Source organism: Haloquadratum walsbyi C23 (assembly GCF_000237865.1).
Lineage (GTDB): Archaea > Halobacteriota > Halobacteria > Halobacteriales > Haloferacaceae > Haloquadratum > Haloquadratum walsbyi.
The window spans coordinates 2,935,199-2,992,869 of record NC_017459.1 but is presented as its reverse complement, the minus strand read 5'-3'; the positions used below and the strand labels follow the sequence as shown (position 1 = coordinate 2,992,869).

At 47.6% G+C, this 57,671-nt stretch carries 47 protein-coding genes, 1 tRNA gene and 3 pseudogenes (1 of these 51 cut by a window edge); 25 read left to right on the top strand and 26 right to left on the bottom strand.

Annotated elements, in window-relative coordinates; translation table 11 throughout:
• The 3 genes from HQRW_RS13470 to HQRW_RS13460 all read left to right on the top strand — a co-directional run.
• Positions 1 to 108, top strand: partial view of a DUF5783 family protein gene (locus tag HQRW_RS13470; protein WP_014557019.1) — the 3' end only. Its footprint begins 234 nt before the window's first position; 108 of the gene's 342 nt are visible here — the last part of the coding sequence; its start codon lies beyond the left edge, outside the window; it ends in the stop codon at positions 106 to 108.
• A gap of 25 nt (positions 109 to 133) precedes the next feature.
• Positions 134 to 505, top strand: a complete 372-nt coding sequence (locus HQRW_RS13465) for a NifU family protein (RefSeq protein WP_011572655.1) — start codon at positions 134 to 136, stop codon at positions 503 to 505.
• A gap of 337 nt (positions 506 to 842) precedes the next feature.
• The gene (locus tag HQRW_RS13460; RefSeq protein WP_014557018.1) at positions 843 to 2,447 is read left to right on the top strand and encodes a sulfatase; all 1,605 of its coding nucleotides are present in this window, start codon (positions 843 to 845) and stop codon (positions 2,445 to 2,447) included.
• 136 nt (positions 2,448 to 2,583) lie between these two features.
• On the opposite strand, the gene HQRW_RS13455 is transcribed toward HQRW_RS13460, so the two are convergent.
• The 4 genes from HQRW_RS13455 to mdh form a co-directional block, all read right to left on the bottom strand.
• A complete protein-coding gene (locus tag HQRW_RS13455; protein WP_014557017.1) occupies positions 2,584 to 3,372 on the bottom strand; it encodes an HAD family hydrolase in 789 nt (262 codons plus the stop codon).
• Positions 3,373 to 3,617: 245 nt separating this feature from the next.
• Positions 3,618 to 10,487 carry a DNA polymerase II large subunit gene (gene polC / locus HQRW_RS13450; protein ID WP_014557016.1) on the bottom strand — a complete coding sequence of 2,290 codons (6,870 nt, stop codon included), beginning with the start codon at positions 10,485 to 10,487 and terminating at the stop codon, positions 3,618 to 3,620.
• 2 nt (positions 10,488 to 10,489) lie between these two features.
• The gene (locus tag HQRW_RS13445) at positions 10,490 to 10,909 is read right to left on the bottom strand and encodes a PPC domain-containing DNA-binding protein (RefSeq protein WP_014557015.1); all 420 of its coding nucleotides are present in this window, start codon (positions 10,907 to 10,909) and stop codon (positions 10,490 to 10,492) included.
• Between the two features lie 825 nt (positions 10,910 to 11,734).
• Entirely contained in the window at positions 11,735 to 12,646 is a 912-nt protein-coding gene (gene mdh / locus HQRW_RS13440; RefSeq protein WP_011572649.1) for a malate dehydrogenase, read from the bottom strand.
• Between the two features lie 151 nt (positions 12,647 to 12,797).
• Here mdh and HQRW_RS13435 point away from each other — a divergent pair, with 151 nt between their 5' ends.
• A complete protein-coding gene (locus HQRW_RS13435) occupies positions 12,798 to 13,583 on the top strand; it encodes an Sjogren's syndrome/scleroderma autoantigen 1 family protein (protein ID WP_014557014.1) in 786 nt (261 codons plus the stop codon).
• Positions 13,584 to 14,428: 845 nt separating this feature from the next.
• Here HQRW_RS13435 and fer read toward each other — a convergent pair.
• From fer to hemL, 8 genes are all read right to left on the bottom strand, one after another.
• Entirely contained in the window at positions 14,429 to 14,818 is a 390-nt protein-coding gene (gene fer / locus HQRW_RS13430; protein WP_014557013.1) for a ferredoxin Fer, read from the bottom strand.
• Positions 14,819 to 15,284: 466 nt separating this feature from the next.
• Positions 15,285 to 16,442: an inorganic phosphate transporter gene (locus HQRW_RS13425; protein ID WP_011572646.1), complete on the bottom strand. Its 1,158-nt coding sequence runs from the start codon at positions 16,440 to 16,442 to the stop codon at positions 15,285 to 15,287.
• A gap of 341 nt (positions 16,443 to 16,783) precedes the next feature.
• Positions 16,784 to 18,082: an O-acetylhomoserine aminocarboxypropyltransferase/cysteine synthase family protein gene (locus HQRW_RS13420; RefSeq protein ID WP_014557012.1), complete on the bottom strand. Its 1,299-nt coding sequence runs from the start codon at positions 18,080 to 18,082 to the stop codon at positions 16,784 to 16,786.
• Positions 18,083 to 18,385: 303 nt separating this feature from the next.
• On the bottom strand, positions 18,386 to 18,778 hold the full coding sequence (locus tag HQRW_RS13415; protein ID WP_231852355.1) for a hypothetical protein: 393 nt from the start codon (positions 18,776 to 18,778) through the stop codon (positions 18,386 to 18,388).
• 100 nt (positions 18,779 to 18,878) lie between these two features.
• Complete coding sequence (locus HQRW_RS13410) at positions 18,879 to 19,733, bottom strand: uroporphyrinogen-III synthase (protein ID WP_014557010.1); 855 nt, start codon at positions 19,731 to 19,733, stop codon at positions 18,879 to 18,881.
• Entirely contained in the window at positions 19,733 to 20,545 is an 813-nt protein-coding gene (cobA, locus tag HQRW_RS13405; RefSeq protein WP_014557009.1) for a uroporphyrinogen-III C-methyltransferase, read from the bottom strand. The genes HQRW_RS13410 and cobA overlap by 1 nt, the downstream gene beginning before the upstream one ends.
• 6 nt (positions 20,546 to 20,551) lie before the next feature.
• On the bottom strand, positions 20,552 to 21,736 hold the full coding sequence (gene hemC / locus HQRW_RS13400) for a hydroxymethylbilane synthase (protein WP_014557008.1): 1,185 nt from the start codon (positions 21,734 to 21,736) through the stop codon (positions 20,552 to 20,554).
• A 390-nt stretch (positions 21,737 to 22,126) separates the two neighbouring features.
• Positions 22,127 to 23,467 (bottom strand): glutamate-1-semialdehyde 2,1-aminomutase, encoded by a 1,341-nt coding sequence (hemL, locus tag HQRW_RS13395; protein WP_011572639.1) that lies wholly within the window; start codon positions 23,465 to 23,467, stop codon positions 22,127 to 22,129.
• A 281-nt stretch (positions 23,468 to 23,748) separates the two neighbouring features.
• Here hemL and HQRW_RS13390 point away from each other — a divergent pair, with 281 nt between their 5' ends.
• Positions 23,749 to 23,937, top strand: coding sequence for a hypothetical protein (locus HQRW_RS13390; protein WP_011572638.1), 189 nt, complete (start codon positions 23,749 to 23,751; stop codon positions 23,935 to 23,937).
• A 173-nt stretch (positions 23,938 to 24,110) separates the two neighbouring features.
• On the opposite strand, the gene HQRW_RS13385 is transcribed toward HQRW_RS13390, so the two are convergent.
• The 3 genes from HQRW_RS13385 to hemB form a co-directional block, all read right to left on the bottom strand.
• On the bottom strand, positions 24,111 to 24,473 hold the full coding sequence (locus HQRW_RS13385) for a P-II family nitrogen regulator (protein WP_011572637.1): 363 nt from the start codon (positions 24,471 to 24,473) through the stop codon (positions 24,111 to 24,113).
• The gene (locus tag HQRW_RS13380; RefSeq protein ID WP_011572636.1) at positions 24,466 to 25,878 is read right to left on the bottom strand and encodes an ammonium transporter; all 1,413 of its coding nucleotides are present in this window, start codon (positions 25,876 to 25,878) and stop codon (positions 24,466 to 24,468) included. Before HQRW_RS13380 ends, HQRW_RS13385 begins: the two co-directional genes overlap by 8 nt.
• 286 nt (positions 25,879 to 26,164) lie before the next feature.
• Positions 26,165 to 27,145 carry a porphobilinogen synthase gene (hemB, locus tag HQRW_RS13375; protein ID WP_049892357.1) on the bottom strand — a complete coding sequence of 327 codons (981 nt, stop codon included), beginning with the start codon at positions 27,143 to 27,145 and terminating at the stop codon, positions 26,165 to 26,167.
• Between the two features lie 116 nt (positions 27,146 to 27,261).
• On the opposite strand from hemB, the gene HQRW_RS13370 reads away from it, so the two are divergent.
• Together HQRW_RS13370 and HQRW_RS13365 are read left to right on the top strand one after the other, a co-directional pair.
• The gene (locus HQRW_RS13370; protein ID WP_011572634.1) at positions 27,262 to 27,780 is read left to right on the top strand and encodes a DedA family protein; all 519 of its coding nucleotides are present in this window, start codon (positions 27,262 to 27,264) and stop codon (positions 27,778 to 27,780) included.
• 310 nt (positions 27,781 to 28,090) lie between these two features.
• Positions 28,091 to 28,975: an IS1595-like element ISHwa6 family transposase gene (locus HQRW_RS13365; RefSeq protein WP_014555843.1), complete on the top strand. Its 885-nt coding sequence runs from the start codon at positions 28,091 to 28,093 to the stop codon at positions 28,973 to 28,975.
• Positions 28,976 to 29,517: 542 nt separating this feature from the next.
• Here the strand turns inward: HQRW_RS13365 and HQRW_RS15960 are convergent.
• Positions 29,518 to 29,682, bottom strand: coding sequence for a DUF6757 family protein (locus HQRW_RS15960; protein ID WP_014557006.1), 165 nt, complete (start codon positions 29,680 to 29,682; stop codon positions 29,518 to 29,520).
• Positions 29,683 to 29,794: 112 nt separating this feature from the next.
• Complete coding sequence (locus tag HQRW_RS13360; protein ID WP_014557005.1) at positions 29,795 to 30,610, bottom strand: PHP domain-containing protein; 816 nt, start codon at positions 30,608 to 30,610, stop codon at positions 29,795 to 29,797.
• 135 nt (positions 30,611 to 30,745) lie between these two features.
• On the opposite strand from HQRW_RS13360, the gene HQRW_RS13355 reads away from it, so the two are divergent.
• Positions 30,746 to 31,030 (top strand): DUF5789 family protein, encoded by a 285-nt coding sequence (locus HQRW_RS13355; RefSeq protein WP_014557004.1) that lies wholly within the window; start codon positions 30,746 to 30,748, stop codon positions 31,028 to 31,030.
• Positions 31,031 to 31,095: 65 nt separating this feature from the next.
• Here HQRW_RS13355 and HQRW_RS13350 read toward each other — a convergent pair whose 3' ends face one another.
• Together HQRW_RS13350 and HQRW_RS13345 are read right to left on the bottom strand one after the other, a co-directional pair.
• Positions 31,096 to 32,091 (bottom strand): DUF5784 family protein, encoded by a 996-nt coding sequence (locus HQRW_RS13350; RefSeq protein ID WP_014557003.1) that lies wholly within the window; start codon positions 32,089 to 32,091, stop codon positions 31,096 to 31,098.
• Between the two features lie 464 nt (positions 32,092 to 32,555).
• Positions 32,556 to 33,293 (bottom strand): DUF7530 family protein, encoded by a 738-nt coding sequence (locus HQRW_RS13345; RefSeq protein ID WP_014557002.1) that lies wholly within the window; start codon positions 33,291 to 33,293, stop codon positions 32,556 to 32,558.
• Between the two features lie 398 nt (positions 33,294 to 33,691).
• Between HQRW_RS13345 and HQRW_RS13340 the strand changes: the two genes are divergently transcribed.
• The 3 genes from HQRW_RS13340 (at position 33,692) to HQRW_RS15215 (ending at position 36,422) form a co-directional block, all read left to right on the top strand.
• Entirely contained in the window at positions 33,692 to 33,895 is a 204-nt protein-coding gene (locus HQRW_RS13340; RefSeq protein ID WP_011572629.1) for a DUF7561 family protein, read from the top strand.
• A 58-nt stretch (positions 33,896 to 33,953) separates the two neighbouring features.
• The gene (locus HQRW_RS13335) at positions 33,954 to 35,750 is read left to right on the top strand and encodes a helicase C-terminal domain-containing protein (RefSeq protein WP_014557001.1); all 1,797 of its coding nucleotides are present in this window, start codon (positions 33,954 to 33,956) and stop codon (positions 35,748 to 35,750) included.
• Between the two features lie 495 nt (positions 35,751 to 36,245).
• Entirely contained in the window at positions 36,246 to 36,422 is a 177-nt protein-coding gene (locus tag HQRW_RS15215; RefSeq protein ID WP_014557000.1) for a DUF7317 family protein, read from the top strand.
• A gap of 659 nt (positions 36,423 to 37,081) precedes the next feature.
• On the opposite strand, the gene HQRW_RS13330 is transcribed toward HQRW_RS15215, so the two are convergent.
• The 3 genes and pseudogenes from HQRW_RS13330 to HQRW_RS13320 all read right to left on the bottom strand — a co-directional run.
• Complete coding sequence (locus tag HQRW_RS13330) at positions 37,082 to 38,227, bottom strand: 60S ribosomal export protein NMD3 (protein ID WP_014556999.1); 1,146 nt, start codon at positions 38,225 to 38,227, stop codon at positions 37,082 to 37,084.
• A gap of 317 nt (positions 38,228 to 38,544) precedes the next feature.
• Positions 38,545 to 39,426, bottom strand: a pseudogene (locus tag HQRW_RS13325) (RNA-guided endonuclease TnpB family protein); the annotation flags it as partial.
• 10 nt (positions 39,427 to 39,436) lie between these two features.
• Positions 39,437 to 40,348, bottom strand: a pseudogene (locus HQRW_RS13320) (RNA-guided endonuclease InsQ/TnpB family protein); the annotation flags it as partial.
• A 114-nt stretch (positions 40,349 to 40,462) separates the two neighbouring features.
• On the opposite strand from HQRW_RS13320, the gene htpX reads away from it, so the two are divergent.
• The 3 genes from htpX (at position 40,463) to radA (ending at position 43,398) form a co-directional block, all read left to right on the top strand.
• The gene (htpX, locus tag HQRW_RS13315) at positions 40,463 to 41,332 is read left to right on the top strand and encodes a zinc metalloprotease HtpX (RefSeq protein ID WP_011572625.1); all 870 of its coding nucleotides are present in this window, start codon (positions 40,463 to 40,465) and stop codon (positions 41,330 to 41,332) included.
• A 29-nt stretch (positions 41,333 to 41,361) separates the two neighbouring features.
• Entirely contained in the window at positions 41,362 to 41,967 is a 606-nt protein-coding gene (gene pspAB, locus HQRW_RS13310; RefSeq protein WP_014556998.1) for a PspA-associated protein PspAB, read from the top strand.
• Positions 41,968 to 42,366: 399 nt separating this feature from the next.
• Positions 42,367 to 43,398 (top strand): DNA repair and recombination protein RadA, encoded by a 1,032-nt coding sequence (gene radA, locus HQRW_RS13305; RefSeq protein WP_011572623.1) that lies wholly within the window; start codon positions 42,367 to 42,369, stop codon positions 43,396 to 43,398.
• Between the two features lie 1,019 nt (positions 43,399 to 44,417).
• On the opposite strand, the gene sufU is transcribed toward radA, so the two are convergent.
• The 4 genes and pseudogenes from sufU to HQRW_RS13285 all read right to left on the bottom strand — a co-directional run bounded on the left by sufU (position 44,418) and on the right by HQRW_RS13285 (position 47,627).
• Positions 44,418 to 44,834 carry a Fe-S cluster assembly sulfur transfer protein SufU gene (gene sufU, locus HQRW_RS13300; protein ID WP_011572622.1) on the bottom strand — a complete coding sequence of 139 codons (417 nt, stop codon included), beginning with the start codon at positions 44,832 to 44,834 and terminating at the stop codon, positions 44,418 to 44,420.
• Between the two features lie 143 nt (positions 44,835 to 44,977).
• Positions 44,978 to 46,261 carry a cysteine desulfurase gene (locus HQRW_RS13295; RefSeq protein WP_014556997.1) on the bottom strand — a complete coding sequence of 428 codons (1,284 nt, stop codon included), beginning with the start codon at positions 46,259 to 46,261 and terminating at the stop codon, positions 44,978 to 44,980.
• A gap of 164 nt (positions 46,262 to 46,425) precedes the next feature.
• Positions 46,426 to 46,725, bottom strand: a pseudogene (locus HQRW_RS17060) (DUF424 domain-containing protein); the annotation flags it as partial.
• Positions 46,726 to 46,886: 161 nt separating this feature from the next.
• Complete coding sequence (locus HQRW_RS13285) at positions 46,887 to 47,627, bottom strand: tetratricopeptide repeat protein (protein ID WP_014556995.1); 741 nt, start codon at positions 47,625 to 47,627, stop codon at positions 46,887 to 46,889.
• Positions 47,628 to 47,874: 247 nt separating this feature from the next.
• Here HQRW_RS13285 and HQRW_RS13280 point away from each other — a divergent pair, with 247 nt between their 5' ends.
• The 11 genes from HQRW_RS13280 (at position 47,875) to HQRW_RS13230 (ending at position 57,634) form a co-directional block, all read left to right on the top strand.
• Positions 47,875 to 48,027: a 50S ribosomal protein L39e gene (locus HQRW_RS13280; protein ID WP_011572618.1), complete on the top strand. Its 153-nt coding sequence runs from the start codon at positions 47,875 to 47,877 to the stop codon at positions 48,025 to 48,027.
• A gap of 2 nt (positions 48,028 to 48,029) precedes the next feature.
• Positions 48,030 to 48,308: a 50S ribosomal protein L31e gene (locus HQRW_RS13275; protein WP_011572617.1), complete on the top strand. Its 279-nt coding sequence runs from the start codon at positions 48,030 to 48,032 to the stop codon at positions 48,306 to 48,308.
• A 1-nt stretch (position 48,309) separates the two neighbouring features.
• A complete protein-coding gene (locus HQRW_RS13270) occupies positions 48,310 to 48,990 on the top strand; it encodes a translation initiation factor IF-6 (protein ID WP_014556994.1) in 681 nt (226 codons plus the stop codon).
• A gap of 1,285 nt (positions 48,991 to 50,275) precedes the next feature.
• On the top strand, positions 50,276 to 50,491 hold the full coding sequence (gene rpl18a / locus HQRW_RS13265; protein ID WP_011572615.1) for a 50S ribosomal protein L18Ae: 216 nt from the start codon (positions 50,276 to 50,278) through the stop codon (positions 50,489 to 50,491).
• Positions 50,491 to 50,955, top strand: coding sequence for a prefoldin subunit alpha (gene pfdA / locus HQRW_RS13260; RefSeq protein WP_011572614.1), 465 nt, complete (start codon positions 50,491 to 50,493; stop codon positions 50,953 to 50,955). The genes rpl18a and pfdA overlap by 1 nt, the downstream gene beginning before the upstream one ends.
• 31 nt (positions 50,956 to 50,986) lie before the next feature.
• On the top strand, positions 50,987 to 52,228 hold the full coding sequence (gene ftsY / locus HQRW_RS13255; protein ID WP_014556993.1) for a signal recognition particle-docking protein FtsY: 1,242 nt from the start codon (positions 50,987 to 50,989) through the stop codon (positions 52,226 to 52,228).
• Between the two features lie 749 nt (positions 52,229 to 52,977).
• Positions 52,978 to 54,378, top strand: coding sequence for a signal recognition particle protein Srp54 (locus tag HQRW_RS13250; protein ID WP_014556992.1), 1,401 nt, complete (start codon positions 52,978 to 52,980; stop codon positions 54,376 to 54,378).
• 154 nt (positions 54,379 to 54,532) lie between these two features.
• Complete coding sequence (locus HQRW_RS13245) at positions 54,533 to 55,114, top strand: magnesium transporter (RefSeq protein ID WP_014556991.1); 582 nt, start codon at positions 54,533 to 54,535, stop codon at positions 55,112 to 55,114.
• Positions 55,115 to 55,672, top strand: coding sequence for a magnesium transporter (locus tag HQRW_RS13240; RefSeq protein WP_014556990.1), 558 nt, complete (start codon positions 55,115 to 55,117; stop codon positions 55,670 to 55,672).
• A 99-nt stretch (positions 55,673 to 55,771) separates the two neighbouring features.
• Positions 55,772 to 55,844 (top strand) — tRNA-Pro (locus HQRW_RS13235).
• A 317-nt stretch (positions 55,845 to 56,161) separates the two neighbouring features.
• Positions 56,162 to 57,634, top strand: a complete 1,473-nt coding sequence (locus HQRW_RS13230; protein WP_014556989.1) for a sulfatase — start codon at positions 56,162 to 56,164, stop codon at positions 57,632 to 57,634.
• The last annotated feature ends 37 nt before the right edge of the window (positions 57,635 to 57,671 follow it).

Genomic DNA, 57,671 nt, shown 5'->3' with positions numbered 1-57,671 from the left:
GTTGACGATCAAAAACTCCAGACGGTGCTTGAGACATATGTCGATGAACTTCAACAGCAACATCGACGTGTGTTTGGACTTGACGATGAGTCTGAACCAAAGGTCTAAGCCGTTCGCTCATAATATATACAGTATGAGCACGGAAACTGCGGACGCTGAGAATGAAACGAAAGAGCTGAAAGAGCGCGTGACAAATTTCCTCCGCCGAAACTTCCCACAAATTCAAATGCACGGTGGATCCGCGGCAATCCAGCATCTTGACCCTGAAGCAGGTGAAGTTTCAATACAACTCGGTGGCGCTTGTTCAGGGTGTGGCATCTCCCCAATGACTATTCAGGCGATTAAAAGCCGAATGGTCAAAGAAATTTCTGAAATCGAAACCGTTCACGCTGACACCGGCATGGATAGTGGCGGTCATGGACACGGTGGGTCCTCTCCGTCATTCCCTGGTGAGACTTCTGATGATAGTGGAACGTCCGACGAAGGTCCACAGGCTCCGTTCTAGAACTGCGTACTGATTTCACGTCTGTCGCTATTATTATTGCCAGAACTACTGTTTGTACATTCATCACCAATCACTAGGAATGGCATCAATCAGGTTATTCTCCAGATTTACCTCGTCGAGTAGTTCCGAGGTTGTGGATGGAAAGCGCGTCATAGAAACAGGGAGCCCAACCCTCAAGGAGCGAACGGTGCGAGCCGTGAGCGAGTAGGGTGTGGGGTAGTTCACGTGATATCATTCAGGAAACCATCGATATCAGCATAAACACAATCAGAATATAATTACAATTGGATGCGCACGAGACCGATGCGTCTTTGATGTTGTCGCCGCGAAATGAGATATGCTTGCTGAATCACCCGAAAATGTTCTCTTCGTGGTGATGGATACGGTCAGAAAAGACCACCTATCGCCGTATGGTTATGACCGTCCAACAACACCCACACTTGATTCGTTCACGACGGATGCAACAGTATTCGAGGAGGCAGTCGCTCCGGCGCCATGGACACTTCCGGTGCATGCCTCATTATTCACTGGATTATACCCATCACAACACGGTGCAAGTCAAGAGAACCCATATCTTGAGGGAGCAACGACGATTGCACAAACACTTTCTGCAGCGGGCTATCAGACCGCCTGTTACTCATCGAATGCATGGATCACCCCGTATACGCATCTCACAGATGGATTCGATGATCAGGATAATTTCTTCGAGGTGATGCCTGGTGAATTTCTTTCCGGACCACTCGCTCGTGCGTGGAAGACATTGAATGATAATGAGTCCCTTCGCACACTTGCTGATACACTTGTCAGCCTTGGCAATACGGCGCACGAATACTTCGCCGGTGGTGAGGGCGCTGATTCAAAAACACCTGCTGTCATCGACCGTACAATCGAGTTTATCGATACCGCTGACGGCGAGTTTTTTACATTTATTAATCTCATGGATGCGCACCTGCCATATCATCCACCAGCGTCATTCCGTGAAGAGTTCGCACCGGACGTTGACTCAGATGCTGTTTGTCAAAATTCGAAGGAGTACAATGCCGGTGCGCGTTCAATTGATGCTGAGGAATGGGCAGACATTCAGGCGCTCTATGATGCTGAGATTGCACATATCGATGCCCAACTCGGGCGATTATTCGGATGGTTACAACAGGAGGGACTGTGGGATGAGACGATGGTTATCGTTTGTGCAGACCATGGCGAACTTCACGGCGAACATGGAATCTACGGACATGAATTCTGTTTGTATGATCAACTGGTCAATGTTCCACTGTTAATCAAACACCCACAATTAGATGCTGCACGTCGACATGATCAGGTTGAACTCATTGATCTATATCATACTGTTCTTGATGCAGTTGATATTGATGGCGGGAATCCAAACTCTCCAGGAGAGACTGCAATAGCCCGCGATCGAACACGATCACTCTTGTCTGACTCCTATCGTGATTTTGAATCGCACGCTGGGAGTCCCGACTCCGACCCTGCGCAACAAAGCAGCGATGGTTCGTACGCATTTATTGAATATTCACGACCGGTTGTCGAACTCAAACAACTTGAAGAGAAGGCAGCTGCTGCTGGGGTGTCAATATCAGAAGATTCACGATTTTACTCACGGATGCGTGCAGCTCGACGGACCGATGCAAAATATGTCCGCATTGACCGGATTCCTGATGAAGCATACCGACTTGATAGTGACCCTGACGAACAGAACTCAGTCGCTGACGCGATGAACGCCGATGCAACGGACATAGATATGAATATTGAGACGAAAGCGGACGCAATCACGGCGACAGAGGCAACCCTCACAGCCTTCGAGTCAGCAGTCGGTGGTGCATGGACGGATGCGGACGGAGTCAGTAATGATGTGACGGGTGATACCGTTGCCGAGATGGATGCTGATGCGCAAGAGCGATTACGCGACCTTGGATATCTTGAATGAGCACAGGATTGTATAGAACGGTAGTATCGGTATGATGACCTCCAATGCGTCTGGATACCGATATCATCGATAATGTCACTTTTAGTATTATCTCAAAGTGAAAATAAACGCGGGATCGTCTAGTCGTCTGAGCTGATTATTTAATCTGTTCAAGCACTCTTGGAAGGTCTCTGAGGTCGTCAATCGAGGCTGTTGGCGCCGTATCAAGGGTTGCGACGGTATTGTGTGGTCGGCGAAGAAAGACGCTCTCAAGCCCTGCTCGATGGGCAGCAACTACATCTGTCCCCCGGTCGCCAATATACACCCCACTCTCAGCACCGAGTGCATCAAGTGCTTCCTCAAGATAGTGTGGATCCGGCTTTCGCCGGCGGAATCCATCAACGCCGATATCACGTCCACGCACATGATCAAAGCGGTCAATGTCAAAATGGTCCACGACAAATTGGACTGCTGGATGGTAGTTATTACTCACGAGTCCGAGTGTCATCTCACCGGCGAGCGTGTTCAATGCGTCAATATCTGAATACACACCACGATGTCCATCAGCAATCCGATCAACAATCCGTTGTGCGCTTCGCTCCTCGCGGGCAGCATAGAATGCGACCGGATCAACGTCGATGGCTTCACATGCAGTAACAAATTCCTCAGTGTACTCATATTGCTCAAACGCACTCCGATGAGACTGCGAAAGTGACTGTTCCCAACTCTGTCCCCATTCTTGCTCTTCAACAATATCTTCAAATGCTTGCTTGTGGACAATCGGGTCAGCACCGCGACCTTTCAATATGACACCGTCCATATCAAACAAAACAGCAAATGTCGTTTCCGTTGTTGGCGTTTCACTGTTTGAGTGCGCCGCTGTATCTGTCTCACTGTCCTTTTCGGATTGGGCGCGGGTAGCCGCGTCCGCTTCGGACTCTGTCACGTCTACTCTTTCAGGCTCGATTGTCCTGAATCTATCTGTCTATGCTGGTCTAACCAAAGAATTTGGTCTGGACTCATACAAACTATACTTGTGATAGACGGTACAGACAAAACGAGTACATTGTCTCTGTACGCTTAATTGTCTGTCATCCCCTTGGGCTCGAAACATCAGTAATATCAACCCAACACACGATGATCAAGATTCGATACACAGATCGAAATACGTGAATCAAAAGATAATTGCGCTTACATGAAATCAGCGATTCCTGATTGTTTGTTGGTATCATCTTCAAAGATGGACTCAAGACTTCTTTCAAGCACCTCAAGACGCTGTTTTGTATATTCGCGGCAGTCAAACTCCTCAGCAATGTGAATTGCTGTGTCCATGTATTTATTCACTGATCCTTCATGTACGGTGAGATTCACTCGACCACCACACTCTCGACACTCACCGGTCAGTGGCATTCGTCGATATGACTCTCCACAGTCGAGACAACGTGTTTGTTGTCGCGAGAATGCCCGTAAATTCCCAATTAAGTCTGGTAGAAAGTGATATTCAATCACACGCTCTGCGACATCCGTTTCATCGACTGCCCGGAGTTTGCGTGCAAGCTCAAGTTGTGCATCCATCTTATCCATCATCGAATCGAGCGTTTTGTACGCCGAGAGGTCCGGACCAGCAGCAATATCGGTCGTATCATGGGTGTGATTGAACCCCGTGTACTCATTGTCGGTGTCAAGGTATTCCTCAGCAATCGTGACCTCCTCTTCCCACTCATCAGGATCTTCCATCCGTCGAGTTGCCTCATAGAATTCTCGTGGATACTGTCGAACGATATCCATGTTATGTGCCTCATCATCAATCTCTGAGGGGTCAATGCGTGAGGACATCACCAATGGGGCGTCCATAGAGTTGTGTGCGTAGAGCCAGTTCGCGGTGAATACTGGTTCTCCACCAACTTGCAGATCATATAGATACCCATCATAATCAATACATTCGACACTCTCAACTCGAAGATAAGATAGGTCGCCCCCAGTGAGTAACGTCAATTCGTCTCGCTTTGCCTCAAGTTGTGCTGGAAGATCTACTGTCGATAGTTCTGTGAGGAGCGACTGAAGTGTCTCCAGTGAGACTGTCTCCTGTTGGACCACAGTATCTGGAATCACCTGGTCAATATGAGGACTGTTTGCTATCGACTCATGTATTGTCAGTAGTGCATCCGGAACCGGGACACTAACACCCTCCGGCATGGTCGGGCGCTCACCGTCCAGGATCTGATCTAGTGGATTCGTCTTTCCTTCAGTTGCAATCGAGACGGTGTATCTGGATTCTTCGAAGTGAGCTGAATACTCCCCTCCGCTTTTCTCTGAAATGCGTGCAATGATCCCTAATCGATGACATAAAAAGACAAGTCCATCTTTTATACCGACACTTGTGGTGTTGAGTGTGACTGTCGTCTCGCTCTCACTTACTATTTCACTCACTTCGGAAGCAGCATTCCCCTTTCTCTGCGCATTCTCCCCAAGTATGAACCCTTGAAGAAATGATAATACAATATCATCTGGAGCGTGCAGAATGCACTCAGGAATGCCAATTTCATCTGTGTGCGTATGATTAATATCCTGCTCAGGTTCGCTTTGTTCTTTTGCGGTCAGTCCAGATACAATCGTATCGAATACCGGTGGAAATACAACTTCGCACCCACGTTCCGTTGAATTGACCGTCGGATTTATGTCGAATACACTGTCACTTGCCGCGACAATTCGCTCAGCATGTTTTTTCGCTGCAGTATGAATCGCACTTGTCAGTGCATCGGTTGATATAGATCGTTGAGCGATGAACTGCCCAAGAAGCCACCCAAATGAATCATCGACATCGATATACCGCTCGACCGGTTCTGCCGATTCTCCCACTCTCAGTGTTTCATTTTGTTTTGACTCCAGTCCTCCCACAGCGGTTGGACTGAGTGTCGTCATTTCATCTGTGGATCTTGAACGCTGAGATGATACATTATGAGTCACTACTGGACTTTCCTTATTTCTGGGATTGCTGATCACGCTCTTCGATGCCAGATTCAATTCTTCCGATCTAGTCTGTTCACCAGGGCATCGCTCATAATCATGGATATACTCACTGAGATCAAGCGTTGTTTGAATGGTCTCAACGTCGAGCGTTCGTGGTGCAACGATGATATCGCCTGCAGTGAGGTCATCACCAGCCACCTCTTCAATACCATCGTCATATCGGAAGAGACTATGTTCATCGGTAATATCAAGTGACCGACCAAACTGTGTTGTAACTCGACGTAACTGCTTGCTTTCATCAGCTTTGTATCGAATTGCCTTTTCGATTGGTCGAAGAGATGCCTCATGATTTTCATCAAAGGCGTACGTCTGCCATCCTTCTGACACACACGTTCGTTTTCTGAACTTTCCATTACGCTCAATTGGAGTATTGAGTTTCTTCCAAAAGTCCTCAATTGTCGTGAACACTATCTTATCATCAGGGCTCACCGCAACCAGTCGAGAATCTGCTGCCACACTTCCACCACGTTTATCTGGAAGATACTCCCGTGAGAAATTCAATAATCCATCCATCAAAAGCATAACACAGTCCTCATCGCCGTCACACTGCTTTTGTGAGAGGTCATTCACGATGAGCGAATGCGTCTCAGAAACAGTAAGACAATATGTATAATCAATGTCTGCGTCAACATACTCAATATCCGTGATCGGCTCAGTGATGTAATCCTTCCTCCCTCCATCGGTCACCTGGCGTGACTGATGGATTGCATTATTATTCGCGATCAAACCTTGTGCGTCATACTTTGTCTGTTCCTGCGCTTGTCTGTCCCGTTGAAGAGTTACTGCATCCGATGATGCAATAGAGATAACATATGAACGAGTCAAGTTTAGACTATTATTAGCATCATGATGAGTTGTATCATCGATTGCATACCAATCTGGAAGCACCTCGGGCACTGACCTCGACTGCTGTGTGGTTACCTCCGCAGTAATCCCAAGACGTCTTAATGCTGCAATTATGTCTTCTTTAAATTCGCGGCTGACAGTCGTTGCAGAAATGTCTCTTGTGTCTGTCGTCAACGAATCATGAGTGCTGAAAAAGCAACGTAGATATGATGTGATATGAGACTCAGATGCATCAAACAGTGCCTGTGGGATACGTTTATGACTTGGCTGAGTGCCGACATCAAATACTGTATCAAACACTCGTCTGATAAGTTCCCCAGGAACACCCAATATCTCCCCATCTGAGTTATACTGGATTGGTTCAATCTCAAACACGCTGTTGAGCGCGTTCAGAAGGTCTGTTTGTGTTTGTGTATCGATATTATAGAATGTTATTCTTGATTGTTCCTGCTGAGCACTTTCGTATGATATTGGATTCGTCTGCGCGTGAACTATGCCTGCCGCAGCATAATATCCAAGCAATGATGTAAGTTCCTCAGTAAATCCGATATGCCGGTCAATTCTCACTTTCTCTCCACGAAGCCCAATCTGCACATCATCAGGAGTACTCATCAGAAGGGCTTCATCTGTCTCGACAAATCTGCGTAGAAGTACGACCGGTATTGTTCCCTCATCGAGCCATCCTATCAACGTTTCTTTATTTTCGTCCAAATGACAGGCGGTATTTTGCATTATCTCAACCGCATCTTTACAGCTAGTAACTTCCTCAGGGAAGACTCGGTTACACAATCGGACAGGATCTGATGTATGGATTATCAGCCAATCAGCTGTAAGCTCATCCCGAGTGAGGAACTCCCGAAGAAGATCATGCTGTGGTGTGTGAGATGAGGGTGATATCGTTTGCAATCGCTTCGGTATAACCGCATACTCACCAGAAGTTATCTTACTTGCCTGCTTCGAGACAAGGTTGCCTTGCTCGAAAATATGCATCTCATGATCAGGCGTTATCGTTATCTCCCGACCACTTATTGTCTCGATTTGAACCAGATGATTTGGTGCACGATGCTTTGATACGGCTGTCACTGACTGTAACCGTTCATTCCCATTGTCATCAATCGATGGAACCGAGATCTCACGATCAGTGTTATCATCAACTTCCTGAACGAGGGTCCCGACAGCATCTATCTCAGGATCATCGAGGCGATCCTCAACAAACGTCTGAATCGTCTCATGATGCCACTCATTATCGGTATCACGAAACCATATCTTTGTCTCTGGATGGAAGCAGTTTCGCCGTTTCGCAGCGTGGAAATATGGATGTGCGTATCCGACAGCTGCGGAAGTGAATCCAACGATTCGCCCAACGACAGCAGCCGATGTATGTGGTGCCATTCCAAAGACGAGTTCACCAATTAGGTCGTCTCGTTCATCGATCTGATAGAATTGATCAAGCTCATAAAACTGCTCTAAGAGATCATCAACAAAATCCGCCGTCTTCATCATGTGTTCAGCTGCTCCATCCGGAAGCACAATATCTTGTACTTTGAGTTCGACGAGTTGGTCATCAAATTGAAGTGGATTGCCGTTGATATCTGTTTGATATCCAAGTTCGCGGAAATGAGCAGCGGTGACATCAAGTTCTTTAGGACGAACTGCGGTAACTGGTAGGTCAGTCATGTCATACCGAACCGTACCGTCTTTGAATGATGAGACACCATGTTTCGCTCGCAGGATCCCTTTTTCAAGTGGTTCAGGCGTTTTATTTGACGAAGTAAGCCCTTTGACGCCTTTTAAAATCTCAAATGATGATTCGCGCTCATCAACACGGTCGAGTGCATCACGGTATCTCTGATGGAGGTCAATATCCTGCCATTCAGCGCTTGTCACATCGCGCTCGCATCGGTCACAGTGCACCCGTCCAGATTCATCAGGAGAGAGCACTGACTCACATTCACGACACACAAATTGTGGTTCGGTATGACGACCACACTCAGCGCATTGCAGTTCGAACCCAACTGTCTCACAATATGGACACCGACGCTTCCCCAACTGAACTGAAATCTGACCGCGCTCAGTGTTATCGCCAAAGCTCTGTGCGGCATCACTGAGATTACGTTGATTCCCGCCAGCCTCACCAATTGGAAAGAGTGTATGTACGGCGGGTGAAAGATCTCGATCCTCAGACTTCTCTGGACGCCCCATTCGGCTTCCAATCCGTGTTGGCGCACGCTCACGAACCTGAAATGGAGCGACCTCATTCACCGCTGCAATAGCGCTCTTCCCGTCATCTTGTTTCCGAGCATGTTTTGAGAGATCTGTAAGCGACCACATGCGGTCGCCAATTCCTGTATCATTGTCAGATTCAATCTTAATCCCAAGTGAAAGTGCAAGTGCTCGCCATGCAGGAATGTGAATTGAGTCACTGTCTTGGTGATGTTCAATGAGTAATCGTTCCATCGTCTCCCGAATCGCTGGCGTTGTATCAATTGTTAGCGTGTCATCTGTGTTTGTATTGACTCTAAGTGATGTGTTACCGCTGGCACTGTTCGTATCACTGACCTCATTCGTGGTAATCTCGCCGGTTGCCACAGCATCTGCAAGATGGTCAAACTCAGTCACTGAAATATCGTGCCAAAGATAGGTGTATGCTGGGTGGAGTGGAATATCGTGTTTCTTTGCCCATCTCATCGCATTCTCGAAAGTTGGACTTTCGAGATCGACTGTTGGGTCATCACGAAGTGCCTGCACATCTGCATTACTGGCTTCAAACTCCTGAATCCACCATTCAAAAACATATGCTGCTGGTGCAAGTGGATGATTATTCTCGATGAATTCACCGAAATTAACGAGATACTCACCGAGGTCAAGAATCTTTTCGACCCCATTTTGCAGCTTCTCGGCTTCTTCAGGATCATTGATACAGCGGACATCGCCATTTGCAAGTCTGACTGTCGGTCCTTTAATCGAGTCAACAGGCACAACACCGCCAGCCTTTCCAGGACGCTCGGTTTTTAATTGCGTTCCTGTCGCAATGAAATCATCAACAATGTGCATCGTTGCTGGATGAACACCTGCGGTCGCGAACCCATGATTCCGTGCGCGTCCATACCGAAGTCGAAAAGCGCCTGCGGCCGATGGGTGCCCGAACACAGGACGCCCTGCAATGAGATCACGAAGATACTTATTCGTGGCGTCAGCACGAGGGGAGTTAGCAGGTTCTAACCCAGAATCGTTGTAATCATCGCTATCTATTCCATCTTTAGTTTCACTCTCGTTTGTATCTTTATCTGTCTTGATAATATCAGCTTCGCCATTCTTGACACTATTGTTGCTGTGTTCATCTGATCCGATGGTATCATCAATAAGGTCCTGTAGCCATGGCCATTCCACCTCGGCGAGCTGTCGGGTATATCGTTGGATTTTGGGTGCTTTAAGTGCAATCCCTTCAGCGAGTACAAGACACATTCCCCCGCGTGCAGCATTCGTATCAACACGTTCGAGATCACGATATCCAGAGACCTCTTCATTACCAGTTGCCTCACCATCGAGCATGATTGGCATATGTTTGGTAATAAATTTTGTCTCTTTGTCCTTTGGTGAGTACTGTAAACCCGTTTCACGGTCATATAGACTCACTTCCTCAGCATATCTCTCTGTTTCATCAGTACGTGCGGAGTATTCATCAATATCTAATAGTGATCGAGCATAATCAGCCACAAGCACTGACAACGCCTGCGCAGTTCCTCCTGCTGAGCGGATTGGTCCAGCATAGTAGACATTGACAAACTCACTACCGTCATCATTACTGAGAATCTCGACTCGGTCAATGCCCTCAATCGGTGCCGCGACAACACCCTCAGTGAGGAGCGCAACGGCTGTTCGAACTGCTCCCTCAATTTTTCCTTCACGTGTATCATAATCGCCAACAGTCCCCTCAACAAAATCAGTAACAAGTTCAAGCGCCACTTCTTCGCGAGAGCGCTCATCATCAAGCTCTCGTATACGCTCTGCAACGTCAGGTATTGCAAGTATATTTTCAACACGATCAGCCATGTCTCTCGCGACTGGGATTTCAACTTCTGGCTTTGGGTCATATCCCTGCCCTTTTGCTTGTCGTGCCCGGGCAAATGCTTGCTCAAGATGCGATTCTAGTGTCTCAAAGTATTGTTTATCTGCGTCTCGCACGATTATAGCCAGACATCAAGACCGGTTGTCTCATCATACTCACGAACCAGGTCAGTATCAAGCACTCGGAGATATACCTCACCGGCAAAAACGGTTCCAGCGTTGAGATGTCCAGCAAGCGCCTGCCCGCTTGGTCGTGAAAGCACAGCGTGAGTATGTGCGAATCGCTCATCATCAAGCATTGAAACGTTGCCAATACAGGCGGCAATCTCAAGTGGTTCATCAAAATTCACACTATTGTACTCAGTCTCAGTGTGATCATAAAACCACACTTCCGCGTCTTGAACGGCACCCATTGCGTTGAACCACGCGGCATCGATATTTTTGAGCTCAGCGAACTCTTCAATCTCTGTTCGCCAATCAGCACCCGTTTCAAGTCTCAATAAGAACTCCTGCGTCGTGTCTACCTCACGATAGTGCATACAGCCTCACTCGTGAGACGACAACAAAAGGTCCACGGTCAGGCACTCACCCAGTGAACTGCCCCATCCTACTCCACTATCGCTCCGTTGAGGGCGGGACTTCCGTGCTCTCGTACTGGAATTTCTGCTTCTGTGACGGTATTTGCAAGCGGTATGTTCGGGTGACGCATACCCACAGTAACTCCGGTCTCCACAGACGCTCTGATTTGGACTGTCCCAGCCCTGCTCAATAGTGACGATGATAACTCAGTCTGACCGTGGTTATTATTCCAGTTTAATTCAGTCCGATGAATACTGCTCGTCACTATTTAGCAGTAGAAAGCATGCTAATTCGCTCATCATCAATTTCTTGGAAAAATAATGCACGGCTGTATCTCCTCCATACTCGTTCGTTTGACTCACTCTTTGTGGAAAAGGATTTGACTCCTTAATTATTAAAGCGATGTGCTTGTCAGTGGATTCGGAGTTTGATCACTGGAAGCAATGGCAGGTTTGAGATCCCCCTTGCAGTTCAGCGCGAAGATTCGTTCATATGATAGCACGCCACTTGTGTATACATGAAGACACCCTAAGCAAGACTGTCGGGATCTCAGCTATGGCTTTTGTCACATAAATAATATTTCTTGGTCTAAATCCCCGATGTTAGATTCATCTCGGCGCCAACGCACACGGACTCTCCTCTTGACTTCTGCTAAAAGCGTCGGTTTCATTAACACAATAATTGGCGGCGGAATCTAGCATATGCTTTGATATTCACCGCCAATATAGAGCATAGACGCTGATACCTGACAGATATCTAACTCAAGATAATATACTTTCGATTCTTCAAATCTTTGCGTACTGGTCTGAGAGCTTCTCGGCTGCATCGTCCATTAATTCGTGCTCATACTGATCGAGTTCCCACTCAAGAACTTCCTCAACACCATTTGCACCGAGTTTGACGGGCACACCAAACGCTGTGTCGGTATATCCATATTCACCATCGAGGACAACTGATCCAGGAAGCACTTCTCCGGTATCATTGAGCACAGCCTCAACCATGTGAGCAACACCTGTTGCTGGACCCCACTGTGTTGCGCCTTTTCGCTCAATTACGTCCATCGCTGATGCTTGTAGGTCTGACAGAATTGTCTCACGCTCATCGGAATCAAACGTTGGATCTGTTCCATCGATACGAACTTTTGAGAAGGCTGGAACCTGTGCATCACCGTGCTCACCAAGAATGGTTGCCTCAACGTTCTGTACCGCGGTATCGAAACGCTCGCTCAACACATATCGGAAACGTGCAGAGTCAAGACGTCCACCAAAGCCAATAACAGTATGTCTCTCCCTGTCACCAGTTTCATACAGGTGGCGATTGAGAAGATCAACGGGATTCGACGTTGTTATTGAAACAAACTCTTCATTATGTGCTGCAAGTGACGATCCGATGTCTGCCATGATCGGTGCGTTGTCTCCAGCAAGATCAATCCGCGTCTGCCCCGGACTTCGGGGGATCCCTGCGGTGATGACAACTACGTCAGACCCAGCAGTGTCCGCGTAATCGCCTTGGATGACTGTTGTATTCGAATCATACGCAATGCCATGATTCGTATCGGCAGCTTGACCGATTGTCTCATCTTCTTTATCGGGAATATCAACGAAAACGAGCTCATCAACCGTCCCACGAAGCGCAAGGCTGTATCCTGCGGCAGCACCAACTGTCCCAGCAGCACCGACGACACTGACTTTCGTCATATCACGTACACGGACATGTGGAAAGCGATTAAAGACTTCGAATTTGATAATATATGGTCTCTATTGTCGATATTAACTTCGTTGATTGTCGAATTATTCACTCAATGTGACCCCGGTGGATTTTTCGATGTGGCATACTTTATTCATCAGTGTGAGCGATTTCGACGAAGAGGCAGAGCGAGAGCGACTCCGAGAGAAGTATGAAAAAAATGCCGACCGGCGGGCGGAGACGCAGCAGATGAGCGAACTCCTACTAAAGGGGGCAACAATGACGAATGCTCATTGTGAGACATGTGGATCGCCCATCTTCCGTTATGAGGGTCAGGAGTTCTGCCCGACGTGTCAATCGCGGAATACCGAACGTGGCGCTGCTGATAATGGTTCGGTACAAGCGTCGGATTCAGGTGGGAACGCTGCTTCAAGTAATGATAGTCAAAACGCGAGCGCTAATTCATCATCAAACGGGCAAGCAAATAATCAACCATCCACTGAAGCACATACACAGGCTGACGCAACCGCTGCGCCAGAGTCTTCCCCGGCAGATCAAACTAATACTGCATCATCTGCGAATGTAGATCGCTCAGATACATCGCCGACCGTTGAGCCAGTTGATACGACTGTACAAACGAATACATCGAACTCAACACAATCGCAGTCAGCATCAGACGATGATAGGATGTCTACTCAAACCGGTGTATCCCGTCATGGTAATGATGATACTACTGCAGTTGCCGGCGCTAATAGTACTGCGCATACCAACACATCCGAACAACGTCCAGCAGAGAATGGTCCGACTCGACAAGCAGCGATTGAGTCCCTACATAAGGCACTGACCCGTCATGCACAACTTGCTGCTGCGAGTGATGACCCACGCCGTGCACGTGATCACCTGCGCGCGAGTAATGAAGCAGCTGAAGCGCTCGAGCAATTGAGATAACGAATAGCATACGATAATACTCACAGGAGTAATTGGGTACACATATTGCTCTCGACTCAGCTACATGCTGAAATATAATATTATCATGAGCAATGCGCATATGTTATTTGTGATTGGGTGGTATGTGCCCGCTTACTTACCTATACCCCTCCAGTACAATCTATGAGTTGAGTGGAACAAGCACTCTGGGACCTCTATTCAGTGTTAAGACGGCTTCAGTAAAAACTATATTTGCACCAATTGACATCCCCCTCCGCGCAAACGCGGAGGAATCGTGAGCGTGAGCGGTGTAGATTGCAGGTTTGCAGTTCCACCGAACCCCGGCACGGTGAGAATCCGTGTGGGGTTCACGGACTGTTGCGAGTCGAGTAGAACTGCTGGGAGTGCCACATTCCAGCCCTGGTACTCCTAGCTTCCATCGTGTTCGGACTCCCGAAGTTGGTTTTGCCTTGGGGAGTCTGGCAGATTTCGACGGACTCGGAGTTACTTTCTGCAGTGTCTTCAAGCAGTCGGGCACTGCATCGATTCAGTATCGGAACTGACCATTCAATTGACTGGGTCAGATTATCATCTCATCGCTTGGGGCGAGCAGGTCGCCATTGTCGGACTGAATGGAATCGCCCTGCCCTATTCCCGATCTGATTCCTATCAATAACAGGCTTGCCTGTCGCTTCAAGCTATGGAGTATCGAATCTCAGCATGGCTATTGCAGCGTAGACTTCCTCCGAGGTGTCGGATTCATCCTGCGACTGAACCCGCAGGTATTCTCCTTGACTCTTGTATAATTAGTGACGTTGGGCGTTCAATAGCAACTATCTATCAAACGCACCTATATATACCGTCGTTTAGATGACGCGGTTTTGAAGATAATCGAGATGCTTTGCATTATAGACAATCTGGACACTGTCGGCCGCTGGTGATCCAATACACGTTAGCCGAACGTTCTTGTCAGAGACTTCCTCATCGGAAAGAATCTGCTGCATATCCATGTCGATTTCCCCTTCTGTCACAATTGCAGCACAGTTTGCGCACGCGCCCGCGCGGCAGGAAAATGGCCAATCGTATCCTTGTGCTTCTGCGGCTTCAAGAATATACTCGCCCTCGTTTACTTCAAGTGATCCGTAATCCTCATCGCCGAGATCGGAATCAGCAGCCTTCTCGAAAAGGTCCTCGTCATCCATCTCCCATCCCTTGTCGTTAAGACTCTCGTAATTCAGATATTCTACGGTTGCCATCAATACAGTACATGTGCGCCATAGCATTAGAGTTTATTGTTTGCTGATTTCGTCATGATGCCACCGTCTACGGGTGAAATCAGACGATCGTGCCTGGTACACACATGACTGTACGCGCTATTCTTATTTTTTGCCCGTAATCAACAGACAACATAGAGATTGAGCTATTTTAAAATATTGTATTGACACAAATGCTCACTTCTGTTTTCATATCTGATTCATCAGTTTGGGTACTATCTCATAATCATCTTTCATATTCAGACATATCTCTTCAAAAATAACAGAAATTCCACATTTAAATAGCTATGATATACCCTGTGTATGTGTTCGTAATATAGAATAAATCGCGAGGACTCATAATATAACCAACTGATACTGAATCATAATCCACACGCAGTCTTATCTGAGTGCTGAGTCCTATCTTTAATCACCGAGAGAATCCCGCCGTTTACCGCGGGCAAGGATGTCATAATGGCATGAAGCTGAATAATGCATACGATGCAGCCGCTGACACTGATGGCGTCAAAAGCCAAAAGAAAATCACACGACCGGTTGTTCCAGGATCAAATAATGTTTGATTAGTGAGTTCTTGAGATGATTCCTCACCTACGTCTGGAACGCTTGTGTCAGTCTCAGCAGTCAATGCGTTTACCGACATCTCTGGCTTTTCTCCACCGATTGCATCTCCAATTGTGACTGTCCGCGTTGCTCGACCCCATCCAAGCCCAACAATACACATTGTCGCTGAGACTGCCAGACTCGCCGGAATACCCAATATTGAAAGGATGGCGATAACCGATGCAGAAACAGTTTCGACAACAAGCGCAGCTAAAATCGGTAGTTCGGTGAGATCATTACCAACTGTATCAAGCGTTCGACGTGCAATCGTAAATGCTCCGAATCCAATTGCTCCGGTGGCTAGGATGATTCCGATATTCATCGACACTGACCCATTCCCAACAAGCGGTGCAACAGCATTTGCTGCATTTGATGCACCTGCAGAATATGCCATATAGCATGCAATAATGATGACTAAACAAACACTGCCAAGCTCTCGATTCGAGGTGTTCGGTCCTCGACGAATCCATGGGATAGACCCACTGCGGTCAAGAGTAATAAGGGGTCCTGGCGAGCGATTAAGTTTGAGCCGCGCATCAAGATATGGATAGAGATATCGCCCAACGACTGCACATATCCAAAATGCAAGCACCGGTGCAACAATCCACCATGAAACAATCTCAAGCATCACCGCTTCGTTGAGCGTTCCTGAGGCAACGCCAAGTCCAGCGATTGCGCCGACGGCGGTCATTGATGTTGATGCGGGAACCCCAAATGTATTCGAAATGAGTAGTGCTATTCCGACAAAGAATAACACAGCAACACTCGCTGCAAGCGTGAACTGACTCCGTGGAACAATCTGTCCGCCCATTGTTTCGATTACTTCTCGACCAGCCGTCCATGCACCGATAAGTGCAAATGTTGTCATCAATCCGGCTGCAAAGAGCTTTGAGACAAGTCCACTACCTACTGCAGGACCAAATGCAACTCCTGTTGAAGACCCACCAATATTAAATCCTACAAAGACTGCAACGCCGACCCCAATAAAGAGCAATACTTCGACCACAGTCAGCGATCTAATGAATTAATTGTGAACATACTATATCTATGCGCTGTCCCGTTGCAATAGTTGATGCATTGATTCTGCCCCAGTATAGTCTCAATCATTGTTCAGATCAATATACTATACTCTCTCTCCTGAAGCTACCGATGCGATCAATCTCTATTTTTATTTTATATAAATATATTATATTAAGACTGCGTCACCAGAGCAATCACACTCGCATACACTGTTTTGAATCTCGGCTGCGTTCTATTCGCCTCTTTATCCCATGCGCTAAGAGCAAGTATATGAGTAGAGATTTTGGCTTTGCCTTTTCGATACAGTCGCATAATGCCTACTGACGCTCACGCGGTTGCAGTATCAATTGCTTGTGTAAGGTCAGCAATAATATCATCAACATTTTCAATCCCAACAGAAAGTCGGACCATATCAGGCGTCACTCCAGCAGCCTCCTGTTCAGATTCAGTTAATTGTTGATGTGTCGTTGATGCGGGATGAATCACGAGTGTTTTTGCATCACCAACATTTGCAAGCAGTGACGCGAGTTCAACATTATTGACAGTATCTCGTGCAGCCTCATATCCAGCATCAAGTCCAAATGTAATCATCCCACCATACCCACCCTCAAGATATGATGTTGCTTCTGCATGCGTCTCATGATCTGTAAGACCTGGATAGTTAACCCATGAAACTGCTTCATGTGAATCAAGAAACTCTGCAACAGCCATTGCGTTTGTGCAGTGCTGCTCCATCCGCATCGGTAGTGATTCTAGTTTCTCAAGTGTGTTCCATGCGTCAAATGGTGACTGTGCATTCCCAAGATCTCGAAGTCCACGGGCAATCGCGGCGTATGTCAGTGCGGCATCACCGAATCGTTCTGCAAAATTCACACCGTGATATGCAGGATTTGATGCACCAATCTCGGGGTATTTCTCTGGATGTTCACCCCACGGGAACGACCCACCATCGATGAGTACACCGCCGACTGTCGTTCCTGCTCCATGTATCCACTTTGTCGTTGAGTCCCAAACAAGGTCAGCACCATGTTCGATTGGGCGACACAGTGCAGGTGTTGCGAACGTATTATCAACAAACAATGGTGTGTCATGCTCATGAGCAATATCAGCAATTCGTTCAATATCTGGTGTCACAAGCGCTGGATTCCCGATCGTTTCAATGTGAACGTATGCGGTATCATCATCAATTGCCTCAGCATACTCATCATACGCAAGTGTGTCGACAAACCGGGTCGAGACACCACGTCGCTCAACGGTATGCGTGAAGTATGTATATGTTCCGCCGTACAGCGACGATGCGGTCACAATATTATCTCCAGCCGATGCAAGAAGAAATGTCGCGAGATCAAGCGCAGCCATTCCCGATGCGGTTGCAGCCGCACCAATACCACCCTCCAATGACGCCAGTCGCTCCTGCAAGGTCGCGACTGTTGGATTCATTAATCTCGAGTAAATGTACCCCTCTTTCTCTAATGCAAACTGCTGTGCAGCGTCATCGGCGTCGTCAAAAACGTATGAGGTCGTCTGGTATAATGGCGGTGCTCGAGCACCAGTCGTTGGGTCAGGCTCCTGCCCAGCGTGTAATGTTCGCGTTTCAAATCCAGGCTCTGATTCATTATCTGACATACAATAATAATTACCTAGCAGCCATCTATTTATGTTGCCGTATGCAATTCCCGCCCCTATCTCTCATACGTATTATCTGTCCTTTGCTATGGTATATCTAATTAACAGGTCAACGACCCCATCCTACTCACTCACCTACGGTTCGACCCTCGAGGAAGGAGACTCCACCTCGAAAATGTTGAATAAGTGTCGAGCGATTCATCCTCACTTTACCTGCTTACCCTAACCGGGTTCGCCTCTTGAGGGAAAGGGGGCTTCTTTTTCATCCTGCTAATATTTCGTAAACCCTAAATCAAAGCACTTTCACCCATCATGGTTTTGAAGACCGTTAAGCGATGTTCCACTGAGCATAGCAATAACTCCAATCACACCAAGCGGTACTAATGCACGTGGCGGGGGTGTGAGTGAGGATGTTGGATACAATGCAAGTCCAGTTAGCGATATGATACAAACACCTGTCCCTGCAGAGACGGCTATTGCCCGCCCTCGTCCAGTCAATAACGAGACTCCTGCGATTGCCAGCATACTACCAACACTAACGTTTAGTGCAATTACAGTATCTCCATTGCCCCACTCAATTATCCCAATACTGACCATATCAAGTATTCCACCTGCTGAAATACTCGAGAAACCAATCGACATCGCGACTATAATCCCACCAATAACAATGCTCACAATGCCGACTGTGACACTCACGGGTCGATACGGGCTATTCATGTGTTACGTTGATGATTGGACTAGTATCGGTATCAGTATTCACGCTCTGCATACACATGATACATTTGGACGGAATAATTCAGACTTGCCTATCATCGTAGCTCTCGACAGACTCCGTTTTATTATCTGCAACGTCTGTCTCATCGGTATCTGATGACAACTGTCTTGTTTGAAGCTCATTCACGACAGCCTCAACAAGATGCTCGAATGTTGCATCTGCTGGCGTTACATCGACCCGAACTCCATGTGCTTGGGCTGTTTCTCGAGTCGGCTCCCCGATTGTCCCAACAACAGCATTATTAAGGCCTATAATCGCTTCTTCACGGAGTTCTCTGTTTGCGGCAGCCGAGAGAAAGTGTTCAACTGTCAGCGATGATGTAAAACAAACTGCATCCAATTCATTACCAGCAGCCATCACCGTCGATTGTCCGGTCCCATCGGGTCGCACAAGTTCATAAAGGACCGTCTCCGTGACAGCCGCTCCGGCTGCATCTAATCCATCAATGAGTGTCTCACTTCCGTGATCGCTTCGTGCGATAATAACTGACCGGTCTGTTACTTGATCTGCGAGTGCATCAACTAACCCTTGCGAGGAATATTCTGTTGGGATTATATCCACAGTCCATCCAGCATCACGGGCTGCAGCGGCGGTCCGTGGTCCAATGCATGCCAGTGTTGCCACGGTGGGATTCCACCCAGCGTCTGCGAGAATCTCAACACCAGTTTTACTGGTCAACACAACAAATGGCGATGCGTCTGATACGGTGTCTATCTCGGGGATTGTGCCGGTCGGCTCAACCGATAACATCGGGTCCGGAATGGGTGTGATTCCATACTCTTCAAGTAGCTCAACCGCAGTGACCATACGTTCATCATTAGGCCGAAATACGCCGACCTGCGGGGATCGTCTCCAGTCTATCTTGTTATTTACCATTATGAATCCTCATCAGTATTGATCTGTTCAAAATAATGCTGTGGCGTCTGTTCTAACCAGTGCGAAACGTGTTCGCGTGTTGTGGCTACCTCACCGATGATGGTAATCGCCGGTGGTTCAATCCCAACTTCATCGCGGACATTTACTGCTGTTTCAAGTGTCCCTACCGCTACTTGCATCGATGGTCGTGTTGCTTGCTCAATAAGTGCAATTGGTGTCTCTGGATCCATTCCAGCGTCCTGTAATTCGGCAGCATATGCCGGAAGCTTTCCAACGCCCATCAAGACAACAATTGTTCCACCAGTCGCTGCAAGTGCTCCCCAGTCAATAGCGGACTCATCCTTTGTGGGATCTTCATGACCCGTAACAAACGAGACTGATGATGCATACTCACGATGTGTTACTGGAATTCCAGCAACTCCTGGACCACCAATAGCAGATGTGATCCCCGGAACGATTTCAAATGGAATGTCCGAAGCAGCAAGATGCTCTATCTCTTCACCACCTCGACCAAAAACAAATGGATCACCACCCTTCAATCGCACAACGGTTTTCCCAGCTTCCGCAAGTTCGACTAATCGATGGTTTGTATACTCTTGTGACGTTCGTTCACCACCAGCACGCTTGCCAACATCTTCCCGCTTCGATTCAGGAATTGACTCAATAATTGCTGGTCCAGGGAGCTTGTCGTGTAATACGATATCCGCGGTTTCAATCAGTTCTGTTGCTTTCACTGTCAGTAATGACGGATCTCCCGGACCACTTCCAACTAGATAGACAGTACCAGTGTCAGTATCAATCTCATCACTCATGTGATCTCACTCTCCCGTTGATTCCGTATTGCTACTCTCATCTGCAGCAACCCGTGCAGCAGCAATCAGTTCATCAGCACCGCGATCTGCAAGTTTGTTAGCGAATTGAGCGGCTGCATCTGCATGAGCATCAACTGGAAGGTTACGACTCCCATCAACGGTTTCTGTCCCGTCACTTGCGAAGACTTGTGCAGCTACATGGACGTATTCACCTTGTAGCGTTGCATGAACACCAATTGGTGCAATACATCCACCTCCTAATTCAGCCAGCACTGTTCGTTCAACGGTTGTCTCGACACGTGTTCGTGGGTGATCAATTGCTTCTCGAATCTGTGCTGTTGCATTTGCTTCTCCTTGTGTGGTAATGGCAATTGCGCCCTGCCCTGGCGCTGGCACAAAGGTTGTTGTATCAAGTTGGACATACTCAATATGATGTATAAGCCCTGATCGCTGTAGTCCGGCTTCTGCGAGAACAATCGCATCATATTCTGTTTCGACCGATCGTTCGAGCGCTCGTCGCTCAATTTCAGAGAGTTCATTGAACCACTCCTCAATTGATTGTTCAAACTCAGGAAGCTCTTTATCCGTTTCATCTCTATCTATATCTTCATCGTCACTCCCTGCGTTTTCTGTATTGGTTATCTCACCCTGCTCAGCCTCAATACGCTGTTCATGCTCAGTCTGTAGCGATGGTGCGAGTAGCTTTTCAATTCGTGTGTCAATATTCCCCCGCAGTGGTTCAACGGTAATATCCGTACGTTGATCAAGCAACTGCGCTTGTCGACGAAGTGATGATGTTCCAATCGTAGCCCCACTCGGTAAATCAGACAATCTCTGCCCATCAGTCGTAATCAAGAGGTCACCTGGTGGTGCTCGTTGTGGAATACCAGCAACAACAAGATCATCTGGACTGTCCGTTGGCATATCCTTCATTGAGTGAACTGCAGCATCAGCCTCAGCCGTGGGATCAAGGACCTTCTTATCAAGTGCACGGACGAACGCACCTGTTTTGCCAAGTTGATGTATTAATTCATCTTGAATTTGATCACCGCGCGTTTCGACTTCAATGAGGTCAACCTCATAGCGCTCATCTGTGAGCGCCTCTTGAACGCTCGTCGCTTGTTTGAGCGCGAGATCAGACCCCCGTGTCGCGAGTGTTAATGTCCCGCGAGTGCGACTACGAGTGGTCATTTTCTATGCAACAATCGTCGGTCACGGGTGAAAAGGACACCACTTCGCTACACCGCTATGTCTGTGATGAATGAGCTGATTCTGTTAGAAGCCTCTTGTGACCACGGTGAGATTGACACAAACTGTTCACTGTATATAATATACGGAAAATGAATACAGTAAAAAAACCGACTGCGTGATGCAACTACTGAAACAGGCTATGTACAACTCAACTGTGCTCCTGCGTGACATCCTTGCCCACGGTGAATGGCGGGATTCTCTCCTCATTGAATATAAGCGGTCCGAAATAACGGTTTAAGATCGATCTCCAGAATATATCATACTGGTATAACCACATCACAGTTGAGTAATGGTAACCATGTGTCATGTGTGGTCTTATGATTCAGAAAGCTATAGTGCTGATTTATACGCTTCCAATGTTCGGTCAATATCCTCATCGGTGTGTGCGTATGAGACAAACTGTGATTCAAACTGATTTGCAGTGAGGAAAATGTTGTGATCGCGCATTTCCTGCCAGAAAATTCGTTCCCACCGTTCAGTCTCAGCGCTACTGACATCCGCACCTGTTTTTGGACAGTCATCATACCGCATACATGATTCACGTTGTTCACATCCAGCAGAACAGACATCTCCATCATCTGTTGTCGAACCTTCTCTTTCAAACACAGTTTTGAACATTGAATCTAGCCCGACAACAATTGCTGACGGTGATTGGTCTGTTGCAATATCGGTAATTCCCCCCCGAAGCCGCTCCCCAAGTCGGTTGACGTGATCATAGACATCATTTTCAGCAGCATATTTTAATGACTCATATCCTGCTGCCATCGTTACTGGGTGCCCTGAGAACGTTCCAGACTGGAATACATCTCCAGAGGGAGTGAAATGTTCAATAATGTCTGCACGCCCACCAATTGCGCCAACAGGAAACCCACCACCGATGATCTTTCCAAAGGTCGTCACATCCGGAGTCACTCCAAATTTTGATTGTGCACATCCGAGTCCGCCAACACGGAATCCAGTAATCACCTCATCAAAAATTAAAAGTGAATTATGTTCGGTGGTGAGTGATCGAAGATGCTCAAGATAGCCATCGACCGGACGGACAATGCCATTATTGGCGAGAATTGGCTCGGTAAGCACGGCAGCAATGTCCTCACCATGTGTCTCAAAGACAGTTGTAATCGCTTCTAAATCATTAAACGGAACTGGAAGTGTATGCTTGGCAAATGAACTCGGAATTCCTGGCGTGCTTGGCTCGACATGCATCGGGTCACCCTCGACAAGCGTTGATTCTTGTGCACCATGGTAGCCACCCTTCATCACAACAATCTTATCGCGACCGGTGTATCCTCGTGCAAGTCGAACGGCTGAGACCGTTGCCTCCGTTCCTGAATTAACAAACCGTATCATTTCGACAGACGGCACATGCCGAGCAACAAACTCAGCATGTTCGACCTCGATTGGTGTTGGGGCACCATACATTGGTCCTTCAGACGTATATGACTGAATTGCTGCATTGACTGGCTCTGGGAGGTCATGCCCATACAATAATGGTCCATAACCCATCACATAGTCAAGATAGCGGGTCCCGTCAGCGTCGATAACGGTGGCTCCGTCACCACGCTCAATAAAAAACGGATATGGCTGCGTCGCCCGCACAGATGAATTAACGCCACCAGGCATCACTGATAACGCCCGGTCATACAGTGCCCGAGATTCCTCGTCAGTCATGTAGATAAATTTGGCTGTACGCGCAAAAATCTTCACTGTTTGGCTTTCTCTTCTGGTCAAATACTGTATATTAGTTATATTAAATTGTTAACTGGTATCATAGCACTTGATGCAGGTGCGTATGCAGATTATATCATAAAGATTTATTATATATAATGATAAGTAATATTGTATGATGAAATACACTGTACCTATACACAGATAATACAACTCTCCAAATAATTTGACAGCCGATATATCAGGAACAATCACTCAGACTCCGTTTCGACTATAACCACTCAATGACGACTCAAACACCAACACCAACACCAACGCAATCGACGACAGAACAACTCTATCAGCCAATAGCAATTGACTCAGCGGAATCAATACCATCATCAGACACCCCACAGTCAAGCCAGTATATAGAGATGTTTTCAGCGCCTACACCACTCGCTCCAGAACATGGACCTCAGCCGACATCTCGTTGATACTTTCTTGGGATAATATTCATGTCATGCTACGGTGGCGAGAAATACACATACACTCAATAGACAAATGTACCAATCGCTATCAGATATGATGTTCGTGATTTGACGCCAGAATACAATCGATCTATGATTTTATGCTGCAAATACACAACGGCGAACGAATGCTGAAGAGTTTAGACCGCGTCTGGTCCCGTCTTCCCAGTTCGGATCTGCGTTGCTGCTTCAACGGGAAGTACGAAAACCTTCCCATCGCCTGGTTCACCAGTATGTGCACCTGATTCAATCGCACTGACGACATCCTCAGCAGGAATATCAGCAACGACACATTCGACCTTAACCTTCTCATGTAGGTCAACGGTATATTCTTCACCGCGGTATTGACTCTTCTTCGCTGGTTGTGATCCACGACCGGAAACATTTGTTACAGTCAGCGAGGGAGCACCAGTCTCAGCAAGTGCCTTCTTTACATCCGTTAGTTTATCTGGTCGAATATACGCCATTACCAGCTGAATTTCGCCTGTATTGTTCTTACTCATCGTTATTCACCGAGTTTGAATCTGAACGTGTTTCTGAATCAACATCAACGCCACCATCAGTCTCTACTCCAGACCCGTCAGTCGCAACACCTTCACGACGCTCGCTTGGGACAAATTCTGGGTAGACTGAAATACCATGTTCGCTCTCGTCGAGTCCTTGCTCTTCGTCTTTTTCTGAAACGCGAAGCCCAAAGAGTGCATTTGCAATCCCAAAGACTGCAATCGTCGCAAATACGGTCCACGTTCCAATAACTAACACACCGACAACCTGCATAATCAACTGGTTGACGCCAAGGAATGCATATCCTCCAGTGGCTGTCACACCAAAAACAGGGATCAAGATAGTACCAATGGCACCTGCACTTCCATGAACCACGAACACACCACAGACATCATCGATCTTGAGTGAGTCAACAACCCATCGGAAGGTTGGAAGCACCAATGCACCAGCAATCAGACCGAGGATGAGACCACCCCACCACGTAACGTGTGGCACTGCACCAGTAACTGCTACAAGACCTGCAAGCAAACCATTAGCCGCCCAGAGTGGATCAGGCTTTCCTTGCCAGCTTGCAGAAACAATCATCGCTGCGACTGCACCTCCACCCATGCCAAGGGTGGTATTTAACACGACCTGTCCAAGTGCGCCACCGTTGAAGCTTAATGCCCCATCGGCAGCAGCGAGGACAGTCGCCTGTGTACCGACATTAAATCCGTACCATCCGAACGCCAAGAATAACGTCCCAAGTACAGCCAAAAGCATTGAATGACCGGGGATCGGTTGTGAGTTACCGTTCGAATCAAACCGAGTTTTACGCGGTCCAACCATTTTTGCCCCAACAAGCCCAGCGAGCCCGCCAACCATATGAACGACAGTCGCACCAGCGAAGTCAAGATATCCGACACCGAGTGCAAGTCCAATGAACCCATCAGCTGAGAGCAAGCCACCAGCCCAAGTGAGTCCTGTCACGACTGGATAAATAACTGATGTCATTGCTGCGGCAACGAAAACATACGCAGTGAAATTCATTCGACCGGCTACTGCGCCGGAAACGATTGTTGCGGCTGTCATCGCGAAGACTGCACCAAAGAACCATCCAATGTATGATGATGGATCGTTGATGTATGCGAATGCACTTCCAAGATCAAGTGCTGTACCAGGAGCGGTCAGCATTCCGATAATCGAACTTACACCAGCACCGACGATGAAAAAGACAAGAACGCCAAGCGTCCAATCAGTCATATTCTTCATCAAGACATTGCCGACGTTCTTTGCTCGAACCTGCCCGGCTTCTAATAACGCAAATCCAGGCTGCATGAAGAAGATTAAGAAACAGACAACAAGAATCCAGACATTGTTTACACCACTTGCGATTGCCCCTGCATCAATCTGTAGTGGGATCATTTCTCACCTGCCATTTGAATCGCACATTTGTTTATCAATACATCACGACAACCGCGATTTGTATTATGTATCACAACAGATAGTCTGGTAACAGAACCATATAAATCCTGTAGTTTAAAAACCAATATAATACTTATTGCGATTAACAAGCGTTCAATCTAGGGGGGAATATAACGTGTATAAGGATATAATCTGTCCAAAATAACCCCGGTTGTCAACAAAAATATGGACATATGTTTTGATACTATTCTGCCATATCTATCATATACGCTGGCGCGCTATCAATTCAGAGTTGATTTGCAAGCTTTTCAGCGAAATATGTAATAATCAAATCAGCCCCGGCTCGCTTCATTGCAATAAGTGATTCAACTGCTGTCGCTTCCAAATCGACCCATCCGCGATCAGCGGCAGCATGAACCATCGCATATTCTCCAGACACATTGTATGCTGCGACTGGTCTGTCGAAATTCGACGATACAGTGTTGACAATATCGAGATATGCAAGTGCCGGTTTAACCATTAACACATCAGCCCCCGCTTCAACATCAAGTCGAACCTCCCGCTTTGCCTCTTGACTGTTCGCTGGATCCATTTGGTAATGTCGTCGGTCACCAAATGCCGGTGCGCCGTCGGCTGCATCACGGAATGGACCATAAAATGCACTTTCGTACTTTGCAGCATACGACATGATTGGGATATCTGTATGTCCTGTCTCATCTAACGCAGTTCGGATCGCAGTTATCATTCCATCAGTCATTGAACTTGGTGCGACCATTTCTGCCCCTGCCTCGACATGCGAAACAGCCGTCTTTGTCAATAATTCAAGTGTTTTGTCATTTTTTACTGTCAGTGTTGGGTCCGTCGCCGCATCAGATTCGACAACGCCACAATGACCATGTGTTGTATACTCGCACAAGCAAACATCAGTAATGACGTACGCATCTGTCTCAGCCGTTATGCGACGGACAGCCTGCTGGACAACACCATCACTTGCCCATGCACGTGACCCGCGTTCATCTTTTTCAGCCGGAATTCCAAATACCATGACCGCCTCAACACCGGTTTCACGAATCTCTTCAACGCGTGTCACCGCATCTTCAATTGGAACGCGCTCGTGTCCCGGCATCGACTCGATTGGTGTTCGTGTTGTTGTCGTTGCATCGATAAAAACGGGTGCAACAAGATCTTGAGCAGTTACGCTGGTTTCACTGACGAGTGATCGAATCCCGTCCCGGCGTAGCCGCCGTGGGCGGTCAGTCAACTCAATATTCATATGTGACATCCTATCTGAAGCAAAAAAGCCGCATCGTTCTCACTGTTATGCGAGCTACTTCCGAATTCATAGCGAAACGAGTTTGTGGCTTTCCACAATAATTTGAATTGATGTTAGTATTCCCGCTGCAACTTGAGTCAATGCCCCCACAATTGGTGGCACTTCTTGAGTCAGAGTGGGCTTATATTGCCCTCTTTGGTATATTCATACTTGAGGGGGCGATGTTGATGTACTTCATGCCAAGTGAGTTTATTGTCCCTGGATCGTTATTATTGCTTGGTGATGATGCTGTTATCCCCATTATTGGGGTTGCAGTGGCTGGTGCAACAATTGGTCAATATGTATTATTTAAACTCGCACAGCATGGAGGTCGTGAGTATCTTCTCCAGAAATCGTGGTTTCGGATCAAGCCATCCAAACTTGAACGATTCGATGGGTGGTTTGAACGCTGGGGTCCCTTTATTATTCCTCTTAGCAACGCATTATTATTCACACGTGGGATGCTCACCGTTCCTGCAGGATTTGCTGAGATGAATGATCGCCAATTTATTACATTATCCGCAATCGGAACCGTTGTTTTTGAATGTGCTCTTGCTGGGTTGTTTTTACTCTCAGGTCGGTTATTATAGATGGTACAGGCGCAATACCACGCCTGCTCACGGCGTGGATACGCGCCGTCATACTGTAGTTTTCAACCGGTTTTGCTGTACAACGGCGCATTGGCTCTGACCCCGATGCAGCCGAGTGCCCGAAAAGTGGCGATTCGAGTGAGAGTGTCCGCCCACGCTGGAAACAGGGTGCCCCATGTGGGAATCAAACAGCCATTGGGCTCTCGTCACCAATACAAGTACGCTCTTCTGAAGCAGATTGTTGGTCGGGTAAAGCTATCGCCGTGAAAGCGTAGCGGGCAAGAGTGACGCGACGCGTCACCTGAACGCAATGTTCCCATTTGAATTGCTGAGCTCAGAGGCGAGCGCCGCGAACCTGCTGGAGCAGGTTCGCTGGCGAGAGGGCCTCTGTTGCCCGCGCTGCCAGTCTGAGTCGGTAATCAAACACGGCAGCTATCGAGAGTATCAACGGTACCTGTGTAAGGATTGCGACCGCACGTTCAACGACAAAACCGGCACGATTTTTGCGCACGCGAAGATCGGCCTCGATAAGCTGTTGTTCGCGTTCTACTCGTTCCTCCGGTTCAACACGAGTATCCGCCAGTTAGACGCTGAAATTGACGTTTCGTATCGCTCGCTTCACCGGCGCGTCGAGCAGTTCGCCAGAACGCTCGACGCGCCAACAATCGATCTCGTTGGACCGGTCGAGATCGACGAGTTCTATGTCTCTGCTGGGAAGAAAGGTCGCGAGCGCGATCGAGAGTCGCGCTCGCGTGCCCTCTCGAAACGCGGACGAGGAACGTATGAGGGTGATAAACCGCCAGTGTTCACGCTCGTTGATCGGGGCAGCGGTCAGCGATACGTCGTCCCAGCGAAATCCGCCGATGAAACGACCGTGCGACTCCTTCTCGACAACCACGAGAAGGAGTCGCTGAGCATCTATACTGACGGATTTCGTGCCTACGATCCACTCGACAATGATGAGAGCTTCCACCGAGAATCAGTAATTCACGGTGACGGCGAGTACGTTGATGGAGACGCACATGTGAACACGTGCGAGAGCCACGCGTCGCTGGCGCGACGGTGGCTCTCGCCGCATCGAGGCGTCTCAAAGGACAAACTGACAGCATATCTCAGGCCGTTCCAACTTCGGCGACGAATCCTCCGCAAACCGGGACAAGAAGCACTGAAACAGATTATCCGAGAAGTTCTCTGACTCACCAACAATGTACTTCACAAGAGCGTACAAGTAACTCCGAGTCCGGTGACAGTGACAATGATCGAAACTCCTGTGGCACAACCAACACAGGGACTTCGCCTCAGGTGAGGAGAGGAGCATTGGGGGCTGAGATGTAGCACTCCCTGGAGATTGCGCAGTGACCGGTCACACACCGATTCCAACGGTGGACTGACTTGGTATTAGTATTGGGAGTCTGCAAACCCAAACTCAAACCCAAACCTGACACCCCCAACTCAGCGAAGCGGTGCGGTGCCGTGATCCCTCCTGCCTTCAGACGGAGGAGAATGTCAATACTGGTATCCAATAGGTCTTGAGTGCTGATCGAAGATATAACCATTAAATTGAATTGACTATCAAAAAATCAACTCGTGTGATATGAGAAATCATTCGTTTTTTGATTTCGCAGGATAATATGTGGATTTGCCGCAAGAGATACAAAATGTATAATGAAACATTACGAGTGCGCTTCAATAATTCAATATATATTTGATATGCTTCCCTGCGCGATTTTAGTGATACTATTCGGTTCGGTCGATGTCAATCTGTTCTCGAAGGGCAGCTAGTTCCTCGGAATCTGCGAGTTCTTCAACTCGCTGCCGGAAGTGCCGTTCACAGAGACCGACCTTGATTCCATCCTTCTCAGCGGCGTATGCCGCCTCTTGGTCGCAATAGTGGCACTTCATTACCATATGTATTTTAGCCCTCTTACTCTTTAAGCCTACTGTCAGACATTGCCTGATAAAGGCTAAGTGCCCTTTCGATAAGTAACAAATTGAAACCGTGAGTGATAATAACCTATGATACCCGTGTCGCAAACGGTTCAAAATCAGCCGGTGGTGGTCCGGTGATACCGACGGTTCGGTTGTGTGCATCCGATCCACCAATAAGAAGTAAATCAGCATTTGTTGCAACGTCTTCAATGACTACTGGGTCAGCGCGGTCAGCATTCTGACCACTGTATGGATAATATCGTTCAACAGCATCTAATTTCTCTGCTCGTTTAAGCGCCGCTGCCGGGTCTGGATACCGAAACGGATGCGCAAGCCCGATGACTGAACATGCATCAGCAAGCACTCCTGCCCCTGTGTCGAATGATGGGATATCGCGCTGGATATAACAGGGATTCTCCGATCCAATCACCTCGCTGAAAGCATCAGAATAATCATATGGTGCGTCACTTTCATCAATCGCCCGTGCGATATCAGGGCGACCCAACCCTTTACGAATATCAATATCAAGGCTAATATCAAGATATGACTCGACAGCATCAACCATTGCAGCACCACGCTTTTTTCGATTTTGTTGAATTGAGGTTGTGAGCTCAATGAGTGAGTCAGTCCGCCTAACAGCATACCCAAGCAGATCTAATCGTTGATCACCAGCGCTAACTCGAAGCTCGATTCCACGGATAATCGTCACAGCACCCTTTGTTGACACGGGAGTAGCAAGTTCAGGATGAATCCGATCATGATCCGTGACGGCAACAGTATCAATGCCTGCTTTATCTGCAACTTCTGGGAGCTCATCGATTGTTAATAGCCCATCCGAGGCGGTTGTATGTATATGGAGGTCTGCAGATGGGGCATCCGTCTCCGCACTGTTAGTTGTCACACATGCAATAGATGCGGACAAGTAATACCCTTTCTGTCTATTCTAGACCACATTAATGATAATTAAGGTCTCTATAGAGTCTATATTTTATCATTGAAAACCATTAAGAACCTTGGGTAAAATATGATATATACAATGAGATTGAATCATGCGGATGACCTGATTAACCGACATGAGTTCCCAGCGACGACTGAAGATATCGTTGAAGCACATGGTGAGGAAACAATTGAACTTCCAAATGGGACTACACAACTTGGCGAGGTGCTAACCCGTGCTGGGTCAGAGACATATACATGTGCAAGCGATGTCCAATCAGCACTCTTTTGCGGACTTGGGTCTGAAGCAATCGGTCGCCGATATTACAGTGACCGTGATGCATATACAACTGGTGAAGACGGACCGCAACAGGTATCATTCTGATTCTTACTGTCTGATCTATATGATACTAACCAAGTCCTAAGCAGAAATATACTACAGTCTCTTTATTACCCAATGTCTGATAGTATAAGCGGGACATCTCCTTTCATATATCCCGAGACATGACCCGATGGTCGGAGTCGATACACTACCGCTGGTTGATGATGGACAGATGGTTTTTCTGCAATGATCCGTTGCCACTCATCATCCGGAAATGATGAACAATCGACAAACAATACAACATCTCCACCGTGAGATTTCAGTTGACCTCTTGATTTTGTCTGCGCTGTATCCCGTACGGCCGCGATTGGCGTACCTGCTGTCCGCTTTGCTGTCGGTGTTGGTCTTGTCACCTCAACAAGAGTCGCCATTTCATCAGTTTCTGCCCGATAATCAATTGCATGTCCAGTCGATACAGTTATCTCAGGTTCGATGTCGTATCCAGCATTATCTAATAAATATGCAACATTGAATTCGCCCATTGCTGCAGTCATTCGAGTTAGATCAAGATATTCAGATGTTCCCAACTTTCCAGCCATCACTTCTCGCCATTGATCAAGCACACGCGTTCGGACGACCGCTTCATAGAACTCTAAGACATTTTCGCGCGCTGCATCGGGAAACCCTGCCGCATGTTTCTTGAAGAATGTTCGCGTTGTCTCACGACCATCTTTCGAGAGAAACACTGGAAGAAAAAACCATGACAGGTGTGGATATGGTTCGAGCCATGGACTTTCGACATGTAGCTGCGCAGTTAATTCTCGGGTTGCCCACCGGGAAATAGCATTATCAACAGCGCCGAATCCATGTTTATCAGTCCGCCAGAGTGCTTTTGGTGTTTCTGTATTCCCAAGCCAGTAGGCTTCTGTATCATTCCATGCAAATAACGCAATGTCGCCATTGCTCATCTCAAACCGGTCTCCGGTGTATGTCGGTGGTGATTTAAACCACGGTTGACGCCGTGTTGCCCCAAGATTCTGATCAAGATCGCGATAGAGTTTCTCCTCTACCTGGCTGTTATTCCATTTCCAAGGGGCATGTCGAAAGCGAAGCGGGCGTGCCACATGCTTAATATTACGCGGACACAATTATTCATATCGCCTATTTTGTCATTGTCTGTGTCTATGAGGTCGCTATCTAGCGCTATTCTCCAGCGCAGTGCCACGCTACTCCGATATATTGCTAAATAAGAAGTATCTGCGTCAAAAGATCCTATTCTGAATGGTGTGTTCGTTGGGCTGACAGTCCCCCCATTCTTCCACCGAACGGCTAGCCAGTATGAATTTGATGGGTTGTCCGCAGTCCCAGGCAGGTGAAGTAACGATTGTGACTGCTAGTGCTGGCGATATTGAGCCTCAATTAATCGCGATTTCGACGCTCCTGGTTAACTATGAATAGTGTTTAAACATTGTTTCACCTGAACACGCAGATTATCATCATCATAGTCAGCAACAAATAGTATGTAGTAAGTTAATATATTGATGCTTGTAGGCTCACTGTATAGACGTTGGAGAAGACGTCAATTCGATCAGGCTGTTGATACATCTATTTCATCAAGTGTTACCAGTGCAGCAAGAGAGACACCGATAACAGCAATCACATGACCTCCTACAGCAGTGAGCAGTACCGGTCGGTCAATCACAAACGGAACCATTGCAACCTGTGTTAGTCCAAATCCAGCGTTGAGTGCATCAAGGCGACGCAGTTTACCCACAGTTTCGGAGTCAAATTCATATCGCCAGGATCGCCAGAGAGCAACAACAGCAGCCCACCATGAAGTTCCAATCCGGTAACAAAGATCCCAGAGAATCAATAAGGTGAGATACACAACAAGAATTGGCGGATTTTCTCCAAGAAAAGACTCAATAATTGTCATTCCAGTCCCTCGAGGATCAAAAACAAATAGATGTGTAACAAGCGCAACAAACGCTAATACGCCGAGGACTACCTCAATACTCGATCCAAACAGAAACTGCCGATATGACTGCGGAAGGTCAAGCTCACGTGTTCCACGACCAAGTCGCTGCATTGCACCACTCCCGACAGCTGCTTCAAAAACCGCCACAGTTCCTGGTAGAATAGCTGATTCAATACCATATCCAATTGAGAGCACAATTACTGCAACTTCGAATAATCCAAGTTGTAGTGCAATTGCCTCAGTGTCGGATAGTTCAATTCCTGGTAACGCTCCAATGATACTCTCATATACCCATGTGTCGCCGTATGGGCTCGACTCTGTCCCTGCATGAGCGCTTGATCGAGCCATCAGCGTGCTGCCCAGTTACCGGCAATCTGAGTGACTCCCCTTTGCTGCATCTGAGCCTGAGCCTGATCTACCCCCTTATTTCGGGCTAGTTGCGCGTTTGAGCTGTGATTGTAATCATGACTCTGCTGAGTTGATGCATGTGCATAATTACGCATGAATATGAGCACGGATGCGAACCGGATAGCGCGTGGATGTGTCGTAAAACTAGTTGAAAACGGTGATAAGTGATATTTGGATATCCACGCCCCCACACACGCACTCTGCGTGGTGCGAATGTGTGTAGATGCCGTGACCGGCAAACAAGGGTGCATATTATACGCTGCAGTCCCACCGTGTTAATGATTCTTGATTTGGATTCTCACCGGAGGCGGTTTATTGATTGCACCGATAATCGTAATATGGCAACTCAGTCGTGCGAGACGTGTGGACGACCTGTCCGTATTGCTGGTGGGATTGGTGATCTGTGGTCATTTGAGACTGACCCGACTGGTGGAATGACAATTGAACTCGATGATGGCGGCGAATTCTTTCTTTGTCATGACTGTATCGGACAACTCCCAAGTGACCGAGTCGTAACAAGCGATGACATCAATAAACTATGACTGACTCAGATTAATATCTGTTTAGAAGACTTTTATACACTAATAACGGAACACATCTGTGGATCCGGATCGAATCCGAGAATCGTTCCCAGCTTCTTCATTCCGCGGTATGCAAGCGGAAGCAATCAGCGATATTCGTGATGCTTTCGCTGCAGGAAATAGTGTTGTCCTTGTACGTGCACCCACAGGTAGCGGCAAGTCGCTTTTAGCACGAGCGATCGCCGGTGGTGCACGCACAGTGACTGATGCTAAACCTTCTGATGCAATTAATTCGTACTATACCACCCCGCAAGTATCACAACTTGATGATGTTGCTGCTGACCCATTATTGGATGATCTAAATATCATCCGGGGAAAATCGAATTATACATGCATCTTAAACGGAGAAACCGAGACGCCTGTTGATCGTGCTCCGTGCGCTCGTGAGAAAGGATATGACTGTTCGGTTCGACATCGCTGCCCATACTTCTCTGACCGAGCAATCGCCTCAAATCGCCGAATCGCTGCCATGACTCTTGCATATTTTATGCAGACAGCAGGCTCAGATGTCTTCAGGCGGCGTGATGTTGTTGTTATCGACGAAGCACACGGATTACCTGAGTGGGCAGAAATGTATGCAACAGTCAATCTTCAGTCTAACACAATTCCAATCTGGGATGAAATAACTGTCCCTGACCTCACAGCCGAATCAGATCCACTTGACCGGACGATTCGATTCGCCGAAACGGTCATTGAGGCATGTAAACGCGCTATTGATCCATTAATCAATCGTGATGAACTGACCCCGACTGAGGCCGCCCATCGTGATCGACTACAAGAGATCCGCTCAGAATTACAATGGTTTATTTCCGATGCACGCGACCCACAAAGTCCAACAACGTGGGTTATTGATCAAGATGATACCAACAATGACGTCGCAATCAAACCACTTGATCCCGCTCGGTATCTTTCACATACTGTCTGGAATCGAGGGAATAAATTTGCATTATTATCTGCGACGATCTTGAATAAAAACGCATTCTGTCGCGGTGTTGGGCTTGACCCTGCTGAGGTCGCACTTGTTGATGTCGATCATACATTTCCCGTCGCAAATCGACCACTATATGATGTCACGTGTGGTAAAATGACATATAATGAGCGCGATGAGACACTCCCGGCGGTTACTCGCATGCTTATACGACTGATGGCAGCACATCCAGATGAGAAGGGACTCATCCATTGTCATTCATACGCGATACAATCGTCACTTCGCCGTCGTCTTGCAGAGTTAGGAGTTGAATCACGAATTCAAACACATGATACCACTGACCGAGATGAATCGCTCCAAGCGTGGCTTAGCACCGACAGTCCAGATATATTCCTCTCTGTGACGATGGAGGAAGCACTTGACCTGCAGGGAGATCTTTGTCGTTGGCAGGTGATCTGTAAAGCGCCGTATCTCAATACAACCGACTCGCGTGTAAGTCGCCGACTTTCAGACGGAAAGTGGTCGTGGTACCGACGCGTGGCACTTCAGACAGTTATCCAAGCGTGTGGTCGCATTGTTCGTTCACCAGATGACTATGGAAGCACTTATCTTGCTGATTCGTCCCTACTGAACTTATTCAATAACGCGCGAAATGAAATGCCAGCGTGGTTTCGTGAGCAGGTTGACCGTATTTCAACACCGACATTACCCACATTCGAGGAAGCAATAAATACTGTCGGGCGTGCATCCACAGCGGGAGTTAGGTCACCGTCGACGTCGACAGCCCAATCAGATGACCATTCAAAACATGCAAATTCAAATAATAAGACGAATTCTGAAGATCGTCGTTCTACTCACCCGCTGAGTGATGTTTGGGGAGAAAACTGACATTTCTCTTGTATTGAGCAGACATGTATACTATCTTTATTTATTCACAGAACCAATGCTGCCCCATATGCGACAGAGGAGCCGATCATTAATACAACCAGTAACAGTGCGAGTATTTGTTGCCGATCCATATCGTATGCCAGTATAATTTGCAACAGACTTGAGGATAACTACTGCGATGATCATCGGTAAATCATAATTATACTTTATTCCTACAGATAGCAAGGCGAGTGCCTCGGGGTTTCCCCGAGGTACTTTAGGTGAAATCATCTCGAGCAGTCCTCTTTTAGCGCTTGTATAAACGAGTCTGATCCGTACTCGTAGTTCACTCTGTATTTGCTCCAATTATGTGCATATTTATAACTAAATATATACGGTATAAATCAGAAATATTATATGCGTTTGTTTAATTTTGATTCTTTTTGATTAGTTAATGGTAGCCTTTCTCACGAAATAGTTAATATACATCAAGTTATAAATTTAAATGAAAGCGTAATGTACACCCATAGACTAATGACGGCACTAACACTGTATCAGAGCGGAACATTGACCCTATCACAAGCAGCTTCACACGCAGGTCAGTCCCAAGATACATTCATCACAACGCTTCAGCGACGCGGAATTCCGATTAGAGAACATATCAACCTACCACAGCAGTATCACGCTGGTTAATTCACCTTCTATCTTGAAACTACGCTAAAAAGTGAACTTCCCCGAGCTACTCAGTTGTCGGAGACCGGTTCTATGACGGCGGAGTTTCCACCGAAGGTTGATTCAAATTCCGATCGTGTTCCAAGTTGGAGAGAATTATTCGCTGTGGGGATCCACAGCCCTCACTAGACTTTCTTTATTAAACATCTTGATTGAGAGGTTGAGCTTACATGTTCGAACTGTGGCGAAACGACAAAAACGGAAACGGATATTATTGCCGTCTGCTCTATCGGTTTGAATGATTTCCACATTAGACAATCAAAGCATGTCAGACCACAAAATCAATATTACTGTTATGATTGTCGGGCGTATCCCTTGCTACTCGTTCGTTTCACTCACTCTTTGAGGAAGTGGTGTTACCATCGACTATAATAAAATGTTCTTAAGTGCTGATAATTGCGGATCTGAATTTAATGGACTCAATGTCTTTGAGGTGGAGTCCCCTTCATTAAGAAGTAATTCATAAGCGAGTGGGTGGGGAGGGGTCATTGACCAAGCACTTAATCAGAGCCAGTGTAATTCTCAGCAGTAATGTTGGTATGAGTATGTGACTTCTCCCACGATTGAAGTCGTGAGCTTTCTCCTCGATTCCGTGTAATTCGTGAACAATAGTAGATCGATCACTGAGGATCTGTTGACTTAGTCTTATTATTTATTTTTACCACTGATGTTGGAAGCACATACAGCCCTTGATGGCTCTTAATGACTGGAACAGTCGCTGCATCAGGGTCAACATATGACGGTCGGGCGACTGTCTTTGATTCATATGTTTCTGGATCAAGCACCTGCATCGCATATGTGTCTTCGAACGCGACCACTGTTGTTTCGGTAGCATCATCAACCGTTCCAATATGCTCTGCATCCGGTGCGATACCATCTTCAAATGACGCCTCATATGAATCTCCTGTTGTTGCTCGGACACCCTTCAGATTTCCCTGTACACTTCGGACAACGACCGGACCCTCCTCATCAGCAGGTTCAATTACGTCTCCAGGGGTAAATTCTGGCAGTCGAACTGCATATGTCACCCGATAAACTTCATTTCCATCTCCATCTTCAGTCACAAGCGTTGGATACTCTGATACATTCCCTCCAAGCTCACGGACAATCTGTGCTGCAACACCGCTGCCTAATTGATTGGTTGATATTTTGATATCCGTCCCATCATCCGTCGTTGTTATTTCCGAGATGAACGCATCTCGGTCGCCAGTTGCCTCACGATCTGCAATATATGATTCAGCGATTTCGACACCGCGCTGCTGTTCAGTTGCTGTTGGTGTTCGTTCACGTGCACGTACTTGCACGATGCTTGCATAATACCCACCAGCGATCCGTCCACATCGCTGACAAGTTTGCCGAGAGATAAGGACAGGAACTGTAATACGCTCTTGTTGATGCGTTCCGCGGACAACTCCGCTAAATGTACAATGCATTCGAATTGTATTTTCATCAACTTGCTCGGGTTCGACACCCCACTGGATTTCTTCAGCGGAGAGATGTACACCAAGTGATTCGGTTATTCGGTCGATTGCAACCTCAGTGTAATCATCCGCATCAACGTCAACCCACTGACTCCCATCTTTGACTGCACCACATCTCGCACATACTTGCACTTCAAGCCGCTCAGGTGCGTCAATTAATTCGAAGTCCGCAAAATAACAATCATTACAGAGGACAGCATCACGCTCATGCGGAGCACCTGGACGTGATGACGGCTGCTTGGAAATAACATCACCACATCGCGGGCAGAATTCTCCAGAACTCATTGATATATATAATCTATCAATGCGGTTAATCATTATCAGTCTGCACGATATCTTATGAGTATCAATAAATTAATTGACATTCTCCCGGCGCTAAAGCGCGAGGATTCCTCGAAGGGGGTATTCAGGTTGCGCGTTTCCTCGGGGTTCAAATACGCTTTCGCGTGACCCGTCGAAGATTGCCACCGAGTTGTGACCAGCGGTGTGCGTTCCAGCGCGTGTAGTCCTATCAATGGGACCTTCCTCCCCGCATACAACGGGCGTCAAAGACGGCTGGCTATTCAACCAGCGAGGTAGCACGGTTCGCGTCAACCGAACTGCTACGCCGTGCATGGTTCTCCCTCACGTTGTGCAATATTCTCTGAAGCATTTAGGTCGGCATGTCGTCCACGGTCACACTCCGAACATAAAAAGTGATCTTCATCACGAGTTCCAATTGAACCACATTCTGAACATAGTTTGCTGGTACGGTACGGGTCAACCTTCTCGACGCTGATACCAGCACGTTCTGCTTTGTACGTGATGAACTGTTGGAGTTGATAGAAGTGCCACGAGTGAATGGCTGACCACGAGCTATTCTTGCGGATACCTTCGAGGTCTTCCAGTTTGATGACTGGATTCTTGAACTGTTCCGCGAACGTGATGAGGCGACGTGAGAGTTTATGATTTAAGTCCTTGATTCGACGCTGTTCTTTGTCACCCACACGGTTGCGTGCGCGAAGCGCACCCGCTTGTTGGAGCGAATCGCGTAGGGAACGATATTTGCGCCGAACGTACTTTGCCTCATCACCTGACACCAGCATTGACTCATCTTCATCATAAGCCGTTGCAGCGAGAATATGTCGTTCGCCAATATCGACACCGATGGATGTCCCATTCGACGTGTCGGTATCGTACTCGGCGTTGAATGTACAGTACCAGTCGTCGCCACGACCGTAGACCTGTAGACGGGATTTGTCGGCGTCACCTTCGACCAGTCGGTCTACAGAATCGGCAATATCGTCGTACACTTCAATAGGCGTGTACCACCACTGAGAAACACACGGGAATCCGATGACGACTGTGCCGTTATCGGTTGTGTCGATCTCCCCATTCTGGTTGTTGACTGCGAACGGTTGACTCTCTCGGTATTCAACTTCCCCATCTTTGCTGTGGTCAGATTTCGCTTCTCGAATGGCTTGGTCCTGAATAGCCGAGTGAACCGTCTTGGGGTCAAGCCCCGAGGCTTCCTGTTTCGATGACGCGCTTTGCAGACACCGAATGGGTGTCCGTAGGGAGCGCAGTCTCCACAGGCGTGTCTTCGGGCCATTCCAGCCCTACTTCAAAAAAACCGCGTTGCAGGACATTCATCGCCGCATTCGCGTCACGATCACACTCAAACCCACATGACGGGCAGGAGTGTTCACGTACCCAAATCGGTTTTGCTGTTTCTACACCACACGACGCACATTCTTTCGTCGTTCCCTCTGGTTTGATCTGCACGACGTGACAGCCGTACAGACCGGCCTTATACTCGAGCAGTGTAATGAACTGTCGCCACGCTGCATCTTGCTTGTTGCGAGCATTGTGCGACTGCTCCAACATTCCCTTTACGTCCAAGTCCTCGACGAACACCGCGTCGTACTCACGGACGAGCCACGTCGTTATTTTGTGCTGGTAGTCCAACACTGTCCGACGGATGTGCCGCTTCAGCTTCGCTACTTCTCGCCGTTGTTTCTCGTAGTTGTTCGACCCTTTCTGCTTCCGTGAGAGTTTGCGTTGTTCGCGGCGCGATCGCTCGTAGTCGTCTTCGAGATCAAGCCAATCCACGGTCTTCCCATCGGTTGTGTAGATGTAATTGAGACTACCGAGATCAATCCCAACGCTGTTGGTTGTGTTGAGAGACTCCACGTCGGGTTTCTCAGGAAGGTCAGCGTCGTCGGTTTCGAGCCCGAAGCAGACGAACCACTTACCGGTTGTTTCCTTCTTGACGGTAACTTCTTTGATGTCCGCTTCGTCAGGGATTTCGCGGTGGTAGCGGATCGGGATGTCTCCGATTTTGGAGAGCCAGATTGTCGCGTGTCGGTCACTCGTGTTTTTGAGTTCGAAGCCAGACTGCGAAAACGTCATACTCTGAAACGTCCGGTTACGACTCCACGAACTTATGTGTAAAAGACAGACCTCAAGGGAGGGCTTTCTCCTTGAACTTCTGTAATCCATCTGCGACACCGTTTATTACGTTCAACACGTATTGCATATATGGACTGGAAAACAGACTGGGGACTACGTGGCAGAATGGCTCTAACAATGTTCCTTCTGTTCGCCCTATACCTGGTCTTCGTTGGGGCGCTGTGGTGGTCGCGGTCACTTATATTCCTCCCATTGATGGGAGTGTTTGTACTTGCACAGCTCTTCTTCAGCGATAAGCTTGCGCTTTACAGCATGGGGGCATCAAAAGTCTCCGAAGATGAATATCCTGAACTTCACACGGCGATTAATCGACTCAGCCAACAGGCTGATCTCCCAAAGCCAGATGTTGCAGTTGCTGACTCACGGGTTCCGAACGCATTCGCAACCGGACGTTCGAAAGATAGTGCAACAATCGCTGTAACGACTGGACTACTGCGTTCACTCGATCAAGATGAATTATCAGGCGTTCTCGCGCACGAACTTGCACATATAAAGAACCGTGACGTTATGATAATGACAATTGCGTCATTCCTTTCGACAGTCGCATTCATGATTGTCCGAATAGGATTTTGGTTTGGCGGTGGACATGAACGAGAGGGTGGCAGTCAAGTGCTTATTGCCATTGTTGCATCTCTCATCGTCTGGATTGTCTCATATTTCCTTATCCGTGCACTCTCCCGATACCGTGAGTATGCCGCCGACAGAGGTGGAGCGATTATTTCGGGACAACCATCAGCTCTTGCGTCAGCACTGCTGAAAATTGATGGTCGGATGGAAAATGTTCCGCGTGAGGATCTCCGCGAACAATCAGAGATGAATGCGTTCTTTATTGTTCCGGTGAAAAGCGATCTTATTGGACGGTTGTTCAGCACTCACCCCTCGACTGAGCAGCGTGTGGAACGCCTTCGTGAACTCGAACGTGAACTGGAAACACGATGACGCGAAATACCATAGATGATAAATAACTGATGGGTCTGTTTGATACGATACGATCTGTATTTGGAACAAACGCGGCTGCGGATGCAACCCGCGATGCTGATCCTGAGGATCTCTTCGGCATGAGCACCGCATATATGACGATGGGTGCGGATCTTGGCTTCGATTCTGTTGGTTCAGCTGCGCTGTGTTTCTCAGGCGTCGATAGTACTGACTTTGCCGATACTGTCAGCGATGTTGAGGCGATTCTTCGTGCTGGCAGTGAAGAAACAGGAACAACCTTCGATCTTCATGAAGATAGTCATGGATGGGAATGGGTCATTCTTCAAGATGATAATCCAGAGGATCTTGTCACAAGTATCCATTTTGCGGCTGATGAGTTTATTGAGCGTGGATACGGATCGCGATTGCTCGCGGCTGTCTTTGGGTTTGAAGATGCTGGCGAGCGTGCATACTGGATTTACTCATTCCGCCGTGGTGCGTACTATCCATTCGCACCACGGTCTGGGAATAACCGTGATCAACAACTTGAGTTCAAACTTGAGTCGGTCCTCACTGGTGAACTGACCATTGAAGATGATGAGTCATACTGGTATCCGATGTGGCCTGACGCTCGTGGCGGTCATCCGTGGCAATAACGCTGATCGATATATAAATCACGTTCAGATACGAAGTAACGCTCACTGAACCACTCGCCGAATCTGGGAACGCTTGTCTGAGCGCCTCGTCTGAAGCGGATGATAATCTTACGAATTGATGACTGGGTGACCGAAGCCACGGAAACTTGATCTGTTTTTTAAGACCGGGAGATGTGAAATCCCGCAGGTAACTGTGTATCAGAAACGTGGAATAAGGATGAGATTTTGTGCGTGATTGATGAATCCATCCGATAGTGCCTGTGTATCTTAGATATTTTCATCAGCATGCTAAACCAGTATCAGCTGATTATTTTTGCGAGTAGCGAAATCACTGCTATTTTACTTTCACTATGGTGTTAACGAGGCTTTATGTGGCAGTGGACGTTATGCAGTTATACAATGCCAGAGGATGAACTCGAAGATCTCCCAGGAGTTGGACCAGCGACCTCAGATAAACTCGTTGATGCTGGGTTTGAGAGCTATCAAGCAATTGCAGTCGCAAGTCCAGCCGAAATGTCAAACACCGCAGATGTTGGTGAGTCAACCGCCTCTGATATCATCAACGCTGCCCGTGATGCTGCGGATGTTGGTGGGTTCGAGACCGGTGCAGCCGTTTTGCAACGTCGTGAGGAGATTGGAAAACTCTCGTGGAAAATCCCTGAAGTCGATGAGTTACTTGGTGGTGGGATTGAGACCCAATCGATTACTGAGGTGTATGGAGAATTCGGCGCTGGTAAGTCACAAGTTACCCATCAAATGGCAGTCAATGTGCAATTACCACCTGAACACGGTGGTCTTGGTGGGGCAGCAATCTTCGTTGACTCTGAAGATACATTTCGTCCAGAGCGTATTGATGATATGCTTCGTGGGCTTGATGATGAGATTATCACTGATTTGCTTGAGCGTCGTGAGATAGAGGGAACTCCAGGTGATGATGAGACGATGAAAGCGCTGTTAGATAGTTTTTTGGATCATATACACGTTGCAAAAGCGTTCAATTCAAATCATCAGATCCTTTTAGCAGAGAAAGCAAAAGAACTGGCTCGTGATAACCAAGATAGTGGTTTTCCTGTTCGACTTCTCTGTGTCGACTCACTAACCGCGCACTTCCGTGCGGAATATGTCGGTCGTGGATCGCTCGCTGAGCGACAACAAAAACTAAATAAACACCTTCATGATCTGATGCGAATCGGCGACTTATATAATACCGCTGTCCTCGTTACAAATCAGGTTGCTTCAAATCCTGATTCATACTTCGGTGACCCAACGCAGCCAATTGGTGGAAATATTCTCGGACATACCTCCACATTCCGCATGTATCTTCGAAAATCAAAGAATGATAAGCGAATCGTGAGACTTGTTGATGCACCAAATCTCGCTGATGGTGAAGCTGTGATGCGTGTCAAGGATGCTGGATTGAAGCCTGAATAGCCATATCTGATATAGAATATAATATGGCGGATGGCTCAAACTGCGTGTCTCAGCTGTTTCTTCTCCAAGTAGATGACACGGACAAAGTCTTGGACAATCATGTATTTCTACGAGAAAACATATTCAGGGCTTTCAAAATGGCGTACTAATCGTTATCTAACATCGGTTGAGACACATCCTCAATACATGATGGTGAAAGTGTTCATATAAATGATACGAAGGTTACTGCTGATGTCCACTCGTCGTGAAATGCTTCACTGCAGATTCTGTTGTTAATGATCGTCAAGATGACTTCAATTGACCTCCTCCCACGACTGAAATCCTGACTTTTACTCATAAGTCCACAGCATCCCAACGTGACGTTTTAGCCGCTTTCAAGCAGGGTCTGAGACAAATCCTGACGGACTGATAGCGATTAGTCCAAGTCTAAGTCTTAGTCTTAACCGCCGTGATTATCCGTATCGGTGATGGGAGCCGCTGAATTCGCGTCATTCGACACCGCCGGTGAAACTATTTGAATTAATCACCACGCTCATCTGTAGAAGCGAATACCCGGTGTTTTGACCCCTCTGATCGCAGGTGTCAGTTTGTCACTCGGACAGTTCTAATCCAGATATTCCGCAGGTACCGACTGCTACAGATGAGTGTATCATCATAAGGCGCCAACCGGGATTACCGATTGGGTCACAGGGACTACTCAAGCCGGGTCAACTCGTCGTCAGCATACCCGGTTACTTAAGATGAGATTCCCAACTCCCGACAATGGGAGCAATTTTCACCGCTTCACCCCGTCCATCTCGTCGGGACAACTTGTGCGTAAAAGACAGGGTATAATCGCGGGCTTTCGCCTCGCTACCGTTGTAAGTCTCTTATTGAAATGATCACTGAAAATGCCCGATACTGTTCATAGTTATTGAGATGAATGTAAGTACGGAATATGATGATTTGACATCTTCCCCGCCCTGAAGGGCGAGGTTTTTCGCCTGCTTATCGGATATAATTCGAATTGAATTGAGTTTTTACTCGACCGTCGTTGCTTCAATCGCTATTTCACCATCATGTATGGCTGCTCCATCCTGTGCAACCTGTCGTGCAAGAACCGCACATTTGATTCGCATTGGTGAGATATCAACACCAAGCATCTCTGTCACATCATCAGTATCAAGCGTGTCAAGCTCCTCTAACGTCATTCCCTGTAAATGCTCTGAAAGCATAGATGCTGATGCCTGACTAATCGCACATCCATCCCCTGTAAAGCTCACATATTCGATTGTTTCATTATCATCTTTCAATTGCACGTTCACAGTGATGGTATCGCCACATGACGGATTCTCGCCGGTATGTGAGAAGTCCGGATCAGGTATCTCACCCTTGTTTCGAGGATTCTTGTAATGATCGAGAATCTGTTGACGATACATATCTGATCCTAGTCCCATTGTTATAATATATACAGCTGTGTGCTGCAAAAACGTTCCGCTAATTGCTGATTTTGTTGTACCGATAATCGTATTTCGTGGTGCAAATGACGTCAGTTATCAGTAATTAAGACGCCTGTGTGTCTTGAGTTCATCTGTCGCCATTAGGCAAATAGTTCCCGTGCAGCATCAACCGCAGTGACAAGCTCGTCAATCTCTTCACGTGTATTATATATGTAGAATGAGGCTCGCGTTGAAGCCGGTACACCAATTTTGTCATGAAGTGGTTGCGTGCAGTGATCACCGGCTCTGATTGCAACTCCATACTCATTGAGGATGCTCGAGAGGTCATGCGCATGGACTCCCTCAAGATTGAATGCAACAAGCCCGCCACGGTCGCCGCCTGGTGGACCATATGTTTCGACATCATCAAATGCAGATAGTTGATTATAGGCGTATTCAGCGAGTAACTCCTCGTGTGCTTGAACTGTCTCCATCCCAATATCCTCAAGATAATCAATTGCAGCATGAAGCCCAATTGCCTGTGCAATAACAGGTGTTCCAGCCTCAAACTTCCAGGGCAGGTCCTCCCATGTCGAGTCTTCGTATGTAACTCGCCTGATCATCTCCCCGCCATAGAGGTATGGTTCCATAGACTCGAGAATTTCCTGTTTGCCGTAGAGAACCCCAATTCCCGTCGGTCCAAGCATCTTGTGTCCAGAGAACGCAAAGAAATCTGTGTCCATCGCATCGACATCGACTGGTCGCGTTGGTGCTGACTGTGCGCCATCAATAAAGATATATCCACCATGGTCGTGTGTGAGCTCTGCCAACTCTTCAACTGGTGTTACTGTCCCAAGCGTATTTGAAATATGCACAACGGACACCATTGCTATTGAGTCATCAATTAACTCACGTGCATGTTCCATATCAAGATAGCCATCTTCATCAACACGAATATACTCAACATTCGCACCGGTTCGCTTTGCGATTTGCTGCCAAGTGACAAGTGATGCATGATGTTCCATCTCAGAGAGCACAACAGTATCTCCGGGTTCCAACTCCGCAAGCCCCCATGCGTAAGCGACAAGATTCATTGATTCTGTTGTATTCTTTGTGAAAATGATCTCCTCGCGTCCATCAGCGCCAATAAACTCAGCAACACGGTCATGTGCGACCTCGTATGCGACTGAAGCTTCCTGACTTAGATGATGGATCCCTCGATGGACATTTGAGTTGTATTGATAATAGTACTCTGTGAGGGCCTCAACAACGTCTGTTGGCGTTTGACTTGTTGCTGCATTGTCAAGATAAACAAGTGGATCGGTATCATCAGGACTTGGACCCGGCGTTTCGATGTCCCCCCCAACCTTTCGGTCGAGGATTGGAAAGTCCCCGCGGACACTCGGAATGTCTATCGGATACGCTTTCTGCTCTTGTGTTCCCATTATTGGCTTATAGGTACTCTAGGAAGAACATCCCTTCGGTCCTAATGTTGCAGAAGTAATATGTCTGTAGTATCGATATTTCTCGTGTCTTCTCAAAAATTTATCTGCTACAATCCAAAGTTATTATTGAAAATCCCAATAGCTAACGCCAGACAGCCAATCTCTTACATCCATACTAATTGCGCATGTAGCGTTTCATCGATTTGTAGCACTCGGTCCTTCTCAACGATTCCAGCCTCGATTGCGATTGCGACTGCATGCTTGCCAACGATATTTGCAACACTGGCTCGTTTTAGACGTTTAATAACTGTTTCCGCATCAACCTTATCGGCTTCACTTCCACCATAGAATGATTCTGTTACGTTGAGTGATACCTCACCATCGACATATGTCTCCCCAAGACAGTCACTGTCACAAACGGCGACAAGCAATCCTTCTGGTGTTTGTCGCTCTCGAAGTAAAAGAGCCTCATCATCATCCGTCTCAGTATTATCATCATGAGCCTCAGTCGACGTCGATACAGAGTCACGGTTAGAGTCATGCTCAGCGTTAGATTCGGGTACAGGCTTCAGCGGATCTTCAGATTCGGAGAGTATATCTTCTTTATCACTTCGATCCGACCCCGTCACTGGTCTTCGAGAAGTTCTTGTTCACGTTCACGTCGCAACTCCTCTGCTTGCGTCTGTGTTTGTTCCGCTTCCTCATCTCGACCCAGTTCATCAAGCGCACGTGCTTTCTCCTCAAGCACATCAGCAGTCTGCATCCCAAGCCGAATTGCATTATCAAATGCTGATACAGCCTCCTCATTGAGACCACGCTCGTGTAGGAAAAATCCACGATTATACCACGCTTGCGGAAATCGTGGATCGACTTTTACCGCTCGCTCAGCATGCTGGAGCGCTGACTCGGTCTCACCAGCCTCCCATAATGCATATGCCAGATTTGTCTCCGCAGAAGCAGCATGCTCCGATTCATCGTCAATGCGAAGTGCCTCCTTATATGAGCCGATTGCTTCATCCCATTCTTCAAGTTGTCCGTGAGCAGCACCTTTATTCACCCATGCTTCTTGTGCTGCAAGAGATTCCTCAGGTGCGAATCGTGCTGCTCGTTCAAATGTTTCTGTTGCCTCCTCAAAGCGATTAATCTGCATATACGAGAGCCCAACATCAACGAGTTGCTCAACATCAACTTGATCCGATGCGATATTTCGTTTATCAAGTTCATCCGTAATCACTCGCGTATCAACCGGATCAACTGATGTTGGGTCAGCACTCAACTCTGGTGGGTCAAGCGTAAACTCTTCATACTCTTCGTTGAACCCCTGTCCTGACGAAAATTCGTGATCGGTGGGTTCGTTATCTGTCATACCCATATTACTCGTCCAGGACAGTTAATAGTTATCAGATTCACACTGTTTACACAATGCAAGAGGAGTGTCCTGTGGGGGTTTGGTGTGACCCTATGGTGCGTTCACGATTATGTCTATATTCTCTGGTATTGAGTTCATGATTGACTCCTCGAATATCTTCTGTGCCTTGGGAGTAAACGAATCACACACTGTTGTACCACAAAGGAACAACATTTTATGCAGTCCGAAATTATCAAATGATACTATGGGAAAGAAATCGAAGGCAAAAAAGAAGCGACTCGGTAAACTTGAAAAACAAAACTCTCGTGTTCCTGCGTGGGTCATGCTCAAGACCAATATGGAAGTAACGCGAAATCCAAAGCGTCGCAACTGGCGGCGGAGCGATACTGACGAATAACGATGAGTACCAGCGACTTTGAAGAGCGTGTTGTGACGGTTCCACTTCGGGATGTCTCTGCAGTGCCAACTCACGAACGAGCTGGTCGTGCAATGACGCTGATCCGCGAACATCTCGCACAGCACTTCCGCGTTGATGAGTCTGACATTCGACTTGACCCATCACTTAATGAAACTGTCTGGGCGCGTGGAAGCCAGAACCCACCGAGTAAACTACGGGTTCGTGCGGCTCGATTCGACGAAGACGGCGAGTCTATCGTCGAAGCGGAGCCGGCTGAATAACGTGCTTCGTGCCTCTTTCGCCGGGTCGCCATATGTTGGCGTCTTCGCGCGTGCGACCGATGATGTGCTTCTTCTCCGCTCTGATGTAGATGATGACACCGCTGATGCAATGGCAGCCGAACTCGATATCCCAGCCGTTGCAACGACAATTGGTGGCTCTGGAACTGTTGGGGCGCTTGCAACTGGAAATGAAAATGGAATCCTCGTCACAAGCAATGTAACAATGCGTGAAAAGGAGGCGATTGAAACAACGGCCTCTGTCTCAGTTACCGAACTTCCTGGTCGAATTAATGCTGCTGGCAATGTTATCCTTGCGAATGACTATGGCGCATATGTCCATCCTGATCTCTCCACAGAAGCTGTCGAGAGTGTTGAATCCGCACTTAATGTTCCAGTTGCCCGCGGCAAGCTTGCAGATGTTCGCACCGTAGGAACCGCTGCAGTAGCAACAAATCGTGGTGTTCTCTGTCATCCTAAAGCACGTGAACCCGAACTCGAGGCAATTGAAGACCATTTAGATGTTCGTGCTGATATTGGAACAGTCAATTACGGTGCACCACTTGTCGGGTCCGGTATTGTTGCCGGACAAACCGGATATGTCGTTGGCGAGGATACGACTGGTCCTGAATTAACTCGGATCGAAGATACGCTCGGGTATCTCGAATCTATCACCAGCGAATAGTCATAATTCGCTGTGATTGTCGAACATTATGATACATATAAATTCGATGAGAATAATTATGACTTTCGCCGTCCACAGAATTGCAGATTTCTGGTACCCACAGTTACGACATGTTGAACGAAGCAATGCGAACGAGACCACCGACCTCGGTACCGCAAAATGAACCTGACAATATGGAACCAGTCCATGTTTCGACACCTGTCCGATATTCTTGATTTATAATTTCAATTAGCAGACAATTCCATTCAAAAGTAGGAATCAGGTGAGAATAGAGTGATTCTACATCGTCCTATAATGGCGGTTTTGCCGCTCCACGCATCAAAGCAATAATCGAAACCAGTCGGCGACCGCCCGATTCTCACATAATCGGCATGGGATTGATTATTGCACGCATCAAGGAAGTAACTCCGAGTCCGTCGAAGTCTGTCGGACTTCTAGAGTAAAATCAACTCTGGGAGTCCGAACACGATTGAGGATAGGAGTACCAGGCGCTCAGCACCCCAAGTAGTCCCAGTCCCGACTGCCACAGTCCGTGAACCCGGCATGGAGTCTCACCATGTCAGAGTTTGATAGGACTACAAACCTGAAATCTCCACCACTCACGCGCCGGGTTCCTCTGCGTTCACACGATATACAGCGCGGAAGCCCACCGGCTTTAGCCCTGTCTCTTACCCACAAGTTCGTGGGGTCGTAACCGGACGTTTCAGACACTCTCAGAGGTATTTTGAACGCAAAAAATCGAGGCGAGAAGCGATTCAGACAGTGATATCGGCTGTAGGGGTGACCGAACGCCGGTAATCAAGCCCACTACAATTGTTCCAAAGAGGTGTTGAAACTGTAGATACCGAGGATTTCAGTCGTGCTCGCCGATCCCGATCCCGTTCCGCTGAAATCCTGACTCGAGTTGTGGGTAAGAGACAGGGCTGGAGGGGCGTTCTGTCAGTACGCCCTGAAGTCGGGGATCATGACCGTGAACGCTACTGAAGTGGCGTCCGACACCTACTACGTATCGGTAGAACGGGAGTCCACCGACAAGCCCAGCGCTTTAATGTTCCTGAAAACTTATTGAGGAATTCAATTCAAAATCTTGGCATAGAGTAGCTGCTGATACTGCTGCATAGGACCGATGGTTCAAAATGTTTCATGAAGTACTGCAGCGCTGGGTAGCTGACACGGAAGCCAACATCAGATAATGCTGTATTTGCGATGGGACTGTATTCAAGTGTTGTCTCAAGGCAAACCCGAAAGTAGGAAGATACTTCCCGCTTGCTCGGGTATCGAACGTATGGTTCAATTCGCGGTGAGCGGTCAGTTCCGGAGCCGAGACGGATTCAATGAGTTCACAACAGATGTCGAGGCCCCGAACAAGAACGTCGCTCGCGAGCGGGTGTATGCGAATATTGGGAGTCAGCATAGTCTTAGGCGGACACAAATCAAGATTGACTCGGTGCGCTCGCTATCAGACAATGCAGATATAACCGAATCTGAGGTGGCTAGCTAATGATGGGCGGTGGTCAGCAACAGCAGTTACAACAGCTTTCTGAAGAACTTCAAGCGATTGATGAAGAGATTGATGAACTTCGTGAAGAAGTCGATGATCTTCAATCTGAACAAACATCAATTGACGAGGCTATGGATGCAATTCAGACACTAGAGAGCGGAGCGACTGTTCAAGTCCCACTCGGTGGTGACGCTTACGTTCGCGCAGAAATTCAAGACGCTGATGAGATAATTGTTGGACTTGGCGCTGACTTTGCTGCTGAGCAGTCCGCCGATAATGCTGTGGAATCCCTCTCAACAAAACAGGATGCGCTTGATAATCGGATTGAGTCACTTCGTGACGACATTGACGAACTTGAGACTGAAAGTAGTCAACTCGAGCAGCAGGCGCAACAGATGCAACAGCAAATGCAGCAACAACAAATGCAGCAAATGCAAGACCAGCAACCAGAGGACAACGAATAATACGCTGGTTGCGTAGTCAGATACCTCACTAATGTTTGATGGACTGAAAAATAAACTTGATCAGTTTCGAGACGATGTCGAGGAGACAGCGACTGAGAAATCAGCTACTGATGAAGCATCATCTGGTGATGACGCTGAACCAAACGTCAAGCAATCGGATGAATCAGTGTCGCATATGCCTTCTGAGGCAGCCAACGATACCAGCGAGCAGACTCCAGATGATAACACTCACACGAGTAACAGTGATGTCACAACTGCTGAGTCTGATATATCGGCAAATACGGATGGAGACCCAAATATAGATACTGACTCGTCCTCGCTTGCATCACAGGAAGCTGCAGCAGTGCTCGATGAGACAGCACAATCAGATAATAAACCGGGTCGACTTAAGCGCGCAGCGGCGTTTGCTACTGGAAAAATTGTTATCGAGGAAGAGGATCTCGAAGAGCCGTTATGGCAACTTGAGATGGCACTTCTTGAAAGCGATGTGGAGATGCAGGTTGCAGAGGAAATCCTTGGTACTATTCGAAGCAAAATGCTTGGTGAGACGCGTGCGCAGGTTAATACAACTGCTGCGCTCGTTGAAGAAGCGCTCTCAGACGCATTGTATGAGGTAATCAGCGTTGGACAGTATGACTTTGACTCACGTGTCGAGAGTGCTGACTCACCGATGACAATTGTCTTTACAGGTGTCAATGGAGTTGGGAAAACGACGAGTATTGCAAAACTTGTCCAATATCTTGAGTCTCGCGGACTTTCAGTTGTGATGGCTAACGGTGATACGTACCGGGCTGGGGCAAATGAACAAATCCGTGAACATGCAAAGACACTCGACACGAGACTTATTGCTCATGAACAGGGAGGCGACCCTGCAGCGGTTCTTTATGATGCCGTTGAGTACGCTGAGGCAAATGATATTGATGTTGTATTAGGTGATACTGCTGGTCGACTTCACACATCGAATGATTTGATGGCACAATTAGAGAAGATTGATCGAGTAGTCAATCCTGATATGACACTTTTCGTTGATGAAGCTGTTGCCGGACAGGATGCTGTCGAACGAGCAAAACAGTTCAATGAGGCTGCTGAGATTGATGGGACGGTTTTAACGAAGGCAGATGCCGACTCAAATGGTGGTGCAGCAATCTCAATTGCGTATGTCACTGGAAAACCAATATTGTTTCTGGGCGTTGGGCAGGAATATGACGACATTGAACGATTCAATCCAGAATCAATGGTCAATCAGTTGCTTGGTGAGACGGAATCACGCTGATATTATCTATAACTGTCAATACCCATTCATCAACGGGTCTATTACTCTTTATTCTTCTATTTGCAAACCTACTGCTTGTATCGCTGATTAACTGAGAGAATGCGGTGTTCGTGATTAGTGATGATACCCTGATCAGATGTAGTTGGAATATTATTAAGTGGATGAGATCACTCATACCTCGTGTTTCAGGCGGGGATACACCGTCTGCACGCAGTTTAATCGGTTCTACAGGCGGAACAGACCGAGTGCCTCGGAGCTTGACCCCGAGGCGGTTCACGCTACATCGAGTCTGACCGAGGTGGTCTCTCCTTTCTTTCGCTGAGACAGTGTCGGGATTCTTCTTTTCATCATTGAAAATACACTTTTCATCAGGCGAACGGGGTGCAGGAAGCGCACAATAACCCCGAATCCCCGTCTTTCGACAGTGGGGTGTCGTATGGCATGACCCGCATTCCCTCCCGGAGTATGAAATCATAAATCTCACAACCCAGCAAGCCTCCGCATATGGGAACTCCGCCGTTTACTGCGGAAAGAATATCATAGGTTCACATAGAGTCTCTGCTGGGAACGTCTGACACGCTAGCATGACCTCTCAGGTATATATCCGAGATATGCGTATGGTATTTCTCGAGATATCAGACCAGCTACGAGACGTGCACCTGAGCGCCTTATGTGCAGTTTCAGGGATTCAATCCTAGTGCTTCACCGACAGACAAAGCTTTACACGTTTCGTGACATATTGAAGTCAAATGGTGCTTGATAATCTTGGGAGTTCCCTCCGTGGCAGTCTTGACAAACTTCAGGGGAAGTCCCGCCTCGACGAGGATGACGTCGAGGAAATTGTGAAAGAAATTCAGCGGTCGCTGCTATCCGCAGATGTCGAGGTAAGCCTCGTGATGGAACTCTCCTCATCAATTGAAGACCGTGCAACCGGTGAGGAACCGCCGGCAGGAACCTCCGCACGTGATCATGTTTTACGAATCGTCTATGAGGAACTTGTTGATCTTGTTGGTGACTCAACAGACCTCCCGCTTAAGTCACAGACAATTCTTCTTGCGGGACTGCAGGGATCTGGAAAGACCACATCAGCGGCAAAAATGGCGTGGTGGTTCTCAACGAAAGGTCTCCGCCCGGCTGTGATTCAAACGGATACATTTCGTCCTGGTGCATACGACCAAGCAGAGCAGATGTGTGAACGTGCTGAAGTATCATTTTATGGCGATCCAGACTGCGATGACCCGGTTAAGATTGCCCGCGAAGGCATTGAAGCCACCACTGATGCAGATATTCATATCGTTGACACAGCCGGTCGTCATGCACTTGAGGCAGACCTGATCGATGAAATTGAGGCAATTGATTCAACGGTTGCTCCAGACCGGTCATTACTCGTACTTGATGCGGCGATTGGACAAGGAGCCAAACAACAGGCTCGTGAGTTCAACAATGCAATCGGTATTGACGGTGTTGTTGTCACAAAACTCGACGGAACTGCGAAAGGAGGGGGTGCCCTTACCGCAGTCAATGAGACTGATTCATCAATTGCATTCTTAGGGACCGGTGAGACTGTCCAAGATGTCGAGCGATTCGAACCGAATGGGTTCATCTCACGGCTTCTGGGGATGGGCGATCTCAAGCAACTCTCCGAGCGCGTTGAGCGTGCAATGGCTGAGACACAGGAAGCCGACGATGACTGGGACCCTGAAGATATCATGGAGGGATCGTTTACCCTCAAAGACATGCGTAAACAGATGGAAGCGATGGACCGTATGGGTCCCCTTGATCAAGTAATGGATATGATTCCTGGTCTTGGTGGTGGGCTCAAAGATCAACTCCCTGATGACGCAATGGATGTGACACAGAACCGAATGCGAGACTTTGATGTGATCATGGATTCGATGACTGAAGCAGAACTTGAAGATCCACGGAGTGTTGGTGCGTCTCGTGTTCGCCGCATCGCTCGTGGTTCCGGCACCGATGAGGAAACCGTTCGTGAACTACTTCAACAACATAAAATGATGGAACGAACAATCAAACAGTTCCAAGGTATGGGAGAAGGCGATATGCAGCGAATGATGAAAAAGATGCAACAGCAAGGTGGCGGCGGTATGGGTGGTCTTGGTGGTGGCGGCGGTCTCGGACCGTTTGGGTGAACCGCCTCGGGGTCAAGCCCCGAGGCACTCGGTCTGTTCCGCCTGTAGATTACGTTTTGGTTGCTCTTACCGGCTAGTCTTCACCGTGTTTGAGTAACAGTCCTATCATAACGGTGACGCACATCTTTTTATGCTTGATATCATCGCCACAGACGTGACTGTTCGTGACGCTGCGCGCGAGGCATATCGCGAAGCTATCCCAGCCCTTCTCGCGAGTCTCATTGGTGGTCTTCTTGCGGGTGTCGTTCTTGGCGGTATGCGCTCAGAACTCCGCGCGGTTCCCGGACTACTGGTTCTCGTCCCAGCATTATTAGCCACGCGAGGGAATGTCTATGGATCACTTGGTGCTCGAATTTCAACGGGGCTTCATCAAGGATTAATCGAACCTCGACTCCGCGGTGTTGATACCCGTCTTACCGCGGCGGCGACGGCGGCTCTAATGAATGGTCTTGCAGCATCGGTGTTCGCTGCAATTGCTGTCTTTTTGATACTTACGATACTTGAAACATCTGTTGCCTCAGTTTTAATATTAATCGCAATTGCACTTCTCGCTGGGCTCCTTTCTGGTGGGGTGCTTATCATCACCGTCATTACAGCCGTTATTATCGGATATCGTCGTGGATACAATCCTGATGCGTTGGTCGGACCGCTTGTTACGACGACTGGTGATGTATTTGGTATGTTATTTTTACTTGCCGCTGTTCGTCTTGTTTCGGCTGTTGGAGGTGTCAGCTAAGTGCCGACTGCATGGACAGTTCGAGCAATTACTTGGGCCATGTTCCCAATCTTGGTATTACTGACATTAGTTGAAGTTGGAAGTGGACTTGTGCTCAATAGATTTGAGGCACAACTGCTCCGGTACCCAACACTTCTTGCACTCGTTCCAGTAACGATTGGAACCGCCGGAAACCTTGGGAGTATTCTAGCTGCTCGGCTTTCAACTGCATTTCACCTTGGAACACTTTCATTTGATATTCGAGACGACACACTCACCGGAAATGCACTAGCGACAATTGCACTTTCAGTGTCTATCTTCCCAATTGTTGGTATCGGTGCATGGAGTCTCACGGCGCTTACCGGGATGACACGTCTTGAACTCTGGCGGGTTGTTATTATTGCACTTCTTGCTGGTGTTTGCCTTGCCGTTCTTGCAACGTGCGTTACGGTCATTACAACGTACCTCGCGTATCAACTGGAACTTGACCCGGACGATGTCGTTTTGCCCGCCGTAACGAATATTTGCGACGTTCTGGGTGTTATTGTGCTATTTCTTGTTGTGCAGATTCTGGTTTAATCGATAATGGTTAATACCTAGATCAGTGTTCGAACTTCTATCGACGAGATGATCGCTAAACGAAATTCTTTAGTCGCAGTCGATTTATCTTATAATAGAGGGATCGTGGGTTAGCTTGGTATACTCCGGGCCTTGGGTGCCCGTGACCCCGGTTCGAATCCGGGCGATCCCATATAGTACTGATCGTTTGAGATGAACTGACTCTTCTTCAGCTTATTCGTCATATATATTCTCCTAACGGTATGCTATTCGGCTTTCTCTTATATACCAAGAGAGAATATTAATATAGCGATCAATCATCACCATATTAACCTATATCAGGTATATTTTAGCTTGAGTCCAAACTAACAGATACTGTATAAGAACATCGACATGAAGATGGATCATCGTCGGTAGATTTCGACCGATGGTTCTATTTTTGCGGTCTCAATAAAATTCATATATGCTATCGTCCCGGAAGACTTCGTCCGTTCATGTAGTGAGGTAGCTATGAGTACGGACACATCCGTCTCAAACGTCGTTCTCATTACTGCTGACTCATTGCGAGCTGACGCAATCGGTCCGTATAATGACGATCAACAAACTCCAGTACTGGATGAGATTGCTGCTAGGGGGACCACGTTTGAGCACGCATTTGCAACAGGCAATTGGACACCATTCTCATTCCCATCGCTTCTTGCTTCGCGTCCAGTTTTTGCTGATACAGGAGAGATCGGCGTTGGGGCGGTTCCAACACTTGCACAAACACTCGCCGATGCCGGCATTGCTACTGGTGGATTCAACGCTGCGAATGGATTCCTTACTGAACATTGGGGATATGATGCCGGCTTCGATACGTTCGACTCATTCGTTGCATCTGTTGGATCAAGTATCTATAGTCGATATCTTGCAACGCATCCAACAATTGAAGCATGGCTCCAACTCGCTGGAGCCCCTTTCAGAAGACTTCGGTCTGCTTTCACTAGTGGCTCACATGATCGCCCCTTTTTTGATGCCTCTCGATTGTTTGATGTTGAGCGTGCTGCGCAGTCATTCATCACTGAGACCGAGTCACCATTCTTTATCTGGATACATTATATGGATACTCATACCCCATATGTTCCTGCTCCGCGATATATCCGAGAGGTATCTAATGGGCTTGTTGGCACTCATCGTATGCTATTTGCACATACTCGAACTGGGCTGGGTCGCGAAGTTGGTAATCGGACCCTTAGAGATCTTCGGACGCTCTATCAAGCGGCTGTTCGACAGATTGATGCGAGTATCGGTCGAGTTCGTGAAACTCTTGACACGACAAAACATGCCAATAAGACTGCATTTATTATTGCTGGTGACCACGGTGAAGAGTTTCAAGAACATGGACATCTCGCACACTATCCAAAGCTATATGATGAACTAATTCAAGTTCCACTACTTATTGAGCTTCCCAATTCTTTCTCAACGCAACAACCCCGTCGAGTGAGAGAGCAGGTCGGACTTGATGATATCCCTCCAACGATTGCATCGTTATTTGATATTGGTCCATCATCATCGTGGACTGGTTCATCGCTTTTGCCAGCTATTACCGGTGATAGACATTCAACTCCTGACCCTGTTGTTTCCGTTGCGGTTCGCGGGGAAACAGTCACTACACAACCTATTCCAAGACGAATCGAAGATGGTGAATTACTTGTGAGCGTTCGCGATCAAACATGGACATACATCAAACACGTTGATTCTGAGCAGATAGAACTATATTATCGTCCTGCGGACCCTACACAACAGACTGATCTGAGTGTTGACCCAACAGCGCGACAACGACGAGTCATCGATCGATTTGCAACAATTGCTGCTGAACACGTTGTCAAACTCCGGCAGGCGAGGACAGATACTGATGGGACGACAGAAGATAATAATCACAATGATACTGCTGCAACAAACAATGCAGTCGAAGCCAGACTGTCTGCTCTTGGATATAAATAAAATCCTTTGCTGTACTCCGTTGCAATACCTGACTTCA

Coding starts and splice junctions, on each gene's coding strand:
- HQRW_RS13465 (WP_011572655.1), top strand. CDS start 134: ATGAGCACGGAAACTGCGGACGCTGAGAATGAAACGAAAGAGCTGAAA.
- HQRW_RS13460 (WP_014557018.1), top strand. CDS start 843: ATGCTTGCTGAATCACCCGAAAATGTTCTCTTCGTGGTGATGGATACG.
- HQRW_RS13445 (WP_014557015.1), bottom strand. CDS start 10,909: ATGCACTATCGTGAGGTAGACACGACGCAGGAGTTCTTATTGAGACTT.
- mdh (WP_011572649.1), bottom strand. CDS start 12,646: ATGACGAAAGTCAGTGTCGTCGGTGCTGCTGGGACAGTTGGTGCTGCC.
- fer (WP_014557013.1), bottom strand. CDS start 14,818: ATGGCAACCGTAGAATATCTGAATTACGAGAGTCTTAACGACAAGGGA.
- HQRW_RS13420 (WP_014557012.1), bottom strand. CDS start 18,082: ATGTCAGATAATGAATCAGAGCCTGGATTTGAAACGCGAACATTACAC.
- HQRW_RS13410 (WP_014557010.1), bottom strand. CDS start 19,733: ATGGTAAATAACAAGATAGACTGGAGACGATCCCCGCAGGTCGGCGTA.
- cobA (WP_014557009.1), bottom strand. CDS start 20,545: ATGAGTGATGAGATTGATACTGACACTGGTACTGTCTATCTAGTTGGA.
- hemC (WP_014557008.1), bottom strand. CDS start 21,736: ATGACCACTCGTAGTCGCACTCGCGGGACATTAACACTCGCGACACGG.
- hemL (WP_011572639.1), bottom strand. CDS start 23,467: ATGACTGACGAGGAATCTCGGGCACTGTATGACCGGGCGTTATCAGTG.
- HQRW_RS13390 (WP_011572638.1), top strand. CDS start 23,749: ATGACGACTCAAACACCAACACCAACACCAACGCAATCGACGACAGAA.
- HQRW_RS13385 (WP_011572637.1), bottom strand. CDS start 24,473: ATGAGTAAGAACAATACAGGCGAAATTCAGCTGGTAATGGCGTATATT.
- HQRW_RS13380 (WP_011572636.1), bottom strand. CDS start 25,878: ATGATCCCACTACAGATTGATGCAGGGGCAATCGCAAGTGGTGTAAAC.
- HQRW_RS13370 (WP_011572634.1), top strand. CDS start 27,262: ATGTTAGTATTCCCGCTGCAACTTGAGTCAATGCCCCCACAATTGGTG.
- HQRW_RS13365 (WP_014555843.1), top strand. CDS start 28,091: ATGTTCCCATTTGAATTGCTGAGCTCAGAGGCGAGCGCCGCGAACCTG.
- HQRW_RS15960 (WP_014557006.1), bottom strand. CDS start 29,682: ATGAAGTGCCACTATTGCGACCAAGAGGCGGCATACGCCGCTGAGAAG.
- HQRW_RS13355 (WP_014557004.1), top strand. CDS start 30,746: ATGAGATTGAATCATGCGGATGACCTGATTAACCGACATGAGTTCCCA.
- HQRW_RS13345 (WP_014557002.1), bottom strand. CDS start 33,293: ATGGCTCGATCAAGCGCTCATGCAGGGACAGAGTCGAGCCCATACGGC.
- HQRW_RS13340 (WP_011572629.1), top strand. CDS start 33,692: ATGGCAACTCAGTCGTGCGAGACGTGTGGACGACCTGTCCGTATTGCT.
- HQRW_RS15215 (WP_014557000.1), top strand. CDS start 36,246: ATGTACACCCATAGACTAATGACGGCACTAACACTGTATCAGAGCGGA.
- HQRW_RS13330 (WP_014556999.1), bottom strand. CDS start 38,227: ATGAGTTCTGGAGAATTCTGCCCGCGATGTGGTGATGTTATTTCCAAG.
- htpX (WP_011572625.1), top strand. CDS start 40,463: ATGGACTGGAAAACAGACTGGGGACTACGTGGCAGAATGGCTCTAACA.
- pspAB (WP_014556998.1), top strand. CDS start 41,362: ATGGGTCTGTTTGATACGATACGATCTGTATTTGGAACAAACGCGGCT.
- radA (WP_011572623.1), top strand. CDS start 42,367: ATGCCAGAGGATGAACTCGAAGATCTCCCAGGAGTTGGACCAGCGACC.
- sufU (WP_011572622.1), bottom strand. CDS start 44,834: ATGGGACTAGGATCAGATATGTATCGTCAACAGATTCTCGATCATTAC.
- HQRW_RS13295 (WP_014556997.1), bottom strand. CDS start 46,261: ATGGGAACACAAGAGCAGAAAGCGTATCCGATAGACATTCCGAGTGTC.
- HQRW_RS13285 (WP_014556995.1), bottom strand. CDS start 47,627: ATGACAGATAACGAACCCACCGATCACGAATTTTCGTCAGGACAGGGG.
- HQRW_RS13280 (WP_011572618.1), top strand. CDS start 47,875: ATGGGAAAGAAATCGAAGGCAAAAAAGAAGCGACTCGGTAAACTTGAA.
- HQRW_RS13275 (WP_011572617.1), top strand. CDS start 48,030: ATGAGTACCAGCGACTTTGAAGAGCGTGTTGTGACGGTTCCACTTCGG.
- rpl18a (WP_011572615.1), top strand. CDS start 50,276: ATGGTTCAATTCGCGGTGAGCGGTCAGTTCCGGAGCCGAGACGGATTC.
- pfdA (WP_011572614.1), top strand. CDS start 50,491: ATGATGGGCGGTGGTCAGCAACAGCAGTTACAACAGCTTTCTGAAGAA.
- ftsY (WP_014556993.1), top strand. CDS start 50,987: ATGTTTGATGGACTGAAAAATAAACTTGATCAGTTTCGAGACGATGTC.
- HQRW_RS13250 (WP_014556992.1), top strand. CDS start 52,978: ATGGTGCTTGATAATCTTGGGAGTTCCCTCCGTGGCAGTCTTGACAAA.
- HQRW_RS13230 (WP_014556989.1), top strand. CDS start 56,162: ATGAGTACGGACACATCCGTCTCAAACGTCGTTCTCATTACTGCTGAC.